The following is a 45,792-nucleotide window of genomic DNA, read 5'->3' on the forward strand; positions in this document are numbered from 1 at the left end:
GCGTCGCCGACCGCGAGCTGCATCAGCGTCGAGGTGGTGGGCGCGAGGCCGTTCGGGCAGGCCTCCTCCGCCCGCGGCAGGGCGAGCACGACGTCGGCCGCCTTGCCGAGCGCCGATTCGGCGTCCGAGGTAATGGCGACGAGGCCGACGGCAAAGCGGCGCGAGAAGGCCACGAGGTCGCGCAGCTCCACCGTCTCGCCGGACCAGGACAGCGCGAGGATGGCATCGTCGCCTGTCACCATGCCGAGGTCGCCATGGCTCGCCTCGCCGGGATGGACGAAGAAGGCCGGCGTGCCGGTCGACGCAAGCGTCGCGGCAATCTTCCGGCCGACATGGCCGGACTTGCCCATGCCGGTGACGATGACGCGGCCCTGCACCCGCTTCAGCAGCGCGACCGCCGCCGCAAAGGGTTCGCCGAGCCCGTTCGACAGGGCGGCGTTGAGCGCGGCGAGGCCGGCAGCCTCGACGGACAGGGTGCGGAGCGCCGAGTCGATGGCGGGAGAGGATGTGGAGCGGTCTGCCATGGTCACGTCGGATGGGCCGGCATCGGCCGGCCTTGGGTCGCGCTGGAAGCACGGTGGTGGCGGTGCTTAGCACGGTGAGACCGGAGAGGCGACCTCCGCAGGCGCAGGGCCCGTCAACGCCTCGTTAACCATGGTTCTTTACCTCTGGTTGATGAAATTGCGGGGGATACGCGCGTCTTGGGTCGAACCGCCCGTCTCATCTGGGGTGCCAGCCTGATGGCGCTCGTCCTTGGCTGGACGGGCGTGAGCGCGCATGCCCAGCGCCTGCGGACGACTCAGCCGCCCGGCGGCAGCGACACGGCAGGTGAGACGGGCTGGCAGGGACTCGCACCCGTGGAGCCTCCCGAAGCTGATGCGGGCGCGGTCCCGCGCACCGATGCCGAGGCCGCCGGCCTCAGGACCGACGCGCCGCCGCCCGCTCCCGGCGAGTCGCGCACCGTCGCAGCGCAACGGGAGCGCGCCCGTGGCGACGCCCGCCGCGCGCCCTGGGCGATCCGGCCGGCACGCCCCTCACCGCTCGCCGCCGAGGCAGGTGTCGCAGGCCCCGCGCCGGTGACCCGACCCGCGCCCCGTCCGACCTCGCGCCCCGCTCCCGTCGCCAATCCCCGCACCGGACGCCTGCCGCGCCGACCGCCGGAGCCTGCCGCCAATGCCCGCAACCTCGGCCTGAGGACCTTGCCGGCCCCGACCACCGGCGCCAGCGCCGCCAGCACGCTCAGCCCGTCGCGACAGGATTCGCTGGCCCTGTCCTCCGGCCGGCGCGGCGTCGCGCCGCCGTTGCAGCCGCGCCGCCCCGTCGACGTGCCAATCGTCTCCGACCGTGTGCAGCAGCCCTCCGGCCGCGTCCTGCCCAATGCCAACCCGCTCGGCCGCAACGTCGTCATCGACCCGCGCACCGGCGAGGTGATCTCCTTCGACCGGCGGTCGTCGGCCGAGGCCGACCCCTTCGCGCCCACCGGCATCCGCGTCGGCTCGTTCATCGTCACGCCGACAGCAGATGCCACGCTCGGCTATGATTCCAACCCGCGGCGCCTGACGGCTGGAAGCCCCGGCTCGCTGTTCACCCAGTCCTACGGCGAATTGCAGGCCCGCTCCGACTGGTCGCGGCATGAGGTGACGGCGCGGCTGCGCGGCACTTACTCCGCCTATTTCTCCGATCCCGGCGTCAACCGGCCGGAGGTCAATGCCGTCGTCACCGGCCGCCTGGACGTGACACGCGACACGCGGGTGGAGACGGAGGGCCGCTACACGCTCAACACCAATTCACCGGGCTCGTCGAACCTGCCCTCCTCGCCCACCGGCCTGCGCAACCTGCCGCTGATCCATCAGGTCGGCGGCAGTGCCGGCCTGGTGCAGGACATCGGCCGCGTGCAGGTGACGCTGCGCGGCACCTTCGACCGCTTCATCTACGATGACGCCATCACCAATGCCGGAACCGTGCTCACCCAGAGCGGGCGCGACTACAACGCCATCGGTGGCCGCCTGAGGACCTCCTACGAGCTGACGCCCGGCCTGCGCCCCTTCGTCGAGGCGGCGCTGGAGCAGCGGCGTTTCGACCAGCGCCTGTCGAGCGGCGGCACGCTGCAGGGGTCGTCCACCATGACCTTCCGCATCGGAACCACCTTCGAGCTGACGCGGCTGCTAACCGGCGAAATCTCGGCCGGCTATCTCCGGCGTGACAATCTCGACCCGACCTTCGGCGACGTCGCCGTACCGGTGCTCGATGCCTCGCTCGTCTGGGCGGCGACGGCGCTCACCACGGTGCGTTTCACAGCGCGGTCGACCATCGACGAGAGCTTCACGACGGGCGCCTCCGGCATCGAGAAGCGCGACGCGTCGGTGGAACTGGAACATGCCTTCCGCCGCTGGCTGGTGGGCACGGCACGCTTTGCCTATGGCCACGACACCTATCGCGGCACGAGCCGCGTCGACCAGCGCACCGTGGCCTCCCTCGGCCTCGTCTACCGGGCCTCGCGTGCCCTGCAGATCCGCGGCGAGATCCGCCGCGAGACCCTGCAGTCGAACACCGCCGATGCCAGCTATTCCGCCAACGTCTTCCTGCTCGGCCTGAGGCTCCAGCGCTAGAGCATCATCCCATCAAGTGGGCACCGGTTGATGGATGAGATGATGCGATAAAACAACGAGATAGAGCGGCCGATCTGATGCAGTCAGATCGGAAACCGCTCTAGAGCGCCGGGTCAGACCTTGAGACGGGCGATCTCGGCTTTGAGCGGGCCAGACAGGTCGTCGCGGCGCAGCGCATAGGCGAGATTAGCTGTGAGGAAGCCGAGCTTGGTGCCGGTGTCGTGAATCTCGCCATCGAAGGTGAAGCCAAAGAAGGGCTGGCGGTCCTTCAGCTTCAGCATGCCATCGGTCAGCTGGATCTCGCCGCCGGCGCCGCGCTCCTGCGTCTCGAGGATCTTGAAGATCTCGGGCTGGAGGATGTAGCGGCCGGAAATGGCGACATTGGAGGGCGCGGTGCCCTTCGGCGGCTTCTCCACCATGGCGGCGATCTCATAGGCGCCGGCAGCGGCCGCCTTGCCCTTGCCGATGATGCCGTACTGGTGGGTTTCGCTGTCCGGCACCTCGTAGCCGGCGACATAATTGCCGCCGGTGGCGTTGTAGGCCTCGATCATCGCGGCGATGCAGCCCTTCGAGCCAGACTTGGCGAGGTGGAGCATATCCGGCAGAAGCAGCGCGAAAGGCTCATCGCCGACGATGTCGCGGGCGCACCAGACGGCGTGGCCAAGGCCGAGCGGCTCCTGCTGGCGGGTGAAGGAGGTGGCGCCGGCAGCCGGCAGATCGCGCTTGAGCTCCTCGAGTTGCGCCGTCTTGTTGCGCCCGGCGAGCGTCGTATCGAGTTCGAAAGCCTTGTCGAAATGATCCTCGATCACCTGTTTGTTGCGACCGGTGACGAAAACGAAATGCTCGATGCCCGCCTCGCGCGCCTCATCGACGACATGCTGGATCACCGGCCGGTCCACGACCGTCAGCATCTCCTTCGGAATGGCCTTGGTGGCGGGCAGGAAACGCGTGCCGAGACCGGCGACCGGGAACACGGCCTTGCGGATGCGACGGTGCATGAAGTCAAACCTTGAGGAAGGATCAAGAAGGACGGGTAATCTAGTCCGACAAACCTGAACACCCGGTGAGCGGCGGCGTTCCCGTGGATGCCGCCTCCCGAAGTACGCTGCGTCAACGCTCGATCCGCGGCTCCGAGGCCTTCGGCGGCTCGGCCCGGAAGGCGTTGAACACCATGTCGGGCGCGGAGGTGTTGTGGCGCGAGGCCGAGAGCCGGCCCGCCCAGAGGTCGGTGGCATTCGCCCGGCGGAACCCCATGATCGGCTCCTCGCGCCAGCCCGGCGCATCTTTCTCACGCACTGCGATGCGGGCGACATCGGCGTTGAACTCGGTGATGTACATCGAGCGCAGCGCCGCGAAAGGCCCGCCACTGATCGGCCGGGCAAAGGTGACATCGAGGCCGAGCAGCTCCTGGTTCAGCGTCGAGAGCTGCACCGTCGCGACATTGCCGTCGGGATAGGTCAGCGTGAAGGTCTTGGTCGCGGGATCAAAGGTGACGTCGCGGATCTTCACGATGGGCCGGCCCTCCACCACGACCGGGCCGATGAGGAACGACGAGCCATAGGCCGTCCAGCGCAGGTTCGAGGGCGGCAGCGGCCTGGCGCGCCAATAGCCATCGGTCGGATAGAGGACGAGGACCTCCTCGGCACGGTCGCGGAACCGGTACCAGATCTGCAGCAGGTGGATGTCCTTCTCCACCCGGTCGCCGACCCTGACGGTCGTGTCGGCATTGCGCCAGAAGCGCTGCTCGCGATAGCCGATGACCTGCCACTCCACCGTCTCGTAGAGGGTGATGCGCTGCGGCATGGGCTGGGCCAGCGCCTCCTCCTTCATCGGGCAGGCGGTCCAGTCCGGCGCGAAGCGGTCGACGGCCAGCGAGCCGATATAGGCGGGATGGGCGGCCTCGATGCGGAAGGCGCGAACCGCGCCGCTGGCGAGGTTCAGCGTGACATTGTCCTTCTCGGCGCAGAGCACCGGCTCGGAGGCATTGGTGATCTCCACCGGCAGCCCGTCGAGGCTCGCCGCCCGGGCGGCGGTGGCGAGGAGAAGCGCGGCAGCGGCGAGGACGAGACGCATAGGATCAACCCTTGGCGAGAACCGCATAGACGTCGCCGGAATTGGCCTCGTGCGGCAAGTCGGCGATATGGGCGGCCATGGCGTCCCTGTCGACGGCAGAGCCGAAGGTCATCTGCTGGCTCTCGCCGAGCGCCACGTCGAAGCGATAGGGGCCAAGCGCCGCGAGGCGGTCGAGGCAGGCAAAGGCCACGTCGCGCTGGATCGTGGTGAACTCGAAGGACAGCGCCGGGATGGGCCGCGACAGCCCCGCCAGCACATCGGCCTCGAAGCCCTCGACATCGATCTTCACGAAGTCCGGCACGCCATGGTCGGCGATCAGCCCGTCGAGGGTGAGGCAGGGCACGGTGATCTCGCGGTCCCAGACCTGGCCCTCCCAGCCGCCGGCCCCCGCCGCCGAGGCGACGAAGGCTGCCGAAGCGGTGGTGACGGTGGGATTGGCGGTGTTGACCTTCAGCGTGATCTCGCCGGCCGTGGCGCCGCAGGCAGCCTGCCGGAGCGTGACCGCAGCATCGTCCGCGAAGAGCCGCGCGATGACGCCCGCAGGCCCCGGCTGGGGCTCCAGCGCCACCACCCGCGCGCCGAGGCGGCGGAAGCTTGCGACCCGGTCGCCGACATGGCTGCCGATGTCGAAGGCAAGGCCCCCCGGCCGGATGAACCGGCCGTAGAGCGCGTCCATGGCGGCCCGCTTTGCGGGGTCGCCGTGATAGGTGACGACGGAGCGGGCGACCGCCACCATCTCGGCAATGCGCTGGTCGAGGTCACTCATGCTGCGCGCGCCTTGGCGATTTCGTCAGGCGTTTCGAACTCCTCCGGAATGCCGCAGAAGCGCGTCGAGACGAAGAGCCGGCCGAGGGCCGGCGAGGCGGTGAGCACCGCGAAGGGCACGGCGATGAGGAAGCCGGCGGTGAGCGGCAGCGACCAGAGCGCAGCCGTGGGCGAAGCCATCCAGAGAAGACCGAAGATCACCCAGCCGAAGGCCATCTGCGGCCAGAACGCGTCCCAGGCCTCGCGCCAGGACAGCGCCATGGCGTCGCGCTGCTGGCCGCCCCAGGTCACCGACTTGCCGAAGGCGAGGCCGATCATGAACACCGTGATGCGGAACGAGGTGAGCGCGCCGAGCAGGAAGGAGAAGACCAGCTCGGTGGCGGCGGCGGCAATGAAACGGCCGCGCCCGCCATAGCGTTCCGTTCCGTCCTCGGTCATCAGGATATCGGCGAAGCCGGCGATCTTCGGCATCAGGTACATGGCGAAGAACAGCACATAGACGACAGCGGCGAAGGTCGTCGGGAAGGCGGCGCTGCTCGGCCCGTGCCAGGCGAGGAAGGGCGAGAGCGTGATCATCAGCGTCCAGGCCGGGACGCCAACGAACATCAGGATGGCCCAGACCAGCTGGAAGCGGCTGATGGGCTTCAGCCCCTTCTCGTCCAGAAGCTTCACATATTGCATGTTGCCCTGGCACCAGCGCACGTCGCGGCGCGAGAATTCGAGGATGGTCGGCGGGTTCTCCTCCCAGGAGCCCTCCTCGACGGGCAGCACGCGCACCTCATAGCCGGCGCGGCGCATGAAGGTCGCCTCGACCTGGTCATGCGAGAGGATGTGGCCGCCAAGCGGCGGCTCGCCCGACAGCATCGGCAGGTGGCACTGCTCCATGAACGGGCGGATGCGCACGAGGGCGTTGTGGCCCCAGAACGGCCCGCAATCGCCGACCCACCAGGCCTGGCCCATCGTGTAGGAGCGCATGCCCTGGCGCATGCCGAACTGGAAGATGCGGGCGAAGGCCGAGGACGAGGGCATGCCGACGACGAGGCTCTGCAGGATGCCGAGCCGCGGATAGGCCTGCATCATCCGGACATGCTTCACGATGGTGGCGCCCGACATGAGGCTGTCGGCATCGAGCGGCAGCATCAGCTCGTAGCGGGCACCCCAACGGTCGAGGAAGTCGCGGACATTGCCGGCCTTGAAGCCGGTATTGACGGTGCGGCGGCGATAGACCACCCGCCCCTCGCCAGCCTCCGCGGCGAAGGCGGCGGCGGCCACCGCCTCGCGCTCGCCGATATCGTCGCGGTTGGTGTCGGAGAGGATGAAATAGTCGAACTGCGAACCCTCGCCGGTGGCATCGATGCTCGCCTTGACGATCTTGAGCCGCGCGATGGCCCGCTCCGGGTCCTCGTTGCGCAGCGTCATGAATACGGCGGTGCGGATGCCGAGCGGCGTCGGCAGGTCGCCAGCCCCAGCGAAGGGGGCAACCTCCTCCATCGCATCCTTGTCGCCATGGAGAAGCCAAAGGCCGATCAGCGCGTTCCAGAAGCCGAGGACGGTCCAGGGGGTGGCGATGGCGAAGGCGAGCGCGAGGACGATGTCGACAATCGTCCAGCCGCCGGAGCCGAGGATCGACCAGGCCGCCGCGTTCAGGACGAACCACGTCGCGACGTTCAGACCGAGGACGATCAGCCGGCGGCGGCGCAATTCTGCCGTGGACTGGATACCCGCCGGCGTCGTAGAGCCCTCGGGCGGCCGGCTCTCACCGGTCGCGGCCGGAAACGGCGATAGATCGTTCATCGATGAGCCTCCGTCGCCCGGTCCGGGCGGCGATGCGGGAGAATGCGACATGGCGGCGACCGCCCGAGCCCTCTGGTACGCCTCGCGCCGCACCGTAGACCTGCGCGAGACAACGCTGGATGAACGCCGTCCGGCCGACGCCGAGATCCGCATGCTCTATAGCGGTGTCAGCCGCGGCACGGAAAGGCTCGTCTTCAACGGACTTGTTGCCGCACCCGAGCGCGAGCGGATGCGCTGCCCGCTGCAGGAGGGCGAGTTCCCGTTCCCCGTCAAATACGGCTACTGCGCCGTCGGCGTCGTCGAGGCCGGGCCGGAGGCCCTGGTCGGCCGCACCGTCTTCACCCTTGGCCCCCACCAGACGCGCTTCATCGCCCCGACCGACAAGGTCTCGGTCATCCCGGTGCCGGAGGGCGTGCCGGCCCGCCGCGCCATCCTCGCCGCCAACATGGAAACGGCGCTCAACGCCGTCTGGGATTCCGGCGCCGGCCCGGGCGACCGCATCGTCGTGGTCGGCGGCGGCGTCCTCGGCCTTCTCGTCACCGCCATCGTCTCGGAGATCCCCGGCACGGAGGTGACTCTGGTCGATCCCGAGCCGTCGCGGCGCGATTTCGCCAAGCTGTTCGGCGTGAAGTTCTCGAAGCCGCTGGACGGGCCCGCCGACTGCGACGTCGCCTTCCATGCCTCGGCGACCTCGGGCGGCCTTGCCTGCGCCCTCGCCTGCTGCGGCGACGAGGCGACCGTCGTCGAGCTCTCGTGGTTCGGCGACCAGGACCCGGCCGTGCCGCTCGGCGCCGGCTTTCACTCCAAGCGCCTGAAGCTCATCTCCTCGCAGGTCGGCATGGTCGCCACATCCAGGCGCGCCCGCTGGTCGTATGCGAGACGTCTCGCCAAGGCGCTCGAGCTCCTCGCCGACGACCGCCTTGACCAGCTCATCACCGCCGAGGTCGCCTTCGACGATCTCCCCGCCGCCCTGCCCCGTATCCTCGAGCCCGGCGCGCATGGTCTCATGACCGCCGTCACCTACTGATCCGAGAGGTCCCATGTATTCCGTCGAAGTCCGCGACCGCATCATGATCGCCCATTCCCTGCCCGATCCCTTCTTCGGGCCGGCCCAGGGCAAGCACGGCGCGAGCTTCGTCATCGACGTCGCCTTCTTCCGCGAGACGCTGACCGCCCAGAACGTCGTGGTGGATATCGGCGCGGCCCTCGACGTGCTCGGGAAGACGCTGAAGCGCCTCGCCTACCAGGACCTCGACACGCTGCCGGAATTCGCCGGCAAGCTCACCACCACCGAGTTCCTCTGCAAATATGTCTTCGACCGCATGGCAGACGCGGCCCGTTCCGGCGCGCTCGGCGCCGATGCCAATGGCCTCGCCAAGATCCGCGTGACGCTGCACGAGCATGATCTCGCCCGCGCCACCTACGAGGCGCCGCTGCCGGCGGCGGCCTGACCCAGCGGTCCGGGCGTCGATGATCACCGCGACCTTCGCCATTCCCGGTGACCTCGCCACCCCGACGGGGGGCTATCGCTATGACCGCGAGGTGCTGGCGCGCGCCAGCGCCCATGGCGTCGAGTTCGACCATCTCCCCCTGCCGGGCTCGTTCCCGTTTCCCCCGCAGGATGATCTGCTGCGCACGGCAGGGCTTCTGGTCTCGCAGCCCGCCGACCGTGTCGTCCTCGTTGATGGTCTCGCCTATGGAGCCCTGCCGGAGAGCATCTGCCTGTCGGTGAAGAGCCCCATCGTCGCGCTCGTCCATCATCCGCTGGCGCTGGAGAGCGGCCTTGCCGCCGACACGGCCGCGCGGCTGAAGGCGAGCGAGGCCGCCGCCCTCGTCCATGCCCGCCGCATCGTCGTGACGAGCCGGATCACCGGCCGCATCCTCACCGAGGATTATGCGGTCCCGGCGGACCGTATCACCGTCGCCGAGCCCGGTACCGCCCCGGCGCCGCGCGCGACCGGCTCCGGGCGGCCGGAGCCGACCATCCTCACCGTCGGCGCCATCTCCGCCCGCAAGGGCTATGACGTCCTGGTCGCGGCGCTGGCGCGGCTCCAGGGCGAGGCCTGGCGGCTCATCATCGCCGGGGCGACCGACCGCGCCCCGGAGGTCCATGCCGCGCTGCGCGAGGCGATCCGCCACCACGGCCTCGAGGCGCGCGTCACTCTCACCGGCGCCATCTCCGATGCGGAGATCGACGCCCTCTACGCACAGGCCGACCTCTTCGTCATGCCCTCGCGCTACGAGGGCTATGGCATGGTGCTGGCCGAGGCCATGGCCCGCGGCCTGCCCATCATCACCACCACCGGCGGTGCGGCGGCCGAGACCGTGCCGGACGGCGCGGCGGTGAAGGTGCCGCCTGACGATGCGCTGGCCCTGTCGGCCGCCCTGTCGCGCCTCATCCAGAGCCCGCGCATGCGCGCCGACCTCGCCGCCCGCTCCTTCGAGGCCGGCCGCACCCTGCCGGGCTGGGACGACACCGCCCGCATCGTCGCCACCGTCGTCGCGGAACTCGCGACGGGCACCCACTCCCATTCCCAGCACCCGGGGCCCCCGCGATGAGCTTCTCACCCGACTGGCTGGCCCTGCGCGAACCGGCCGACCATGCCGCCCGCTCCGCCCATCTCCTGTCGCGGCTCGCCACCCAGTTCGGTGACCGCGACCAGGTGAGCGTGGTCGATCTCGGCTGCGGCGCCGGCTCGAACCTGCGCGGCACCTGGCGCGCCCTGCCCGACCGGCAGTCCTGGCGCCTCGTCGACTACGATCCGGTGCTGCTCGCCGCCGCGCGCCAGCGCCTCGCCGCCTGGGCCGACCGCGCCGAGGAGGCGGGCACCGCCCTCGTCCTCACCAAGGGCGCGAAGATCCTCACCGTCTCCTTCCACCAGGCCGACCTCAACGGCGACCTCGACGCCGTCTTCCCCGCCGATACCGACCTCGTCACCGCCGCCGCCCTTTTCGACCTCGTCTCCGAGGCCTGGATCGCCCGCTTCGTCGCGGTTCTCGCGGCGCGGGCGCTGCCGCTCTACACGGTGCTGACCTATGACGGCACCGAGCGCTGGGACCCGACGCATCCCGCCGACACCGCGATGCTTGCCGCCTTCCATGCCCATCAGGGCACCGACAAGGGTTTCGGCCCGGCCGCCGGCCCGCGCGCCACCGCCGCCATGGCCGAGGCCTTCTCGGCCAAGGGCTATGCGGTGGAGCGGGCGCCGAGCCCCTGGCGGCTAGACGAAACCTTCAGCGACCTTGCGCGCGAGCTCGTCACCGGCTTTGCCGGCGCTGTCAGCGAGACCGGCCGCGTGCCGCAAGCCGACATCGCCGCCTGGCTCGCCGCGCGGCAGGCCGGCGTCACCTGCCATGTCGGCCACGAGGATCTTCTCGCCCTGCCGCGCTGAGCTCTGAACGGCGAAAAGCCCCGGTGCATGGCCGGGGCTTCCGCAGACATCGCGGGATTGGAGGTCGGGGCGCTGTCGGCGTTTCGCTGGCTGCGATCACTCGCAGACGCGGACCGTGCGGCGCTCCATGCCGTAGGGGGTGTCGACCCAGCGGCGGGTCAGGTAGCACTCGGAAGCGTAGGCCCGGGAGTTGGCTGCGGCGATGGCGCCGCCGACGATCACGCCCGTGGCGAGGGCGCCGACACCCCAGGCGAGGTGGCGGCGATGCCAGGGGCCGGCCTCGGCCTGGGATGAGATGCCGACCGACAGGGTGGCGACGGCGGCGGCGGCGAGAGCGAAGGTCTTGAAGCGGTTCATGGCGGTTCCCCTTTTGGATCTGAGGGGCTCAAGTGCCCCTGATATCCATGGGTCTCGTTGACCGCGAAAAAGGTTCGAGCCCGCTGCGATTTTTTTTCGCAGGCGGGCTCGCAATGTCTCACGGACTGGTGGAGGGGCCTTACTCGGCGGCCTCGCCGGCGCGGCGACCGGCCGCGTCCTCCACCGCCTGCTCCGCCGCATCCAGCGTCTTCAGCGCGTCAGGACGGGGCATGGAGATGATGTTGTAGCCGGAATCGACGTGGTGGACCTCGCCGGTGACGCCGCCCGACAGATCCGACAGCAGGTAGAGCGCCGAGCCGCCGATATCGTCGAGCGACACGGTCCGGCGCAGCGGCGCATGGCGCTTCTGGAAGTTGAACATCAGCCGCGCGTCGGAAATGCCGGCGCCGGCCAGCGTGCGCACCGGACCGGGCGACAGCGCGTTGACGCGGATGCCGAGCGGGCCGAAATCGGCGGCGAGGTAGCGCACCGAGGCCTCGAGCCCCGCCTTGGCGACGCCCATGACGTTGTAATTCGGCATGACGCGGGTCGAGCCGCCATAGGTCAGCGTCAGGAGTGTGCCGCCCGGCTGCATCAGCGGCACGGCCCGCTTGGCGACTTCCGTGAAGGAGAAGCAGGAAATGACCATGGTCCGCGAGAAGTTATCGCGGGTCGTGTCGGCATAGCGGCCCTTCAGCTCGCTCTTGTCGGAGAAGCCGATGGCATGGACGACGAAGTCGAGCCCGCCCCAGGTCTCGCCGATGCGGGCGAAGGTGGCATCCAACGTCGCCACGTCCTCGACGTCGCAGGGCAGGACCAGCGTCGAGCCGATGCTGTCGGCAAGCGGCTTCACGCGCTTGCCCAGCGCATCGCCCTGATAGGTGAAGGCGAGTTCGGCGCCGTGGGCGGCCAGCGTGCGGGCAATGCCCCAGGCGATGGAATGGTCGTTCGCCACTCCCATGATCAGGCCGCGACGGCCCTTCATCAATCCGCTCACGCGCGAGCTCCTGGATTCGGGGTCAGCCTCCGGGCCGCGACCGACGACCCTAAGGCGGGGATGCGCAAACCGGTCAGTCCACATGGGCGTTCACGAGTCAGGGGACGATCTATCCCCTGTGCCACGCCACTGCGACCGTCCGGTGACAGCTTGTATGACGGCGAGGCCGTCCTCAAGCGTCGACGTTCTTCAGCACGATCGTGGCGTTGGTGCCGCCGAAACCGAAGGAATTCGACACGACCACGCCGAGCTTGGCATTGTCGATTCGCTTGCGGACGATCGGCATGTCGGCGACCTCCGGATCGAGCTCCTCGATATGGGCGCTCTCGCAGATGAAGCCGTTGTTCATCATCAGCAGCGAATAGATCGCCTCCTGCACGCCCGTCGCGCCAAGCGAATGGCCGGTCAGCGACTTGGTGGCGGAGATTGGCGGGCTCTTGTCGGCGCCGCCGAAGACCTCGCGGATGGCCTCGATCTCCTTGATATCGCCCACCGGCGTCGAGGTGCCGTGCGGATTGATATAGTCGACCTTCGGACCCACGCCCTGCAGCGCCATGCGCATGCAGCGCACCGCGCCCTCGCCCGAGGGGGCGACCATGTCGTAACCGTCGGAGGTCGCGCCATAGCCGGCGATCTCGGCATAGATCTTCGCGCCGCGCGCCTTGGCGTGCTCATACTCCTCCAGCACCACCACGCCGGCGCCGCCGGCGATGACGAAGCCGTCGCGGTTGGCGTCATAGGCGCGCGAGGCGGTGGACGGCCGGTCATTGTACTTGGTGGACATGGCGCCCATGGCGTCGAAGAGAACCGAGAGGGTCCAGTCCAGCTCCTCGCAACCGCCGGCGAAGACGATGTCCTGCTTGCCCCACTGGATCATCTCGTAGGCGTTGCCGATGCAGTGATTCGACGTCGCGCAGGCCGAGGAGATCGAATAGTTGACGCCCTTGATCTTGAACCAGGTGGCGAGCGTCGCCGAAGCGGTGGACGACATCCCCTTCGGCACGGCGAAGGGGCCGACGCGCTTGGAATTGCCGCTCTCCTTGGCCTTTTCATAGGCATCGATCAGCGCGCGGGTGGACGGGCCACCCGAGCCCATGATGATGCCGGTGCGCTCGTTGGAGATCTCGCCGGCCTCCAGGCCCGCATCGAGGATCGCCTGATCCATCGCGACATGGTTCCAGGCAGTGCCGCCGCCGTGGAAACGCATGGCGCGGCGATCGAGCATGGTGGTCGGATCGAGGGTGGGCGCGCCGGAAATCTGCGATCGGAAGCCGTGCTCGATGAACGACGGATCAATCGCGATTCCGCTCTTGGCCTCCCGCAGCGAGGCGAGCACCTCGTTGGTGTTGTTGCCGATGGAGGAGACGATGCCCATTCCGGTGACGACGACGCGGCGCATGAGGGCCTCTTGATGTTGCGGGGCCTCAGGGGCCCACGGACCTAGGTGGGGACGTCAGGCGGCGGTGAAAAGGCCGACCCGCATGTCCTTGACCTCGTAGATGCGCTTTCCGTCCGCTTCCAGCCAGCCGTCGGCAATGCCGAGGACCAGCTTGGACTTGAAGATGCGCTTGAAATCGACGCCATAGACGACCTTCTTGGTCGTCGGCAGCACCTGCTCGGAAAATTTCACCTCGCCGACGCCCAGCGCCCGGCCGCGGCCCGGCAGGCCGAGCCAGCCGAGATGGAAGCCGGTGAGCTGCCAGAGGGCATCGAGGCCAAGGCAGCCCGGCATGACCGGGTCGCCCTGGAAATGGCAGGGGAAGAACCAGAGGTCGGGCTTGATGTCGAATTCGGCGACCACGTGGCCCTTGTTGTTGGCGCCGCCATCCTCGCCGATCGAGGTGATGCGGTCGAACATCAGCATGGGCGGAAGGGGGAGCTGCGCATTTCCGGGCCCGAAGAGCTCGCCACGCCCGCAGGCCAGAAGCTCTTCATAGGTGAAACTCGACTTGCGCTCGCTCATCGCTTGGACTGTCCGCATTCCTCTGGGGGCCGCGCATGGCGGCCGGGGTGGGGGTGCTGTCTAACACAGGGGTACGGGAGGGGCAAAAGGCCGTTGATGTGTATCCGTCACCGGGAGTTTCCGGCGGGAAACACCGCCCCATGGTTGCAGGCCGGTTCCGTACGGGTTGCGAACGCCTTGCAAAGTCGCCGCGGCGATCATAAAAGAGGACCATGACGATCCGCACGCTCATCGACGTGACCTATCAGGATGCGCCGCAAACCGAGGGCGCCAAGCTCTCGGCGCAGGAGCGCGTGACACTGCTGCAGAAGACCGGCTGCCCGATCCACGACGTGCGCACCATGCTGCGCGAGGTGGGCCTGCGCCCGACGCGCCAGCGCATGGCGCTCGGCTGGATCCTCTTCGCCAAGGGCGACCGGCACGTCACCGCCGAGATGCTCTACGACGAGGCCACCAAGGCCCGCGTGCCCGTGTCGCTCGCCACCGTCTACAACACGCTGCACCAGTTCACCGAGGCTGGCCTGCTGCGCGAGATCGCGGTTGACGGCTCGAAGGCCTATTTCGACACCAACCTGTCGGATCACCACCATTTCATCGTCGAGGGCGAGACCACCGTCTTCGACATTCCCGGCCCGCATATCGGCGTGGACAAGCTCCCCGCAGCGCCGGAGGGCTACGAAGTGGCCCGTGTCGACGTCGTCGTCCGCCTGCGCCGCAAGGAAGGCCAGGCCTGACGCTTCTCCCGATCTGAGGGAATCATCGAAGGGTCGTCGCTGAAGCGCCGGCCCTTTTTCATGTCTGCTCACTCCTCGGCGAGAAGCGCCGCCCCCGCCCCGAGCGGCACGATCATGGCGAGGAAGCCGACGGCCTTGGCGAGTGCCGCGGCGATGATCGGCGGACCCGCATCGATCGTGATGCTCAGCCGGGTCGCCAGGATGGCGAGGACCGTCGCAGCGAGGATGGCCGTGCAGATCACGGCGGTTGTCCGCTCGGACAGCGTGAACAGGCGGCGACCCGCATCCGCGAGGCCAACGACGGCACCGAACGTCGAACCCGCCAGGGCCGTTCCCCCCGCGAGCATCACCAGCAGCGCCGCCAGACCCGACAGCGTGGCGATGGCGCGCAGGGCCGCCTGCGGCCAGACCGCACCCTCCGCGGGCGGGGCCGCGGCGATGACGAGGTCGAGCACGCCGACCAGCGCGAGCGCGGCGATGGCGCCGACCAGCCCGATCGTGGCGCTCTCGACGCCGATGCGCCAGGCCCTGCGGAAGAGATGGCGGATCGGCGCGGGCTCCCGCCCGGCCCGCACGGCGAGCCGCAGGCTCGCGACATGGGCCGCGAGCAGCACGGCGATGAAGAGGCTGGCGAGGACCAGCGCCACCATCGGCAGCTTCCACGGCAGCGTCAGCCGAAGGCTCAGTGTCCCCTCGGTGATCACCCCGCAGGCGACCGCATAGGGCAGCACGTGCAGAACCGTGCGCCAGCCCGCCTCCCCCATCAGCGAGAGGAAGCGACGCGCGAAACCGGGCGTGGCGGAGGCTCCCGTCACGCGTCGGCAACCGGCCTTGCGAGGGACGGACGGCTCAGAGCAGCACCTCGATGAGGAAGGGCCCCTTGCGGCGGTTGGCGGCGGCGAAGGCGTCGGCGAAGGCCTCCGCCGTCTCGACCCGCGTGCCCTCGACGCCCATGCCGGCGGCGAGTTTCACCCAGTCGAGGTCGGGATCACCAAGCGAGAGCATGTCATGCGCCTTCCGGCCCGGGTTCTCCGCGCCGACATTGGCGAGCTCGCCCTTGAGGATCGCATAGGCGCGATTCGCCCAGATGCAGACGGTCACGTCGAGCTTCTCGCGCGCCATGGTCCACAGCGCCTGCAACGAATACATGCCAGAGCCATCGGCCTGTAGCGCCACCACCTTGCGGTCGGGGCAGGCGACAGCCGCGCCGACGGCGAGCGGCAGGCCCTCGCCGATGGCGCCGCCGGTCAGCGACAGCCAGTCATGCGGCGCAGCGCCATGGGTGTCCTTGAAGAAGTTGCGCCCCGTGGTGACCGATTCGTCGGTGACGATGGCGTTCTCCGGGAGGAGATGGCCGATGACGGCAGCCACCGAATCCTGCGTGAGTGCGCCCTTCGGCAGGTCAGGCCGCTTCGGCTGGTTGAGCACCGGCACGGCCTTGTCCGCGCCGAGGCGCTCGGCGAGGCGGGCGAGCGCGTCCTCGGCATCCTCGTGGAAGTGCGCCAGCGTCACGACCTCGGCCTCTGGCGGATAGAGGATGGAGGGCTTGCCGGGATAGGCGAAGAAGGCGACCGGCGCCTTGGCGCCGACGAGAATGAGATGCGTCACGCCCTTGGTGGCGGCGAGCGCCACGTCCACCGGATAGGGCACGCGCTCCAGCGCCATGCGGCCGACGCCGCGCTCGATGCGGCCGTTGGAGCCCTCGGCGCGGATCTGCGCGCCGGTCTTGGCGACGATCTTCGCGGCATGGAGCATCGGCGCCTCGCGCACGGCGCGGGTGCCCATGACGATGAGCGGCCGGCCGCCGGCCTCGATGGCGCGGGCGGCGGCTTCCACCGCATCCTCCGCGACCTTCGCGGGGACTGCCGGAGCGGCGATGGCGGCCGGACCGGTGCCATCGGTCCAGGCCGTGTCGGCGGGAAGGATCAGGGTTGCGATCTTGCCCGGCGGGTCCATCGCCACGCGGATCGCCTCGGCGCCATCGGCGGCGACCTCCTTGGCGGAGGTCGAGGTCTTCACCCAGTGGGACATGGTGCCGGCAATGCCCTCGATGTCCGAGGTGAGCGGCGCATCGAACTCCCGGTGATAGGTCGCGTGCTCGCCGACAATGTTCACGACGCCGGAGCGGGCACGCTTGAGGTTGTGGAGGTTCGCGAGCGCATTGCCGAGGCCGGGGCCAAGATGCAGCAGGGTCGAGGCCGGCTTGCCGGTCATGCGGTAATAGCCGTCTGCGGCGCCGGTGGTGACCGTCTCATGCAGGCACAGCACGCAGCGCATCCCGTCGACCCGGTCGAGGGCGGCGACGAAATGCATCTCCGACGTGCCGGGATTGGTGAAGGCCACCGTCACGTCGCCGGCAACGAGGGTCCGCACGAGGCTCTCGGCCCCGTTCATGGGCTTGGTCATGATGTCAGGTCACTTCATCGGGGAGAAGGCGGTGGGAACCAGGATGCGGTTTTCCATTGTCACCAGGAACGGCGTCGCCGCGTCGAGATAGGCGCCCCAGCCGGCTGCGGTGGCAAGCTTCGCACGGCGCTGCTCGCGGTCGGCCATGCTGTCGTAGCGCCACATGTGCACGACCTGGTTCAGCGTTCCGATATCGCTGACGAAGAAGCCGATGGGGTCGCCGAGGATCGGCCACTGGATCGGCTTGGCGAGGCGCTCATAGACCTCCAGGAAGGACTTCACCTTGCCGGGGTGGCACGTATAGGTGCGTTCATCGATGATCATGGCGTTCGTCCGGTTGGGGATGGAGATCAGGAGCCGCGCAGGCCGATGCGCTGTCCGCCGTCGACCGTCACGGTCGTGCCGGTCATGAAGGCGCCCGCATTCGACAGGAGCAGCAGCAAAGCACCGTCGAGGTCCTCCTCGCGGCCGAAGCGGCCGACGGGGATCTCCCGCGTCATCTCCGCGCCCTTGCCGCTGGTGAGGTAGTCGCGGTTGATGTCGGTTACGACATAGCCGGGGGCGATGGCATTCACCCGGATGTTCTTGAAGGACCACTCGATCGCCAGCGCCTGCGTCATCTGGATGACGGCGGCCTTGGAGACGGCATAGGAGGCGTTGCCCTTGCCGACGCCATAGCCAAGGATCGAGGCGATGTTGACGATGGAACCGGGCTTGCCGGCCTTCAGGAGACGCTGAGCCGCCTCGCGCGCCGTGTAGAAGACGCCGTCGAGGTTGGTCGCCATGGTCTTGCGCCAGTCCTCGTCGGAAATCTCGACGGCCCGTCCGGGCACGGCAATGCCGGCATTGGCGACGACCGCGTCCACCGTGCCGAAGGCATGTTCCGCCGCATCGAAGGCTTGTCTGATCGAGGCGCTGTCGGTGACGTCGCCGGAGACGGCGATGGCCCGGCCGCCAGCCTTGACGATAGCCTCCGCCACGGCCTCAACCTTCTCCGCCCGCCGCGCCACGGCGGCGACCGCCGCGCCCTGTTCGGCCAGCGCCATGCAGAACCTCGCGCCAAGACCGGTCCCTGCTCCGGTCACCAGCGCCACGCGGCCCGTCATGTCCAGGATGTTCTTCGGCGCCATCCGCGCTTCTCCTTCTGTGCCGCCGGCACACTGGCAAGGCGCTCCGGGCGCCGCAACCCAGCCGGGCGGAGGACAGCGATGCGCGACCTGCGTCCGCACGCTGCGGCGCGGCGGACCGTCACGGCCCCTTGACGGCGCGCGCCGGAAGGTCGCATGTCGCCGGGGCTGCCGGTGGCAGCGCGTACCAGGTATCCGAGGCCTCATGCGACTGCCGTCCTTCGCCCGCCGCGACGCCCTGAAGCTTATCGCCGCAGCCGGCCTGTCCTGGCCCGCCCTCGCCCAGGCGCAGCAGCCCGGCGCCCAGCCGCCCCCCGCCTCGCCGCAGCCGCAGTCCCGCTTCGTCTATGACGATGTCGTCCGCCGCGCGCGCGATCTGGCCGCCCTGCCCTACGAGGCGCTGCGCAACGACCTGCCGGCCACCCTTACGGGCATGAACTTCGACCAGTACCGCGACCTGCGCTTCCGGCCCGACCGCTCGCTGCTGCAGCAGGGTGGCGGCCCGTTCCGGATGCAGATGTTCCACCTCGGCTTCATCTACCGCACGCCGGTGGTGGTGAATATCATCCGCGACGGCATCGCGACGCCCATCCCCTATGCCGCCGCTCTCTTCGACTATGGCCGCAATCGCTTCGAGCGCCCGCTGCCCGTCGATCTCGGCTTTGCCGGCTTCCGCATCCACCATCCGCTGAACGACCCGCGGGTGCACGACGAGCTGATTTCCTTCCTCGGCGCGAGCTATTTCCGCTTCCTCGGGCGCGGTCAGAAATATGGCCTGTCGGCGCGCGGCATCGCCATCAACACCGCCGGCCCCGGCCAGGAGGAATTCCCTGTCTTCCGCGAATTCTGGGTCGAGACGCCCTCGGCCGAGGCGCAGTCCTGCCAGATCTACGCGCTGCTCGACGGCGAGAGCCTCACCGGCGCCTTCCGCTTCACGGTCTTCCCCGCGCAGGAGACGGTGCTCGACATCCACTGCACCCTCTTCCCGCGTCGCGCGATCCCGAAGCTCGGCGTGGCGCCTCTCACGTCGATGTTCTTCTACGCCGAGAATGATCGTCGCTTCTTCGACGACTACCGCCCCGAGCTGCATGATTCCGACGGCCTTCTGATCCATTCGGACACCGGCGAATGGCTGTGGCGCCCGCTGCGCAACCCGCGCCAGGTCGAGGTCTCGCAATTTGCCGACCGCCAGGTGCGCGGCTTCGGCCTGATGCAGCGCGACCGCATTTTCGAGCACTACCAGGACCTCGACCTCAACTACGAGCTGCGCCCGAGCTACTGGGTGGAGCCGCGCGAGGGTTTCACCGATGGCCGGGTGGAGCTGGTGGAGATCCCGACCACGGACGAGACCAACGACAACATCGTCGCCTATTGGGTCCCCAATCGCGCCGTCGACCAGGGCCAGACGCTCACCTTCGCCTATCGCGTCGTCTCGACCATGACGGAGAGCCGGCTGCATCCGGGCGGCTTCGCGCTGAACACGTTCCGCACCAAGCCGATCGCCCTCGGCTCCGGCGAGCAGGCGCCGGCCAATGCCACCCGCTTCATCGTCGATTTCGTCGGTGGCGATCTCGAATATCACCTGAACCATCCAGACTCGGTGCAGGTCGTGCCCTCTGCCACGAATGCCCGCATCACCCGGACGTTCCTGATCCCGAACCCGCAGAGCCGCGGCTTCCGCGCCGGCATCGACGTGGTGAGCGATGCCGGCCAGACCGCCGACCTGCGGGCCTTCCTGCGCACCGGCAACCGCGCCCTCACCGAGACCTGGACTTTCCCCTGGAAGGTGGAGTGAGGCGCGGACGCGGGGGAAACCGGCCCCTGACCAGCATGTCCCGGCGGGACGCCTGACGATTCAGGACGCGCCCGGTCGCTCCGGCGGCGCCACGAAGCGCTGGTAGATCTGCCCGCCGATGATCGCGACGAGGATCAGCACGATATAGCCGCGGACCATGGTGCTCTGCCAGGCGGCGAGTACGACGCGCTGGTCGGGGCTGGTCGGCATGCCAGCTGGCATCAACGCGGTTGCCTCGGCCACCATACGATGGAAACCAAAGGCCGCCAGGGCCGGCAAGGCGATGACGGCCGCCACGAGCCCGTGCCGGAAGCGGCGTGCCCAGGCCTGACGCCGCAGCGTGATCCACAGGCCGAGGCAGCCGTGCACCCAGCCGGGGGCGAGGAGCGCGAGCTGCCAGCCTTCGGCGCCTGCGGCGGCCAGATTGGCGACGGTGCGGCCATAGGATTGCGGGATGTCGAAGAGGACCTGCGTCATGCGCGTCGCCATGACATGGCCGATCAGCAGCAGGGGCAACGAAAGCCCGGAGGCGAGGCGCACCACCTCGATCAGCGGCAGGCGCCAGTGGCGGCGAAGCGCGAGCGTGCGCAGCGCCAGCATGAAGTGAACCGCCGCAGCGCCGTAAAGCACCACGGTCCCCGGCAGGCTGTGCCAGACCCTCACGGCGAGGCGTAGCCCCGCCTCGGCATGATCCAGCGAGATGATGCCGAGGCTGTGGTTGATGAGGTGGCTGAGGATATAGGCGAAGAGGACGAGGCCGGAGGCGAATCTCAGGCGCCTGATCGCCCCGTCGCTCACGCCGTCACGCCCTCGAAGCCCTTGCGGATCTTGTCGATCGGCAGGTCACGACCGATGAAGACGAGGCGGCTCTCCCGCTTCTCGTCCTCTTTCCAGGCACGCTGGTGGTCGCCGTCGAGGATCATGTGGACGCCCTGGAAGACGAAGCGCTCGGGATCGTCCTTGAAGGCGACGATGCCCTTGCAGCGCAGGATCTTCGGGCCCTCGACCTGGGTGAGGTCCTGGATCCAGGGGAAGAACTTGTCGGGGTCGAGCGGCGTGTCGGTCCGCAGCGACACCGACTGCATGTGCTCGTCGTGATAGTGCTTAAGGCCGCCATGGCTCGGATGATCGCAGTCCGGGCCGCAGGCATGGTCGTGATCATGGTGATGATGGTCGTGGTCATGCCCGTGGTGATGGTCATGACCGTGATCGTGATGATGGCCGTGATCGTGATGATGATCATGGCCGTGATCATGCCCGTGGTGGTGGCCGTCCCCGCGGTCGAGGAAGGCCGGCTCGATCTCGAGAATGCGCTCGAGGTCGAAGGCGCCGCGCGCCAGCACGGCGTCCAGCGGAACGGCACATTTCTGCGTCCGGTGCAGCACGGCATAGGGGTTGATGGCGCGGATGCGGGCCTCCACCTCTCGCAACTGCGCAGGGGTGACGAGGTCGGTCTTGTTCAGCAGGATCACGTCGGCGAAGGCGATCTGGTTCTTCGCCTCCGGCGCATCCTTGAGGCGGTCCAGCAGCCACTTGGAATCGGCCACCGTCACCACTGCGTCGAGGAACGACTTGGCGCCGACTTCCTCGTCGACGAAGAAGGTCTGCGCCACCGGCGCCGGGTCGGCAAGGCCGGTGGTTTCGACGATGATCGCGTCGAACTTGCCCTTGCGCCGCATCAACCCCTCGATGATGCGGATGAGATCGCCGCGCACGGTGCAGCAGATGCAGCCGTTGTTCATCTCGAAGACTTCCTCGTCGACGCCGACGACGAGGTCGTTGTCGATGCCGATCTCGCCGAACTCGTTGACGATGACGGCGAAGCGCTTGCCGTGGTTCTCGCTGAGGATGCGGTTGAGCAGCGTCGTCTTGCCGGCGCCGAGATAGCCGGTCAGCACGGTGACCGGGATTTTCTGCAGCTGGCTGGTCGTGGGCGAGGCGTCGGTCATGATCGTTCCATCGGCCGGAAGGGACTGGGCTTCATATAGGCGAGGTCGCGCCGCTCCGGAATGGGCTCTCAGCCCTGCACAAGGGCACCAGCGATCTGACCGGCATTGTGCCGCATCATCGCGGCATAGGTGGCGGCGGGGCCATCGGCCGGGGACAGGGCATCGGAATAGAGCTTGCCGCCGATCCGCGCCCCGGTTTCCGCCGCGATCCGCTGCATGGCGCGCGGGTCGGAGATGTTCTCCATGAACAGCGCGCGCACCTTGCGGTCCCGGATCTGGCGGATGACCGCGCCGATCTCGCGCGGCGAGGGCTCGGCCTCGGAGGAGACGCCGCGCAGGGCGAGGAAATCGAGGTCGTAGGCCCGGGCGAAATAGGCGAAGGCATCGTGGGTGGTCAGGATGCGGCGCTGGTCGCGCGGCACCGCGCCGATGCGCGCGCGGATCTCCTTGTCGAGCACATCAAGTTCTGCGGTGTAGGCCTGGGCGCGTGCGGCATAGGCATTGGCATTGGCGGCATCGGCGGCCGAGAGGCTATCGGCGATCGCCTTCACGTAGAGCTTCGCATTGGCGACGTCCTGCCAGGCGTGGGGGTCGTTCGCGCCATGCGAATGGCCATGGCTGTGACCGTGGCTGTGGCCACCTTCGGCCTTGAGCGGCGTGACGCCGGCACTCGCCGTGACCAGCGGTGCGCGGCTGCCGGAGGAGCGCACAAGGCGGGTCATCCAGCCCTCGAAGCCAAGTCCGTTGGCAAAAACAACCCGCGCCGCCGCAAGCGCCCGGGCATCGGCCGGCGTCGGCGAATAGGAATGGGCATCGCCATCGGGCCCGACGAGGCTGGTGACCGTTACGCGGTCACCACCGACCTGGCGGACGAGGTCGGCCAGGATCGAGAAAGTGGCAACCACCGGCAGGGGAGCGCCCTGCGCCAGGGTGCGGCCGGCGAGGAAAGGTGTGGCGAGAAGGGCCGAGACGGCGCTGCGACGCGTGATCATGCGGTGATATCCCCGATGAGGTCAGGCCGCGCGGTGCCGGGCCGGCCAGTAGGTGGGCACGAGGCCGCCCCGCGGGCCGAAGACCAGCGACACCAGGTAGATCACCCCCGCCATGAGGACGATCGACGGGCCCGACGGCAGGGACATGTTATAAGATAACGTTAGCCCTGCATAGCCCGAGAGGATGCCGAACCCGACCGCCATGGCGACGAGGCTGGTCACGTCGCGCGCCCAGAACCGAGCGGCGATGGCGGGCAGCATCATCAGCCCCACCGCCAGCAGCGTGCCGAGGGCATGGAAGCCGGCAACGAGGTTGAGCACGACCAGCGCGAGGAAGACGAGATGGGCCGGCGCGCCCGATCGCGACACGGATCGGAGGAAGCCCGGATCGACGCAGTCGAGCACGAGCGGCCGCCAGAGCAGGGCGAGGGCGAGCAGCGTCACCGTGGTGATCAGCGCGACGAGGATGAGCGTCGGGTCGTCCAGCGCCAGGACCGAGCCGAACAGCACCCGGAAGAGATCGACATTGGAGCCGCGCAGCGAGACGATGGTGACGCCGAGCGCCAGCGACATCAGGTAGAAGGCGGCGAGCGAGGCATCCTCCTTCAGCGCCGTGAAGCGGGCGACGAGGCCGGCGGTGAGCGCCACGGCGAAGCCGGCGGCAATGCCGCCGAGGGTCATTGGCACCAGGGCCAGGCCGAAGAGGAGATAGCCAGCCGCAGCACCCGGCAGGATGGCGTGGGCCATGGCGTCGCCCATCAGCGACATGCGCCGCAGCATCAGGAAGACACCGACCGGGGCTCCGCCGAGCGACAGCGCCACCGCGCCGACCAGCGCACGGCGCATGAACTCGAATTCGACGAAGGGGCCGATGAGGAGGTCGTACATGGGACCTGTCAGGCCGCTTCGGTGCAGATGTCGGCGTGGTCGTCGAAGGCTTCCGTCATCCGGCGGGCCGCCAGCATATTCTCGGGCGTCAGCACCTCGGTGGTGGCGCCCCAGGCGATGGCGCGCCGGGCGAGGAGAAGCGAGCGCGGGAAGGCCTGCCGCACCGTTTCCATGTCGTGGAGCACCGCGACAACGGTGCGCTTCTCGGCATTCCAGCGACGGACAAGGTCGAGCAGGTCGGCGCAGGTGCGCGCATCGATGGCAGTGAAGGGCTCGTCGAGAAGGATGACACGGGCATCCTGCACCAGCAGGCGGGCGAAGAGCATGCGCTGCATCTGCCCACCGGACAGCGTGCCAATGGTGCGCCGCTCGAAGCCGGTGAGGCCGACCGCGGCGAGGGCGTCGCCAACGGCCTCGCGGTCCTGACGCGACAGGCCGCCAAACAGCCCGGTGCGACGCCACAGGCCCATGGCGACCAGTTCAAACACGGTGATGGGGAAGCTGCGGTCGAGTTCCGCCGCCTGCGGCAGATAGGCGATGCCGTGGCGCCCCAGCCGCGGCAGTTCCACCGTGCCGCCAAGCGGCGGAATGGCGCCGGCGAGGCCTTTCAGCAAGGTCGACTTGCCGGCGCCGTTCGGTCCCACCACGGCGAGCATGTCACCCTGCTCGATCGTGCCGTCGAGATGGTGGACCGCCGGATGCCGGTCGTAGCCGAGGGTGAGGTTGCGGATCTGGATGGCGGACATCGGCGACCTCATGCCATGGCCCAGGCCACAAGCGCCCAGAGCCCGGCCGACAGCCCCACCGCGACGGCGAGGCGCGCACCGACGGAGAAGGTCAGGGCCGAGATCACCGGCCTTGCTTCGACGGCGGGCTGGACAATCCGCACGGGCGCAGCCGTCGCCCCATGGGCATGACCATGATGCGCGTGGTCGTGATGATGGCCATGATCGTGATGGTCATGATCGTGATGGCCATGATCATGCGCATGGCCGTGTCCTGGCGCGGGGGCCTTTGCCGCGTCCTGTTCCGGTGCCGTGGGAAGGTGAGATGCTGCGGCCAAGTCGGGCGGTCCCGCGTATCGTGAGTTCAACGTTATATAGTATCGGAAGCGGACGGTCCAACACGGGCCACGGCCAGCGCAGCAGCGCACCACCCGGGTCGGCGTCCTGCCATGCGACGTGGCCCCCGCCGTCGGCCTCGGCGCCAATGTCCTGGTCGGCGGATCGCGCGACACCGTCGCCCTTCAACCGCTCTCGGTTCAGGCGCAGACCGGCGCGAACCTCGCACTCGGCATCGGCAATCTGACACTGCAGCGCACCGCGCTCCGTCGCTGACGCGCGTCATCGCCCAACGACGAAAGAGCCGGCACCGCAGGGTGCCGGCTTCTATGTGTCCGGGAAAAGGAGCGATCGCTTACTGGCGATATTGCTGGATGCGCGTGGTGCGCAGGCCGGCAAGACCATGGCGGTCGATCGAGGCCTGCCAGTTGAGGAATTCCTCGACGGTCAGGGTGTAGCGCTTGCAGGCCTCTTCGAGGCTCAGCAGGCCACCACGGACGGCGGCCACCACCTCGGCCTTACGCCGGATGACCCAGCGGTGAGTATCGGGCGGGGGAAGATCGGCGATCGTCAGCGGACTGCCGTCCGGTCCGATCACATATTTCACCCGGGGGCGCATGGGCTCGGTCATACTCACTCTCACACAACGCACGCGACTGACCACGTCATGGGAAGAAACTACCGGCAGGACGTTAAATTTGGCCTAAATGCGAAAGTGGAATCCGAATCACCCATCGGCCGAACGGCAAGGGCCGCCCGTGAGCGGCCCCTGGGGTCGAGGTGAACGGCCATCGCCGCCTCTCGCCGTCGATCACATGGCGATGCCGAGGACGCGCGCGAGCGGGATATTGTTGGTCCCGACAGTGAGCCGCGGCGTGCCGGACGTCATGTCGACGGCGGTAACCTGGCCCTTGTGGGTGACCTGAACCTGCGTCGTCGCGGTGCCGGTGCCGCGATAGAGTTCCAGCGTATAGGGTTGGGTCCCCATGCTCTTGCCGTCGGAGCGCTTGCCGTCCCAGGAATATTCGCTCGACTGGTTGGCCGTCAGCGACACCTTCTTCTCCTGCACCACGACGCCGCTCGCATCGCGGATGCGCACCGTGTAGTCGCCGCTCTGCGTCGGCGTGAAGGTCCAGGACGCCCCCGACGATGTCGGCGATACCATGCTGGAATCGTAGGTGACGGTCTTGCCGAGATAGCCGAGCGAGGTCGTCGTCTGGTTGCCGGTCATGGCGGCGATCAGGTTGTCCAGCTTCGAGTTCGTCGCCAGCTGCTGCTCGACCTGGGAATACTGCACCAGCTGCTGGGTGAACTGGTTGGCGTCCATCGGCTGGGTCGGGTCCTGGTTCTTCAGCTGCGTGGTGAGCAGCTGCAGGAACGTGTCGAAATTGTTCGACAGCCGGGCCTGGGCGGTGGCGGTGCTGGTGGTGGCCGAAGACGAGCCGACCGAGGAGGTGGTGGTCATGGCGCGGCGTCCTTTCAGATCCGGATATCGACGCCGCCCCTGAGGGCGGCCGCGCGGGCATAGGTGGAGGCGCTGGCCTGCAGCGCGGCGATGGTCTCGGGATCCTCGATCATCACCTGCTGGCGGGTGGATCGGGGATCCTGCTGCTGGTCCCGGGCGCTCTGGCCGCCCTGGTCCTTCAAGGAGAATTCGAGGCTGCCCTCGCTGGTCTGCACGCCGGCCTGGGTGAGCACCCGTTCGAGATTGCGCTGGTCGCGCTGCAGCAGGTCGAGGGTCTCCTGCTTCTCGACCACGAGCTTCGACTTCACATGGCCGTCGCGATCGACAGTCAGCTGCACGTCGATGCGGCCGAGCTCGGCGGGGTCGAGGCGGATGTCGAAGCGGGTCGCCCCTTGCGAGGCGCGTGCCGCGATGGTGACGGCGAGGGCATGGACCGGCACCGGCGATCCGGCGCTGGCGGTCTGGGCGGCGACCTTCTGCGCCACCTCCATGCCGAAGGAGGACAGTGCCGCCGGTGCGGGTGTCGGCGTAGGCGGCGGGGGCGTTTCGGCCTTCGCCTGCGGCGTCGCATCGGCCTGAACCTGGGGCTCCTTGCGCTCGACCGTTGCCGCGCTGGCGGCGGTCTCGCCGCGAGGCGCGGCCGATGGCTCCGCCTTGGACGCCTTGTCGGCGGCTTCAGAGCGCGGCTTGCCCTCGGCGACAGGCTGGGCCTGTTCGGTCGTCCGCGGCTGCGCCGCATCGGCCGTCTTCGGGGCGGTCTCGGCGCTCTTCGACTGCGCCTCTGCGGTGGTCACCTCGCCAGGTGTCGTGGCCGCGACCGGGGCGGCGGCCTGCGCATCCGCGGTGCCGTCGGCAGCGGCCTGTGCGGCGGCGGTCTGGGCGGCGGCCGCATCGGCAATGGCGGGCTTTGCCGCGGCCTGGGCGGCGGGAGCGGCGGCCGTCGCGGCCGAGGCCTCAACGACAGCCTCGCCTTCCGGCTTGCCCGTCGCGGGCTGCTGGGCGGTCGGAGCCGGCGCGACGGCCGCCGCGACCGGCGCCGCGTCAGTCGGCTTCGCGTCAGCGGCGATAACCGGTTCGGTCTTGTCGGTGGTGGCTTCGTCAGCCGTTGCGGTCTTGGCCGGCGCCTCGGTGCCCTCGCTGCCGGTCTTCACGGCCTGGATGGCGTTGGTCGGCTCCTGCACCGGCTGGCCGGTGACGGTCTGGGGATTGCTCGCTTCGACCGCGGTGCCGGAATTGGCGGTCGGCCGCGTCTGCCGCGACCGCGTCACCCGGCTGTCGCGCTCCGGCTCGCCGAACTGGCGCTCCATCGCATCGAGCGCCTCGGCGAAGGCTGAACGGCCGTCGTCGCTCCGCGGCATGGCGGAGGAAGACCGGCTGCTGGCCGGGGCCGATGGGGACGAGGAAAGAGCTTGTGCCGACGACGCTGCCACGGACTGCCCCTGGAGACGCAAAATGACCTGCGACAGGTTCAGCAAGGCCCGGGCCAAGGCCGCTGCATCTAAAAGTCGTGATTTTTCAAAGCCCCGGATGAGGCGACACAGGAGATCGGGTGGAAAAGCCTGCCCTGCGCGGCAAGAATTGCCGGGCACCGCGCGACCGGATAGACCTGTCGCAACGACAAGCACATCAGGGCGGATCCATGCTCCTCGGCTGCATCGCGGACGACTTCACCGGCGCGAGCGACCTCGCCAACACCCTGGCGAAGGGCGGCATGGCCACGATGCAATTCGTCGGCGTGCCGGACGAGGCCGCCCCCGCGCGGTGCGAGGCCGGCGTCGTCGCCCTCAAGAGCCGCACCATCCCCGTCGCCGAGGCGGTGCGCCAGTCGCTCGAGGCTTGCGACTGGCTCCTCGCACAGGGCGCAACGCAGATCCTGTTCAAATATTGCTCGACCTTCGATTCCACGAAGGAGGGCAATATCGGCCCCGTGGCCGAGGCGCTGATCGAGCGGCTCGGCGCCGATGTCGCCGTCGTCTGCCCGGTCTTTCCGGCGACCGGCCGCACGCTGTTCAACGGCCATCTCTTCGTCAACGGCGTGCTGCTGAGCGAGAGCGGGATGCAGAACCATCCGCTCACCCCGATGACCGATCCGGATATTCGCCGCTGGCTGCGACACCAGACGAAGGGCGAGGTCGGGCTCGTGCCGTTCTCGACCGTTCGGCAGGGCGCGGAGGCGATCCGCGCGGCGCTGGGCGCCGAGGCCGCTTCCGGCCGCCGCCTCGCCGTTGTGGATGCCGTCGGCGACGACGATCTCGTCGCCATCGGTGCAGCCATCGACGGGGCGAAGCTCGTCACCGGCGGATCGGGGATCGCGCTCGGTCTGCCCGCCAATTTCCGCCGTCGCGGCCTGCTCTCGGCCACGGGGACGAGCTTCACGCCCGGCAACGGGCCCGCCGCCGTGCTCTCGGGCTCCTGCTCCAACCAGTCGCGCGCGCAGGTGAAGGCCTATACCGCGAAGCATCCCGGCCTCGCCGTCCTGCCTGATGACGTCATGAGCGGCGCCATGTCCGTCGACCAGGCCTTCGACCATGTCATGAGCCGCATCGGCCATGCCCCCATGGTCTATTCCTCCGCCGATCCGGCCGAGGTGAAGGCCGCGCAGGAGCGCCACGGCAAGGACAAGGTGGCCGAGGCCATCGAGGGCTTCTTCGGCGAGCTCGCCGTGCGCCTCGCCGATGCCGGCGTCGCCCGCCTCGTGGTCGGCGGCGGCGAGACCTCCGGCGCCGTCGTCACCGCGCTTGAGGTCGAGCGCTTCCACATCGGCCCGGAAATCGATCCGGGCGTGCCGGCGCTGGCCGCCGAAGGACCGCGCCCGATCCGCCTCGCGCTGAAGAGCGGCAATTTCGGCGCGATTGATTTCTACGACAAGGCGCTGGCCGCACTGGGTGAAGCGCAATGATCTTGGTGACGCATGAGCGATGAGGAAACGCGCGCCCGCGAGGGCCTCGTCCGCTGGGGCAAGTCCCTGTTCGACCGCGGCCTGACGCCGGGCTCCTCCGGTAATCTCAGCGTCCGCATCGCCGACGGCTATCTCTTCACCCCGACCAATTCCTGCCTCGGCTTCCTCGACGCCGCCCGGCTGTCGAAGCTCGACGCCGCGGGCCAGCACATCAGCGGCGATCCGCCGACCAAGGAACTGCCGCTGCACTTCGCCTTCTACGAGGCGCGCCCCTCGGCGCGCGCGGTGGTGCACCTCCATTCCACCCACGCCACCGCCCTCTCCTGCCTCGCTGACACCGACCCCAACGACGCCATCCCGCCGATCACGCCCTATGTGGTGATGCGCGTCGGCAAGGTCCCCGTCGTGCCCTATACCCGCCCGGGCTCGGCCGATGTCGCCCCGTTGATCCGCGCCAAGGCGCCGGATCATCCTGCGATCCTCCTCGGCAATCACGGCCCGGTCGTTGCCGGCGCATCGCTTGAGAGCGCCGTCTTCGCCATGGAAGAGCTGGAGGAGACGGCCCGCCTCGTCCTCCTCACCCGCGGCATGGCCGTGCGCCATCTCGCCAGCCAAGAGATCGCCGACCTCGAGGCGACGTTCAAACTCAGGGGATAGGACGCCCATGCCGCGCTTTTCCGCCAATCTCGGCTTCCTCTGGCAGGGCATGCCGCTCCTCGACCAGATCGAGGCCGCCGCCCGCGCCGGCTTCCGCGCCGTTGAAATGCACTGGCCCTACGACACCGATCCGAAAGCGGTGCGCGCCGCCTGCGATCGGCTGGGTCTCACCATGCTCGGCGTCAACACGGTGAAGGGCGACGTTGCCAAGGGCGAGAACGGCCTTGGCGCCCTGCCCGGCCGCGAGGCGGAGTTCCAGGCCGCCATCGACCAGGCCATCGCCTGGCAGGTCGCGGCGGGCGGCAAGGCGATCCATGCCATGGCCGGCATCGTCCGTCCGGCGGAGAAGCCCGCCGCCACCGCCGTGTGGGTCGAGAACCTCTCGATCGCCGCCGATAAGGCCGCAGCCCACGGCATCACCTTGCTTCTGGAGCCGCTGAGCCCGCGCGCCGCGCCCGGCTATTTCTATTCGACGCTCCGCGGCGCCGGCGAGATCATCGCCCGCGTGGCCAAGCCCAACGTCAAGATCATGTTCGACGTCTTCCATGTCGGCTGCGCCGAGGGCGACGTGCTGACCAACCTCAAGGCCTGGTGGCCCCATATCGGCCATGTCCAGATCGCCGCGGTGCCGAGCCGGGCCGAGCCTGACGAGGGCGAGATCGACTTCCGCACCATCTTCCACGCGCTCGACGCCCAGGGCTATGACGGCTGGGTCGGCGCCGAATATCGCCCGCGCGGCGACACCGATGCGGGCCTTGGCTGGACGAAGACGCTGGGCGTCACACTCGGCTGACCTGCCTATCTGGCGGGCGCGAACAGCGATTGTGCAGCGCAGCAATTTTACCTGTCGCCTCAAGCCGTTACGCAATAGCGTTGCGCCCGCCCTGCCGAGAACGAAATCGACAGAACGATTCCAGTATGACAGCGTTCTTGACCTAAGCGGCGATGAACAGCCGCGACGATTCCGGGCTCACCGAGCCCTGAAGGTCATGAGGAGACCGCGATGGCGAAGGCACCCCCTGCTTCGGCCGATCTCGCCAACAGCTTGCGCTTCGACGACGTCTCGCTCGACGACAAATATGACCTGACGAAAGAGCGCGTCTTCCTCACCGGCGTGCAGGCGCTGGTCCGCCTCACCCTGATGCAGAAGGAGCGCGACCGCCGCGCCGGGCTCAACACCGCCGGCTTCGTCTCCGGCTACCGCGGCTCGCCGCTCGGCGGGCTCGACCAGGCCTTCTTCAAGGCCCAGCGCAATCTCCTCGCCAGCGACGTCATCTTCACCCCCGGCCTCAACGAGGATCTCGCCGCCACCGCCGTCTGGGGCACCCAGCAGGCCGAGATGCGCGGCGAGGGCAAGTTCGACGGCGTCTTCGGTGTCTGGTACGGCAAGGGCCCGGGCGTCGACCGCTCCGGCGACGTGTTCCGCCACGCCAATCTCGCGGGAACCTCGCCGAATGGCGGCGTCCTCGCCCTCATGGGCGACGATCACACGGCGGAATCCTCCACCGTTGCGCACCAGTCGGAATTCCACTTCGTCGACGTGATGATGCCGATCCTGAACCCCGCCGGGGCGCAGGAGATCCTCGACTATGGCCTCTACGGCTGGGCCATGTCGCGCTATTCAGGCGTCTGGACGGCGCTGAAATGCATGAAGGACACGGTGGAATCGACCGGCGTGGTCGACGGTGCGGTCGACCGCGTGAAGATCGTGCTGCCCGGCGACGATGAGTTCGTCATGCCGCCCGGCGGCGTCTCCATCCGGCCGAACGACGACCGGCACGAGCAGGAAATGCGGCTGCACATGTACAAGCGCGCCGCAGCCCTCGCCTTCATCAAGGCGAACAAGCTCAACCGCATCATCACCTCAGGCGGCCGCCAGCCGAAGATCGGCATCATCACGACAGGCAAGAGCTATCTCGACGTCCGCCAGGCTCTCGACGAGCTCGGCATCGACGAGGTGAAGGCCAACGATCTCGGCCTGCGCCTGTTCAAGATCGCCTGCCCCTGGCCGCTCGACCCGGCGGAGCTGCGCGCCTTCGTCGCCGGCCTCGACCTCGTCATCGTCGTCGAGGAGAAGCGCGCGCTGCTCGAGGTCCAGGTGCGCGAGGAGCTCTACGGCCACTCGCACCAGCCCATCGTCATCGGCAAGAAGGACGAGACGGGCGAATGGCTCTTCCCCGTCCATGGCGCCCTCGACCCCAACGACGTCGCCATCTGCATCGGCGAGCGGATCCTCAAACATGTCGGCCACAACGACCAGGTCGCCGCCAATGTTGCCCGCCTCAAAGGCGCGCAGGATGTCCTGAAGACCACCCCGGTGATTGCCACCCGCATCCCCTATTTCTGCTCGGGCTGCCCGCACAACACCTCCACCGTCGTGCCTGAGGGCATGCGGGCCTATGCCGGCATCGGCTGCCACTACATGGCGCTGTGGATGGACCGGAACACCGAAGGCTTCACCCAGATGGGCGGCGAGGGCGCCAACTGGGTCGGCGAGGCGCCGTTCTCGAAGCGCGGCCATGTCTTCCAGAACATCGGCGACGGCACCTACAACCATTCGGGCTCGCTGGCGGTGCGCTTCGCCGTCGCCTCGAAGGTGAACATCACCTACAAGATCCTCTTCAACGACGCCGTGGCCATGACCGGCGGCCAGCGCCACGAGGGTGGCCTGACCATGCCGATGATCGCCGCGCAGATGCGCGCCGAGGGTGTCGCGCGCATCGCCGTCGTCACCGACGAACCGGACAAATATGCCGGCCACGGCATCGCCTTCCCGACCGGCACGACCATCGACCATCGCGATGATCTCGACAGCGTGCAGAAGGAACTGGCGGCTGTCGGCGGCGTCTCGGTGCTGATCTACGACCAGACCTGCGCCGCCGAGAAGCGCCGCCGCCGCAAGCGCGGCACGTTCCCGGACCCGGTGAAGCGCGTCATCATCAATGAGGCGGTCTGCGAGGGCTGCGGCGATTGCGGCGTCGCCTCCAACTGCGTCTCGGTCCAGCCGCTGGACACCGAGTTCGGCCGCAAGCGCACCATCGACCAGTCGTCCTGCAACAAGGACTTTTCCTGCGTGAAGGGCTTCTGCCCGAGCTTCGTCACGGTGCATGGCGCCGAGCCGAAGAAGGGCCAGGCCATGGCCGTCCAGGCCGACATCTCCGCCCTGCCCGATCCGGTCATCCCCACCATCGAGCACACCTACAACGTCCTCATCGAGGGCGTCGGCGGCACGGGCATCGTCACGGTCGGCGCCATCCTCGGCATGGCCTGCCACCTCGAGAAGAAGGGCGTCGGCCTCATCGACATGGCGGGCCTCGCCCAGAAGGGCGGCGAGGTCTTCTCGCACATGCGCATCGCCCGCCTGCCGGAGGACATCCACTCCATCCGCGTCCATGCCGGCTCGGCCGATCTCGTGCTCTCCGGTGACATCGTCGTCGCCGGCGGCAAGAAGTCCCTCGCCGCCATGAAGCCGACCACCAAGGTGGTGGTGAACACGGTCGAGACCCTGCCCGGCCAGTTCACCCGCGACGCCAATTTCTCGCTGCCCTCGGAACGCCTGAAGCGGGCGATCATCGGCCATGCCAGCCGCGAGACGACGCATCTCGTCGATGCCCAGCGCCTCGCCACGGCGCTGATGGGCAATTCCATTGCCACCAACCTCTTCCTCGTCGGCTACGCCTACCAGATCGGCGGCCTGCCGCTCACCGCCGCCGCCATCGAGCGGGCGATCGAGCTGAACGGCGAGGCGGTGAAGATGAACATCACCGCCTTCCGCTGGGGCCGCCTCTGCGCCCATGATCGCGCGGCGGTGGAGGCCCTCGTCGCGCCGGTGACGAAGCCGACCGGCATCGAGACCCTGTCGCAGAATCTGGACGAGGTCATCGCCCGCCGCATCGACCAGCTCACCCGCTACCAGAACGCGGCTTATGCGGCGCGCTATGCCGGCCTCGTCGAGACCGTGCGAAAGGCCGAGGCCGAGAAGGCCCCGGGCAAGCAGGGCCTCACCGAGGCGGTCGCCCGCTTCCTCTACAAACTCATGGCCTACAAGGACGAGTACGAGGTCGCCCGGCTCTATACCGACGGCAATTTCCTCAAGCAGGTCGCGAAAACCTTCGACGGCAAGGACCTGCGCTTCGAGTTCCACCTCGCCCCGCCGCTGCTCGCCCGCCCCGACGATGGCGGCCGTCCCCGCAAGATGAGCTTCGGGCCGTGGATGATGAAGGCGTTCCGCGTCCTCGCGGCGCTGAAGGGCCTGCGCGGCACCGCCTTCGACATCTTCGGCTATACCGAGGAGAGGAAGACCGAGCGGCAGCTCATCCGCGACTACGAGGCGCTGGTCGCCGAGATCTTGGCGAAGCTGACGCCCGACAACCACGCGCTCGCCGTGGGCCTCGCCGCGATGCCTGAGAAGATCCGCGGCTTCGGCCATGTGAAGGCGCGCCATCTCGATGTCGCCCGGAAGGAAGAGGCCGCGCTGCTCGCCGAATTCCGGTCGGGCGCGAAGCCAGAGGCGAAGCTCGCTGCGGAGTGAGGCGGCGTCCACGCTCTCCCCGCAGGGCCTGGCCCCATCCGCCGCCTATCCCGCACCCCTGTTTCATGGCAGAGACAAACTCCCCGCGTCTCGGACGGACCCTGCCATGACCTCGCCCTTCATCCCCTCGCCCGTCGCCAGCGGCTGGAAGACCATCACCCCCGCCGAGGCCGGCTTCAACCCTGAGAAGCTCGCTGCGGCGACCACCTTTGCCGAGGGTGCCGAGAGCCCCTGGCCGATGAGCCTCTACTATCCCGACGGGCGCTATGTCGGCATCGTCGAGTGGAACGAGACCGGCCCCTGGAGCGCCATCGTCGGCCCGGTGATCCCGCGCGGGAAACCCGCCGGTGTCATCATCAAGGGCGGCCGCATCGCCGCCAGCTGGGGCGATGTCGCCCGCGTCGACATGACCTTCTCCATCGCCAAGAGCTATCTCGCGGTGCTGGCGGGCCTTGCCGTCGATGACGGCCTGATCCGCCTCGACGACCCGGTGGCGAAAACCGTCGACGGCCCGCATTTCGCCTCTGCCCACAATGCGAAAATTACCTGGCGCCACCTGCTCACCCAGGCGAGCGAATGGGAGGGCGTGATCTTCGACAAGTCCGACCAGGTCGATCACAACCGCCAGATCGGCGCCGGCGCCGACAACAGCCGCAAGGGCGAGAAGCGCGATCTGCGCGAGCCGGGGACCTTCTACGAGTACAACGACGTCCGGGTGAACGTCCTCTCCTACGCGCTGCTGCGCCGCTTCGGGCGCGCCCTGCCCGAAGTGCTGAAGGAGCGGATCATGGATCCTATCGGCGCCTCCGACACCTGGCGCTGGCACGGCTACGAGAATTCCTGGGTGGATCTCGGCGGCGGTCGCAAGGCCCAGTCCGTGCCCGGCGGCGCCCATTGGGGCGGCGGCATCTTCATCTCCGCCCTCGACCATGCCCGCCTCGGCCTGCTGATCGGCCGGCAGGGCGCATGGGGCGGCCGCCAGCTCCTGTCGAAGGCCTATATCGCTGACATGCTGGCGCCCTCCGCCACCAATCCCGATTACGGCTTCCTCTGGTGGCTGAACCGCGGCAAGGCGCGCTATCCCAACGCCACCGAGCGCAGCGTCTTCGCGCTGGGCGCCGGCTCGAACATCATCTGGGTGGAGCCCGAGAACGACCTCGTCGTGGTCGGCCGCTGGGCGGACCAGACGAAGTTCAACGCCTTCTTTGGCCATGTGATGGGAGCGCTGGCCTAGAGGCGAACCCCTACCCCCTTGCCGCAGCTTGATCGGCGCGCCATTTCAGGCGACAAGACGCGACACATCACCGCGGACGGGAACTCTGATGGCCTCTGGCGGATCGTTGAACTGGACCAATGTCGCCAACGTGCTCGGCGCGACGATCATCGTCGGTTCCGAGGCTGTGGGTGCCGGCGGCGCAACCGGCTGGGCCATTGCCAGCCTGATGAAGCTCGGCGATCAGGCGGTCCTCGTCTCGACGGTGGTCGGGGTCGGCCTTGGCATTCTCGCGACCATCGCCTTCCTGCGCTCGGCCTATCGCGCCGAACCCTTCCGCTGAGGGCAGCGACAGCTCAGGCGTAATCCTTGCGCATGTACTGGACCTTGCGGTCCTCCAGGTCCTTGACGTCGGTGCGCAGGAAACCCCGCCGCCCATACCAGTCGATCCGCTGCGTCAGCTTGGCATTGGTGTAGAGCGTCACGAAAGCCGCGCCGAGATCGCGCAGCCGCCGCTCGGAGAAGCCGAGGATGGCATCGCCATAGCGCTTGCCATGATGGCGCGGATGCACGGCGAGCGAAACGATCACCGGTTCCTCCACCATCGCGATGACCGCGCAGGCGGCAAGGTCCCCGTCCTCCTCCGCCACCCAGATCTCCTGCGTCGCCATTGCGTCCGCATAGTCCACCATGCGCGGGAAGGAGACCGTGCCGGTCAGCGCCTCATTGGGCAGGTAGGCGGCCTCCTTCAGCGCGGCGATCGCCGGTACATCGCGCAAGGTGGCGCGGCGGAGCGTCAGGCCGCCCTCCTCAGCCGTCGTCGCGTTCATCACCGCGAGGCTCACCTTCTGCCGGCCGTCGGCGTCGAAATTCGCGGGCGAGAGCCAGCGCGTGAAGGCGAGGCGGCGCTGCGGCCATTCGCAGTCAAGCATCGAGTACCACGCCGTATCCCGGTTCGCGCCCTTGGCGATCATGTGCTGGCGGAACAGGCCCTCGAAGGTGAAGCCGAAGCGCAGAGCCGCCTTTTTCGACGGCTCGTTGAGGTCGTTGCACTTCCACTCATAGCGGCGATAGCCCAGCGTCTCGAAGACGTATCGCATCAGCAGGAACTGCGCCTCGGTCGCCGCCGGGGTGCGCTGCAGGGCGGGGGTGTAGAGGATCGAGCCGACCTCGATGACCCGGTGCGTCGTGTCGATGCGCATCAGCGACAGCCAGCCGATGGCACGGTCGGTCAGGTCGGTGATCGCCCAATAGACAGGATCGGTCGTGCCGGCCGCGATGCTGCGGACATGGGCGTCGAAATCGGCCTTCTGGGCATAGGGACCGGAGAAGAGATAGGCCCATTGCCAGGCCGCCTCCGGCCCATGCGACAGGGCGTAGAGGCCATCCGAGTCGCGGGCCGGGTCGAGCGGGCGCAGGCGGCAGTATCGCCCCTCGAGGACGACATGGGTCGGGCGGGGCGCCGGCGTCGTGTCGACGGCGAAGCCGAATGTGGGCGCGCTCAAGGGATGCTCCGGTCAGGACTGGGGATGATGGGTGCGGAAGAAGCCGTTGAGGGCGCCGAAGGGCTCGGCCGTCGCCAGCGCGTCGAAGCTCCCCTCGCTCGCGAGTTCGCGGGCAGCCTTCAGGAAGCCGCCCCAGGCGGCGCGCGCCAGCGCCGAGCCGACGGAGATGCGGCGCACGCCGAGCGCGGCGGCATCCGCCACGGTGAGGCCGATGGGCGCCGAGATCAGCACGTTGACCGGCTTCGGCGCCACCGCCGCCACCACCTCGCGGATCTGCTCCGGCGTCCTCAGGCCTGGTGCATAGAGCACGTCGGCGCCCGCCGCCGCATAGGCAACGAGGCGCTTCAACACGGTCGCCTGCGCATCGGGCAGGCCGAAGAGATGCGCCTCGCAGCGCGCCGTCAGCAGGACGTCGGTGCCCTTCAGCGCCTCGGCGGCGGCGCGGATGCGGTCCACCGCGAGGTCGAAGGGATAGATCACCTCCTCCGCCGTGTCGCCGTGGTCCTCGATGGAGAGGCCGGCGACCCCGGTGGCCGCGCAGAGCCGGCAGCTCTCGGCGACCCCTTCGGGATCGCGCGCATAGCCGGATTCGAAATCGGCATTCACCGGCAGGTCCGTCGCCCGCACGATCTCGGCGATATGGGCGAGCGCCATGTCGCGCGGCACCGCCCAGTCCGTGTCGGGGAGGCCGCGGGAAAACGAGAAGCCCGAGGACGTCGTGGCCAGTGCCTTGAAGCCGAGATGCTTCAGCATCATCGCCGTGCCGATGTCCCAGGGATTGGGAATGACGAAGCAACCGCTCTCGTGCAGGCGGCGGAAGACGGCGCGTTGCGGTAAGGCATCCATGGCTGGTCCCCCTAAGGCCCGGAATGCAAAAGTCGCGCGGCCGGGACCGCGCGACAATCGTGTTTTGGTGATGGTAGGGATCGCCGGAGGCGATGGGACCGTCAGTGATTGTCGCGGGGAATGCCGCGCTTCTGGGCGATCTTCTGGTATTTCACCGCCGGCTTCAGCACCATGCCGTCGGCGAGCTGGCTCACCATCGAGCGCTGGATCTCCTGCCAGGGCGTCTGACTCTTCGGCACCTTGAAGCCGCCATTCTTCTTCAGCTCGACCATGCGCGCGGCGAACTCCTCCTCGGAGATGAGGATGTTGGCCGAGCGCTTGTTCAGGTCGATGCGTACCCGGTCGCCGGTCTTCAGCACGGCCAGGCCGCCGTTGGCGCCCGCCTCCGGCGAGGCGTTGAGGATTGAGGGCGAGCCCGACGTGCCGGACTGGCGACCGTCGCCGATGCAGGGCAGGTCGCGGATGCCCTTCTTCAGCAGCGCCGCCGGCGGCTGCATGTTCACCACCTCCGCCGAGCCGGGATAGCCGAGCGGACCGACGCCGCGCACGAAGAGGATGCAGGTCTCGTCGATCTTCAGCGCGGGATCGTCGATGCGGTGGTGATAGTCCTCGGGCCCCTCGAAGACGATGGCGCGGCCCTCGAAGGCGTCAGGGTCCTTCGGGTTCGACAGGTAGCGCTTGCGGAAGTCGGCGGAGATGACGCTCGTCTTCATGATGGCGCTGTCGAAGAGGTTGCCCTTCAGCACGATGAAGCCGGCATCCTTCACCAGCGGCTTGGCATAGGAGCGGATGACGTCCGGATCGGTGATGACCGCATCCTTGACGTTCTCGCCCATGGTCTTGCCATTGGCGGTGATCGCATCGCCATGGATCTTGCCGGCCTTGAGCAGCTCGTTCATCACCGCCGGCAGGCCGCCGGCGCGGAAATATTCCTCGCCGAGATAGGCGCCGGCCGGCTGCATGTTGACCATGAGCGGCACCTCGTGGCCGACCGTCTCCCAATCCTGGATGTCGAGCTTCACGCCGATATGCTTGGCAATCGCGTTGATGTGGATCGGCGCATTGGTCGAGCCGCCAATGGCGGAATTTGCCACGATGCAGTTCTCGAAGGCCTTGCGGGTGAGAATGTCGGAGGGCTTCAGGTCTTCCCAGACCATGTCGACGATGCGCTTGCCGGTGGCGAAGGCGATCTGGCCGCGCTCGCGATAGGGCGCGGGGATGGCGGCGCAGGAGGGCAGCGACATGCCCAGCGCCTCGGCCAGCGCATTCATGGTCGAGGCCGTGCCCATCGTGTTGCAATGGCCGATGGACGGCGCCGACTTCGTCACCACATCGATGAACTCGTCATAGGTGATGGTGCCGTCGGCCTGGAGCTTGCGCGCCTCCCAGACGACAGTGCCGGAGCCGGCCCGCTTGCCGTTCCACCAGCCGTTCAGCATCGGCCCGCCGGAGAGCACGATGGCGGGGATGTTGACGGTGGCGGCGCCCATGACGAGGGCCGGCATGGTCTTGTCGCAGCCGGACATCAGCACCACGCCATCCATCGGATAGCCGTAGAGGATCTCGACCAGCGACAGGTACTGCAGGTTCCGGTCGAGCGCGGCGGTCGGACGCTTCAGCGTCTCCTGGATCTGGTGGACCGGGAATTCCAGCGGAATGCCGCCGGCATCGCGGATTCCGTCCTTGACGCGCTGGGCAAGCTCGATGTGATGGCGGTTGCAGGGCGAGATATCCGATCCCGTCTGGGCGATGCCGATGATCGGCCGGCCCGAGCGGAGTTCCTCGACGGTGAGGCCCCAGTTGACCGTGCGCTCCAGATAGATCGCGGTCATGCCCGGATTTTCCGGATTGTCGAACCACTGCCGCGAACGCAGGTTCTGGGGCTTCATCTTGCGGCGGGCCATGCCCTTCCTCCCATGTTGCGCTGCGAAGCGTTCAATCGATTGAACTGCTTGCCGCGTCGTCGTTTCCGCGATTTGAGCGCGCGTCTCCGCCGATTGCAACGGCAAAAGCGACGGAGGCGACATGCGGGGACGGAGGATATGTGATATGCTGCGGAAGCATATGCTTCCGGAGGATGTACCATGGCCATCACGGTTCGGAACAAGGCCTTGGAAGAGCGGATCAAACGGATCGGCCGCCGGCGAGGCTTGGGGCCGACAGCCGTCATCACTTGGGCCGTTGAAACCGCTGACAACATGCCGGCGGACACGCTGCCACCCGAAGAGGTTGATCGCCGGTTGAAGGCTCTCGATGAGATCACGCAGCGTATTCGCGCGACGATCACAGACGCCGACCGGACCGCGATGAAAGCCATCGAGGACGACATGTATGATGAGTTCGGCCTGCCAAAATGATCGTCTGCGACACGTCGGCTCTGATCGCGATCTTGAAGGTTGAGCCTGACTCTCTCGTGTTCCGGCGTGCGATCGCAGAGGCAAGGCCGATCGGCATCCCCGCGTCGGTCTATCTGGAAGCTGCTATGGTCGCCTATGGCCTCAAACTGGGACGCGGCGAGCTCGACGCCATCATCGCTGCATCGACCATGACCTTCATCCCCCTTGACGAGCCTATCGCCCGCATCGCCGGCGACGCCTTTGTCCGCTATGGCCGCGGAACCGGCCATCCGGCCGCGCTCAACTTCGGCGACTGCATCAGCTATGCGACCGCGATGCACCTCGATTGCCCTCTCCTGTTCAAGGGCGACGACTTCCGGCATACGGATGTGAAGGTCGCCCTCTAGCGCGGCCGTGACGCCATCCGGAAACGCTCCATGACCCTCAAGACCGTCGCCAATTTCGACCGTATCGGCGAGGAGAACGCCTTCGCCGTCCTCGCCCGCGCCACCGCGCTGATGCGCGCCGGCAAGGACGTCATCAATCTCGGCATCGGCCAGCCGGATTTCGCGACGCCGCAGAACATCACCGAGGCGGCGATCAAGGCGATCCGCGACGGCCATCACGGCTACACCCCGGCCAACGGCATCCTGCCCCTGCGCGAGGCGGTGGCCGCCGATCTCGACCGCCGCTTCAAGGTCTCGGTCTCGCCGGAAGAGGTGATGATCGTCCCCGGCGGCAAGGTCACCATGTTCATGGCGATCCTGATGTTCGGCGAGCCGGGCGCGGAGATCCTCTATCCGGACCCGGGCTTTCCCATCTACCGCTCGATGATCGAGTATACCGGCGCGACGCCGATCCCCGTGCCGATCCGCGAGGAGAACGGCTTCGCCTTCTCCGCCGACGAGCTCCTGTCGCTGATCACGCCGAACACCCGCCTCGTCATCGTCAATTCACCCGCCAATCCGACCGGCGGCGTCACGCCCAAGGCCGAGATCGACAAGCTGGTGAAGGGGATGGAGCGCTTCCCCGACGTCGCCATCATGTCCGACGAGATCTACGACCAGATGGTCTATGACGGCGAGGAGCATGTCTGCCTCCTCTCCTACCCCTCCATCCGCGACCGGACGATCCTGCTCAATGGCTGGTCGAAGACCTATGCCATGACCGGCTGGCGTCTTGGCTACTCGGTCTGGCCGGGCAAGCTCTACGAATATGCCCGCAAGCTCGCCGTGAACTCCTTCTCCTGCGTCAACGCCCCTTCGCAATTCGCCGCGCTGGAAGCCCTCACCGGCCCGCAGGACGCAGTGGGCAAAATGGTCGCCGAGTTCGACGCCCGCCGGAAGCTGGTGGTCGAGGGGCTGAACAAGCTGCCCGGCGTCTCCTGCATCGTGCCGAAGGGCGCCTTCTACGCCTTCCCCAACATCAAGGAGACCGGCTGGAAGGCGAAGCCGCTCGCCTCGGCTCTGCTGGAAGATGCCGGCGTCGCGACCATCGGCGGGCCGGACTTCGGCGTCCATGGCGAGGGCTACATTCGCCTGTCCTATGCCAATTCGGCGGAGAACATTCTGAAGGCGCTCGACCGGATGAAGGGTTTCCTCGAGCGGCGGAACAGCTGAGGCTGACCGCCCGCCCTACCCCCGCCCGGTCAGCAGCATCACGCCCCAGGCGGTGAGGATCGGCAACGGCAGCGAGGCGGCGACCCGCAGCCACACGACCCGCGTCGGCATCACCGGCAGCTCCCAGACGATGAGCCGCTGGAAGGCGAAGAGCGCCCAGGCCGTCACATAGGTCATGACCGCGAGATAGCCCGCGCCGCTCTTCAGCGCGGTCGCGCCGATGGCAAAGCCGATGACCGGCCCGCCGGGGGTGAGCGCCCCTGCGAGGGTGGCGAGCAGCAGGCCCGTCAGGCCGGAATCCGGCCCGAGCCAGGACCGCACCACGTCCTGCGGCAGCAGCGCCGCGAGGAAACCCGAGCCGATCACGCCGATGGCGAGGCGGGGGATGAGGTAGAGGAAATCGAGGACGCCGTGGCGCGCCGCCTCCGCCGCGACCTCCGGCCCCTTGCGCCAGGCGAACAGCGCCAGCACCGCCGCGATCACCCACAGCGACAGGGTCACGGCGAGGGTGGCGCTCATCGCGGCCCTCCCGGCACGATGCGGGCGAGCCAGTGCGCGCCGAGCCCGGCGAGGATCGGCAGCGGCAGCGAGACGATCATCCGCGTCGTGACGAAATCGACGCCGAGGAACGGCGCCTCCCAGATGATCGCGCGGTTGAGGCCGATCAGCGTCCAGCTGGTGACGAAGGCGACCGCCGGCCCGACGCCCGCGCCGATGGCCAGCAGCGCGCCGGCCAGCGGATAGATGGTGAAGGGTCCGCCCGGCATGATCGCCCCCACTGCCGTGGCGATGACGAGGCCGGTGAGCCCGGAACCGGCGCCGATCCAGCGCGAGACGAACTCGCGCGGCAGCACGGCCGCGACGAAGGCCCCGATGAGGCAGCCGGCCAGCACCTTCGGCAGGATGTCGAGGAAAAGCCAGGAATCCTCGGCGAGAATGTGGGTGAGGCCCGGGATGCCCTCCCGGCGGAAGACGATCACAGCGCCCGCGATGACCAGCGCAAGGACGAACAGCGTCGAGCCGTCGATGAGGCTGCGCGGCTTCTGGGGAGGCGGGTCTGAGGCTGACAAGCAGATGGCCGGGGCGATGCGAATGCCGAGGACGACAGCATCACCCTAGACGCGACGCCCCCGCGCCGGAACCGGCGCGAGGGCGGATCAGGCGTGCAGGAACGCGCCCGTCAGGCGCGCGCCGCCTTGGCCTCCGCCGCGGCCTGGTCGAGATGGGCGACGAGTGAGGGCTCAAGGCCGAGCGTCGCCGCGAAGTCGCGCAGGAACTGCGCCTCCGCCGCCGTGTCGACCTCCATGCCGAGATGGGCGGCGATATAGGCCTGCGCCTTCATCTCGTCGGTGGTGCAGGAGGCCGCGAGGATCTTCATGCTGACCGGTGCGGCGAGCGCCCCGTCGAGGAAGCTCTTCTCGGCCTGGCCAAGCCCCATCGTGTCGAGCTGGCCAACGATCATGGCGCGCTCCTCCGCCGACATCTCGCCGTCGGAATAGGCCGCCGCCACCATGGCGCGGAGCAGGATCTCCGCCGTGTCCTGGATGGTGCCGCCGGCCTCGGCATAGCCCTGCGGGGCCTGGCCCATGCCGAGCAGCGAGGTCACGTCGTTGATCGTGCCCTGCACCACCGGCTTGCCCTGCTGGAAATTGCGCAGCGCCACATAGGCGAGGCCGCCAATGGCCGCGAGGCCACCGACCTGCACCGCCGTGCCGGCGATCTTGCGCCCAGCACCGGTGCCGAGCAGCAGGCCGGCGAGCGTGCCGACTGCCGCACCGCCGCCGAAGCCACCGGCGTGCTTCTGCAGCACATCGGCAGCCTGGCCGAACATGCCGCCGGCACCGCCCTGGCCCTGGGCACCGCGCAGCGAGGTCATGAGCTGGTCGAGGAGATTGCCGCCCGCCGGAGCCCCGGCCGGAGCGGCGGGCACGGCGCCCGCGCCCTGAGGGGGAAAGCCGGCCTGGCCGGGAATGCCGCGGCCCTGGGCGCCGGTCTGGACCTGCTGGAGCACGTCGCCGATCTGGCCGAGGAGGCCGCCACCGGCACCGCCACGCTGGCCTTGCGCCATGCCGGCGATCTGTCCGAGGAGGCCACCGCCGCCGCCCTGCTGCGTGCCGCCCGAAAGGACGGAGGTGAGAATTTTCGCAATGTCGGTCACTGGTGCCTCCTGTGTGCCCCTCCCCGAGGTATGCACGCCAATTGCGACAACAAGTGCGACAGGTTCGCGCCCCGAAGGTGGGCTGCGCGCCTTCGATCAGGGCCTGAGCGCCCGCGCCTCCGCGGCGAGGCGGGTGATGCGGGCGAAGTCGCCGCTGGCAAGCGCATCGTCCGGCACCACCCAGGAGCCGCCGACCGCCCCGACATTGGCAAGCGCCAGATAGGAGGGCGCCTTGGCGGCGTCGATGCCGCCGGTGGGGCAGAAGATGAGGCCCGGCAGCGGGCCAGAGAGGCTCTTCAGGAAGGCAGCGCCGCCCGAGGGCTCGGCGGGGAAGAACTTCAGGGCGGTGAAGCCGCGGGCGGCGAGCGCCATCGCCTCCGTCACCGTGGCGCAGCCCGGCAACACCGGCACCGGGCAGGTGGCAAGGCCCACCGCGAGCTCGGCCGGCGTGCCCGGCGAGACGAGGAACCGCGCCCCGGCGGCGGTCGCGACCTGGATATCGTCGATGCGGGTGATGGTGCCGGCGCCGACCACTGCCTCCGGCACCTCGCGGGCGATCTCGCGAAGGGCGGAAAGCGCCTGCGGCGTGCGCAGCGTCACCTCGATGACCGGCAGGCCACCGGCGACCAGCGCCCGGGCCAGCGGCACCGCCACGCTGGCATCCTTGATGGTGAGGACCGGGATGACGGGGGCGGCGGCGAGCAGGGGGCGGGCGTCGGGGAGCATGGCGGTCTCACTGGTATGGAAGATACCTAGCACCGCATGGAGGGGGTCGGAAAGACGGGCTGACCAAGAAGCGGCACCGGGCTTGCGAACCAGCCCGGGATGCTCAGTTGCGGTTGGCCAAGCCGTTCGCCTGGCGCTGGGTCCGGATCGTCTCCCGCTGGGCAAGGATCTGCGCGCGGAATTGCTCCATGCCGGTGCGCACCGTGCGGCTCGCCTGCGGGAATTCGGTCGGCGAGGTGAAGCGATCCGGGTTCGCCTGATCATAGGCCATGACGGCCCTCAGCGTGCGGTCGAGGGCCGGGATGTCGCCAAAAGCATATTCGTTGACCGGCCGTCCGACGACCTCGGACAGCGAGGCGAAGAGGGCTGGATCGCGGTCGCGCGGCAGGTCGGGGCGCGCGGCGAGATGGGTCCGGTAGCGCAGCTGGCTGAGGTAGCATAATGCACCTCGCAAACCCGTATGAATGCTGATTTCTTGCGGATGCCAGATGGTAGGATACCATCCAAAATACCATCACGCCCGGTTGCTACCCCCTCTCTGGCCCTCCCCCTCGGCCACGCCATGTTAGGCCCCGCCGCTGTCTCCATCCGTACTCTTACGGAAGAGCGGATCAGGATAGGCGGCGGCCATCAGCTTGACGGGTCTAAATGCCGTTGCGTAAGGCCCCGGCTTGGGAGGATGCACCGTGAAGCACTACGTCGCGACCGGCCTGATTGCGCTTTGCCTGGGCGGGACGGCGCGCGCCGACAACGCCGAACGGCTATTGGTCAATGGAGCGCTCGCCATGGCAGGCCATGAATTAGCCCCTTAAGTGCCCGGACAGGGTCTCCCACTTTGCTAAGAGGTAGGAGTAATGTCGGTATTATGACTGGTCACAATGCGAAGAGTGAGGTCCTGACGGGCCGAGAAGTTCGCCGGCGTCGTACGCCCGCGG

The 45,792-nt window shown here is 68.4% G+C and carries 46 protein-coding genes and 1 pseudogene (1 of these 47 running past the window's edge); 17 read left to right on the forward strand and 30 right to left on the reverse strand.

What is annotated here, in order from left to right; genetic code table 11:
* Positions 1–524, reverse strand: partial view of a KpsF/GutQ family sugar-phosphate isomerase gene (locus O9344_RS15235; RefSeq protein ID WP_298479108.1) — the 5' portion only. Its footprint begins 460 nt before the window's first position; only the first 524 of its 984 coding nucleotides appear in the window; its start codon is at positions 522–524; its stop codon lies off the left edge, out of view.
* A gap of 177 nt (positions 525–701) precedes the next feature.
* On the opposite strand from O9344_RS15235, the gene O9344_RS15240 reads away from it, so the two are divergent.
* Positions 702–2,609, forward strand: coding sequence for an outer membrane beta-barrel protein (locus O9344_RS15240; RefSeq protein WP_298479110.1), 1,908 nt, complete (start codon positions 702–704; stop codon positions 2,607–2,609).
* Positions 2,610–2,722: 113 nt separating this feature from the next.
* Here the strand turns inward: O9344_RS15240 and O9344_RS15245 are convergent, their stop codons facing one another.
* From O9344_RS15245 to mdoH, 4 genes are all read right to left on the reverse strand, one after another.
* Positions 2,723–3,607: a UTP--glucose-1-phosphate uridylyltransferase gene (locus tag O9344_RS15245; protein WP_298479111.1), complete on the reverse strand. Its 885-nt coding sequence runs from the start codon at positions 3,605–3,607 to the stop codon at positions 2,723–2,725.
* A gap of 112 nt (positions 3,608–3,719) precedes the next feature.
* Positions 3,720–4,682 carry a hypothetical protein gene (locus tag O9344_RS15250; protein WP_298479112.1) on the reverse strand — a complete coding sequence of 321 codons (963 nt, stop codon included), beginning with the start codon at positions 4,680–4,682 and terminating at the stop codon, positions 3,720–3,722.
* A gap of 4 nt (positions 4,683–4,686) precedes the next feature.
* Entirely contained in the window at positions 4,687–5,448 is a 762-nt protein-coding gene (locus tag O9344_RS15255; protein WP_298479113.1) for an FkbM family methyltransferase, read from the reverse strand.
* Positions 5,445–7,241, reverse strand: coding sequence for a glucans biosynthesis glucosyltransferase MdoH (gene mdoH, locus O9344_RS15260; RefSeq protein WP_298479115.1), 1,797 nt, complete (start codon positions 7,239–7,241; stop codon positions 5,445–5,447). The genes O9344_RS15255 and mdoH overlap by 4 nt, the downstream gene beginning before the upstream one ends.
* A 49-nt stretch (positions 7,242–7,290) precedes the next feature.
* Between mdoH and O9344_RS15265 the strand changes: the two genes are divergently transcribed.
* Genes O9344_RS15265 through O9344_RS15280 form a run of 4 tightly spaced genes read left to right on the forward strand, consistent with a single transcriptional unit; the run spans position 7,291 to position 10,633 of the window.
* Positions 7,291–8,268, forward strand: a complete 978-nt coding sequence (locus O9344_RS15265; protein ID WP_298479117.1) for a zinc-binding alcohol dehydrogenase — start codon at positions 7,291–7,293, stop codon at positions 8,266–8,268.
* A gap of 13 nt (positions 8,269–8,281) precedes the next feature.
* Positions 8,282–8,692 (forward strand): 6-carboxytetrahydropterin synthase, encoded by a 411-nt coding sequence (locus O9344_RS15270; protein WP_298479119.1) that lies wholly within the window; start codon positions 8,282–8,284, stop codon positions 8,690–8,692.
* A 19-nt stretch (positions 8,693–8,711) separates the two neighbouring features.
* Positions 8,712–9,800, forward strand: coding sequence for a glycosyltransferase family 4 protein (locus O9344_RS15275; protein WP_298479121.1), 1,089 nt, complete (start codon positions 8,712–8,714; stop codon positions 9,798–9,800).
* Entirely contained in the window at positions 9,797–10,633 is an 837-nt protein-coding gene (locus tag O9344_RS15280; RefSeq protein WP_298479122.1) for an SAM-dependent methyltransferase, read from the forward strand. Before O9344_RS15275 ends, O9344_RS15280 begins: the two co-directional genes overlap by 4 nt.
* Before the next feature lie 96 nt (positions 10,634–10,729).
* On the opposite strand, the gene O9344_RS15285 is transcribed toward O9344_RS15280, so the two are convergent.
* The 4 genes from O9344_RS15285 to fabA form a co-directional block, all read right to left on the reverse strand.
* On the reverse strand, positions 10,730–10,990 hold the full coding sequence (locus O9344_RS15285) for a hypothetical protein (protein ID WP_298479124.1): 261 nt from the start codon (positions 10,988–10,990) through the stop codon (positions 10,730–10,732).
* Between the two features lie 139 nt (positions 10,991–11,129).
* Positions 11,130–11,987, reverse strand: a complete 858-nt coding sequence (fabI, locus tag O9344_RS15290) for an enoyl-ACP reductase FabI (RefSeq protein ID WP_298479126.1) — start codon at positions 11,985–11,987, stop codon at positions 11,130–11,132.
* A gap of 172 nt (positions 11,988–12,159) precedes the next feature.
* Positions 12,160–13,386, reverse strand: a complete 1,227-nt coding sequence (gene fabB, locus O9344_RS15295) for a beta-ketoacyl-ACP synthase I (protein WP_298479128.1) — start codon at positions 13,384–13,386, stop codon at positions 12,160–12,162.
* Between the two features lie 54 nt (positions 13,387–13,440).
* The gene (fabA, locus tag O9344_RS15300; protein WP_298479130.1) at positions 13,441–13,950 is read right to left on the reverse strand and encodes a 3-hydroxyacyl-[acyl-carrier-protein] dehydratase FabA; all 510 of its coding nucleotides are present in this window, start codon (positions 13,948–13,950) and stop codon (positions 13,441–13,443) included.
* Between the two features lie 212 nt (positions 13,951–14,162).
* On the opposite strand from fabA, the gene irrA reads away from it, so the two are divergent.
* Entirely contained in the window at positions 14,163–14,684 is a 522-nt protein-coding gene (gene irrA, locus O9344_RS15305; protein ID WP_298479132.1) for an iron response transcriptional regulator IrrA, read from the forward strand.
* Positions 14,685–14,752: 68 nt separating this feature from the next.
* Here the strand turns inward: irrA and O9344_RS15310 are convergent, their stop codons facing one another.
* The 4 genes from O9344_RS15310 to O9344_RS15325 are packed head-to-tail and all read right to left on the reverse strand — an operon-like array spanning position 14,753 to position 18,220.
* Positions 14,753–15,499: a hypothetical protein gene (locus O9344_RS15310; protein WP_298479134.1), complete on the reverse strand. Its 747-nt coding sequence runs from the start codon at positions 15,497–15,499 to the stop codon at positions 14,753–14,755.
* Positions 15,500–15,533: 34 nt separating this feature from the next.
* Complete coding sequence (locus tag O9344_RS15315) at positions 15,534–17,090, reverse strand: acetolactate synthase large subunit (protein ID WP_298479136.1); 1,557 nt, start codon at positions 17,088–17,090, stop codon at positions 15,534–15,536.
* A 9-nt stretch (positions 17,091–17,099) separates the two neighbouring features.
* The gene (locus O9344_RS15320) at positions 17,100–17,414 is read right to left on the reverse strand and encodes an NIPSNAP family protein (protein WP_298479138.1); all 315 of its coding nucleotides are present in this window, start codon (positions 17,412–17,414) and stop codon (positions 17,100–17,102) included.
* Positions 17,415–17,440: 26 nt separating this feature from the next.
* A complete protein-coding gene (locus O9344_RS15325; protein WP_298479140.1) occupies positions 17,441–18,220 on the reverse strand; it encodes an SDR family NAD(P)-dependent oxidoreductase in 780 nt (259 codons plus the stop codon).
* Positions 18,221–18,422: 202 nt separating this feature from the next.
* Between O9344_RS15325 and O9344_RS15330 the strand changes: the two genes are divergently transcribed.
* Positions 18,423–20,012 (forward strand): glucan biosynthesis protein G, encoded by a 1,590-nt coding sequence (locus tag O9344_RS15330; RefSeq protein ID WP_298479141.1) that lies wholly within the window; start codon positions 18,423–18,425, stop codon positions 20,010–20,012.
* 60 nt (positions 20,013–20,072) lie between these two features.
* Here O9344_RS15330 and O9344_RS15335 read toward each other — a convergent pair whose 3' ends face one another.
* From O9344_RS15335 to O9344_RS15360, 6 genes are all read right to left on the reverse strand, one after another.
* On the reverse strand, positions 20,073–20,810 hold the full coding sequence (locus O9344_RS15335) for a hypothetical protein (RefSeq protein ID WP_298479142.1): 738 nt from the start codon (positions 20,808–20,810) through the stop codon (positions 20,073–20,075).
* Positions 20,807–21,961: a GTP-binding protein gene (locus O9344_RS15340; RefSeq protein ID WP_298479143.1), complete on the reverse strand. Its 1,155-nt coding sequence runs from the start codon at positions 21,959–21,961 to the stop codon at positions 20,807–20,809. Before O9344_RS15340 ends, O9344_RS15335 begins: the two co-directional genes overlap by 4 nt.
* 68 nt (positions 21,962–22,029) lie before the next feature.
* The gene (locus tag O9344_RS15345; protein WP_298479144.1) at positions 22,030–22,953 is read right to left on the reverse strand and encodes a zinc ABC transporter substrate-binding protein; all 924 of its coding nucleotides are present in this window, start codon (positions 22,951–22,953) and stop codon (positions 22,030–22,032) included.
* Between the two features lie 21 nt (positions 22,954–22,974).
* Positions 22,975–23,841 carry a metal ABC transporter permease gene (locus O9344_RS15350; protein WP_298479145.1) on the reverse strand — a complete coding sequence of 289 codons (867 nt, stop codon included), beginning with the start codon at positions 23,839–23,841 and terminating at the stop codon, positions 22,975–22,977.
* Positions 23,842–23,849: 8 nt separating this feature from the next.
* Positions 23,850–24,587: a zinc ABC transporter ATP-binding protein AztA gene (aztA, locus tag O9344_RS15355; protein ID WP_298479146.1), complete on the reverse strand. Its 738-nt coding sequence runs from the start codon at positions 24,585–24,587 to the stop codon at positions 23,850–23,852.
* A 103-nt stretch (positions 24,588–24,690) separates the two neighbouring features.
* Positions 24,691–24,831, reverse strand: a complete 141-nt coding sequence (locus O9344_RS15360) for a hypothetical protein (protein WP_298479147.1) — start codon at positions 24,829–24,831, stop codon at positions 24,691–24,693.
* Positions 24,832–25,034: 203 nt separating this feature from the next.
* On the opposite strand from O9344_RS15360, the pseudogene O9344_RS15365 reads away from it, so the two are divergent.
* Positions 25,035–25,178: pseudogene (locus O9344_RS15365) on the forward strand (DUF992 domain-containing protein); the annotation flags it as partial.
* 79 nt (positions 25,179–25,257) lie between these two features.
* On the opposite strand, the gene O9344_RS15370 reads toward O9344_RS15365, so the two are convergent.
* From O9344_RS15370 to O9344_RS15380, 3 genes are all read right to left on the reverse strand, one after another.
* Positions 25,258–25,533 carry a DUF1153 domain-containing protein gene (locus O9344_RS15370; RefSeq protein ID WP_106749419.1) on the reverse strand — a complete coding sequence of 92 codons (276 nt, stop codon included), beginning with the start codon at positions 25,531–25,533 and terminating at the stop codon, positions 25,258–25,260.
* 180 nt (positions 25,534–25,713) lie between these two features.
* Complete coding sequence (locus O9344_RS15375) at positions 25,714–26,367, reverse strand: flagellar hook capping FlgD N-terminal domain-containing protein (RefSeq protein ID WP_298479148.1); 654 nt, start codon at positions 26,365–26,367, stop codon at positions 25,714–25,716.
* Positions 26,368–26,381: 14 nt separating this feature from the next.
* Positions 26,382–27,725, reverse strand: a complete 1,344-nt coding sequence (locus O9344_RS15380; protein WP_298479149.1) for a flagellar hook-length control protein FliK — start codon at positions 27,723–27,725, stop codon at positions 26,382–26,384.
* 281 nt (positions 27,726–28,006) lie between these two features.
* Between O9344_RS15380 and otnK the strand changes: the two genes are divergently transcribed.
* The 6 genes from otnK to O9344_RS15410 all read left to right on the forward strand — a co-directional run bounded on the left by otnK (position 28,007) and on the right by O9344_RS15410 (position 36,010).
* Positions 28,007–29,266, forward strand: a complete 1,260-nt coding sequence (gene otnK / locus O9344_RS15385; RefSeq protein ID WP_298479150.1) for a 3-oxo-tetronate kinase — start codon at positions 28,007–28,009, stop codon at positions 29,264–29,266.
* A gap of 12 nt (positions 29,267–29,278) precedes the next feature.
* Positions 29,279–29,923: an aldolase gene (locus O9344_RS15390; RefSeq protein ID WP_298479151.1), complete on the forward strand. Its 645-nt coding sequence runs from the start codon at positions 29,279–29,281 to the stop codon at positions 29,921–29,923.
* A 7-nt stretch (positions 29,924–29,930) separates the two neighbouring features.
* Entirely contained in the window at positions 29,931–30,716 is a 786-nt protein-coding gene (locus O9344_RS15395; RefSeq protein WP_298479152.1) for a TIM barrel protein, read from the forward strand.
* A gap of 210 nt (positions 30,717–30,926) precedes the next feature.
* On the forward strand, positions 30,927–34,454 hold the full coding sequence (locus tag O9344_RS15400; RefSeq protein WP_298479153.1) for an indolepyruvate ferredoxin oxidoreductase family protein: 3,528 nt from the start codon (positions 30,927–30,929) through the stop codon (positions 34,452–34,454).
* Positions 34,455–34,560: 106 nt separating this feature from the next.
* Entirely contained in the window at positions 34,561–35,688 is a 1,128-nt protein-coding gene (locus tag O9344_RS15405) for a serine hydrolase (RefSeq protein ID WP_298479154.1), read from the forward strand.
* An 88-nt stretch (positions 35,689–35,776) separates the two neighbouring features.
* Positions 35,777–36,010, forward strand: a complete 234-nt coding sequence (locus O9344_RS15410; protein WP_298479155.1) for a hypothetical protein — start codon at positions 35,777–35,779, stop codon at positions 36,008–36,010.
* Positions 36,011–36,023: 13 nt separating this feature from the next.
* Here O9344_RS15410 and O9344_RS15415 read toward each other — a convergent pair whose 3' ends face one another.
* From O9344_RS15415 to O9344_RS15425, 3 genes are all read right to left on the reverse strand, one after another.
* Positions 36,024–37,172, reverse strand: a complete 1,149-nt coding sequence (locus tag O9344_RS15415) for a GNAT family N-acetyltransferase (protein ID WP_298479156.1) — start codon at positions 37,170–37,172, stop codon at positions 36,024–36,026.
* Positions 37,173–37,184: 12 nt separating this feature from the next.
* Positions 37,185–38,018 (reverse strand): isocitrate lyase/phosphoenolpyruvate mutase family protein, encoded by an 834-nt coding sequence (locus tag O9344_RS15420; RefSeq protein WP_298479157.1) that lies wholly within the window; start codon positions 38,016–38,018, stop codon positions 37,185–37,187.
* Positions 38,019–38,119: 101 nt separating this feature from the next.
* Positions 38,120–39,922, reverse strand: coding sequence for an IlvD/Edd family dehydratase (locus O9344_RS15425; RefSeq protein ID WP_298479158.1), 1,803 nt, complete (start codon positions 39,920–39,922; stop codon positions 38,120–38,122).
* Between the two features lie 180 nt (positions 39,923–40,102).
* Between O9344_RS15425 and O9344_RS15430 the strand changes: the two genes are divergently transcribed.
* The 3 genes from O9344_RS15430 to O9344_RS15440 are packed head-to-tail and all read left to right on the forward strand — an operon-like array spanning position 40,103 to position 41,973.
* Positions 40,103–40,375, forward strand: a complete 273-nt coding sequence (locus O9344_RS15430; protein WP_298479159.1) for a type II toxin-antitoxin system VapB family antitoxin — start codon at positions 40,103–40,105, stop codon at positions 40,373–40,375.
* The gene (locus tag O9344_RS15435; RefSeq protein WP_298479160.1) at positions 40,372–40,761 is read left to right on the forward strand and encodes a type II toxin-antitoxin system VapC family toxin; all 390 of its coding nucleotides are present in this window, start codon (positions 40,372–40,374) and stop codon (positions 40,759–40,761) included. The genes O9344_RS15430 and O9344_RS15435 overlap by 4 nt, the downstream gene beginning before the upstream one ends.
* Before the next feature lie 30 nt (positions 40,762–40,791).
* Positions 40,792–41,973 (forward strand): pyridoxal phosphate-dependent aminotransferase, encoded by a 1,182-nt coding sequence (locus O9344_RS15440; RefSeq protein WP_298479161.1) that lies wholly within the window; start codon positions 40,792–40,794, stop codon positions 41,971–41,973.
* Between the two features lie 15 nt (positions 41,974–41,988).
* Here O9344_RS15440 and O9344_RS15445 read toward each other — a convergent pair whose 3' ends face one another.
* From O9344_RS15445 to O9344_RS15465, 5 genes are all read right to left on the reverse strand, one after another.
* A complete protein-coding gene (locus O9344_RS15445) occupies positions 41,989–42,492 on the reverse strand; it encodes a hypothetical protein (RefSeq protein WP_298479162.1) in 504 nt (167 codons plus the stop codon).
* Positions 42,489–43,043: a permease gene (locus O9344_RS15450; RefSeq protein ID WP_298479163.1), complete on the reverse strand. Its 555-nt coding sequence runs from the start codon at positions 43,041–43,043 to the stop codon at positions 42,489–42,491. The genes O9344_RS15445 and O9344_RS15450 overlap by 4 nt, the downstream gene beginning before the upstream one ends.
* A 110-nt stretch (positions 43,044–43,153) precedes the next feature.
* Entirely contained in the window at positions 43,154–44,131 is a 978-nt protein-coding gene (locus O9344_RS15455; protein WP_298479165.1) for a tellurite resistance TerB family protein, read from the reverse strand.
* Between the two features lie 96 nt (positions 44,132–44,227).
* On the reverse strand, positions 44,228–44,857 hold the full coding sequence (gene eda / locus O9344_RS15460; RefSeq protein ID WP_298479167.1) for a bifunctional 4-hydroxy-2-oxoglutarate aldolase/2-dehydro-3-deoxy-phosphogluconate aldolase: 630 nt from the start codon (positions 44,855–44,857) through the stop codon (positions 44,228–44,230).
* A gap of 103 nt (positions 44,858–44,960) precedes the next feature.
* Positions 44,961–45,311, reverse strand: a complete 351-nt coding sequence (locus tag O9344_RS15465) for a hypothetical protein (protein ID WP_298479168.1) — start codon at positions 45,309–45,311, stop codon at positions 44,961–44,963.
* Between the last annotated feature and the right edge of the window lie 481 nt (positions 45,312–45,792).

Origin of the sequence: Phreatobacter sp., assembly GCF_027532945.1 — a bacterium.
GTDB lineage: Bacteria > Pseudomonadota > Alphaproteobacteria > Rhizobiales > Phreatobacteraceae > Phreatobacter.

Excerpts from the sequence above, each read along its gene's own strand:
- O9344_RS15245 (WP_298479111.1), bottom strand. The coding sequence starts at position 3,607 with ATGCACCGTCGCATCCGCAAGGCCGTGTTCCCGGTCGCCGGTCTCGGC.
- O9344_RS15250 (WP_298479112.1), bottom strand. The coding sequence starts at position 4,682 with ATGCGTCTCGTCCTCGCCGCTGCCGCGCTTCTCCTCGCCACCGCCGCC.
- O9344_RS15255 (WP_298479113.1), bottom strand. The coding sequence starts at position 5,448 with ATGAGTGACCTCGACCAGCGCATTGCCGAGATGGTGGCGGTCGCCCGC.
- mdoH (WP_298479115.1), bottom strand. The coding sequence starts at position 7,241 with ATGAACGATCTATCGCCGTTTCCGGCCGCGACCGGTGAGAGCCGGCCG.
- O9344_RS15265 (WP_298479117.1), top strand. The coding sequence starts at position 7,291 with ATGGCGGCGACCGCCCGAGCCCTCTGGTACGCCTCGCGCCGCACCGTA.
- O9344_RS15270 (WP_298479119.1), top strand. The coding sequence starts at position 8,282 with ATGTATTCCGTCGAAGTCCGCGACCGCATCATGATCGCCCATTCCCTG.
- O9344_RS15275 (WP_298479121.1), top strand. The coding sequence starts at position 8,712 with ATGATCACCGCGACCTTCGCCATTCCCGGTGACCTCGCCACCCCGACG.
- O9344_RS15280 (WP_298479122.1), top strand. The coding sequence starts at position 9,797 with ATGAGCTTCTCACCCGACTGGCTGGCCCTGCGCGAACCGGCCGACCAT.
- O9344_RS15285 (WP_298479124.1), bottom strand. The coding sequence starts at position 10,990 with ATGAACCGCTTCAAGACCTTCGCTCTCGCCGCCGCCGCCGTCGCCACC.
- fabB (WP_298479128.1), bottom strand. The coding sequence starts at position 13,386 with ATGCGCCGCGTCGTCGTCACCGGAATGGGCATCGTCTCCTCCATCGGC.
- fabA (WP_298479130.1), bottom strand. The coding sequence starts at position 13,950 with ATGAGCGAGCGCAAGTCGAGTTTCACCTATGAAGAGCTTCTGGCCTGC.
- irrA (WP_298479132.1), top strand. The coding sequence starts at position 14,163 with ATGACGATCCGCACGCTCATCGACGTGACCTATCAGGATGCGCCGCAA.
- O9344_RS15315 (WP_298479136.1), bottom strand. The coding sequence starts at position 17,090 with ATGACCAAGCCCATGAACGGGGCCGAGAGCCTCGTGCGGACCCTCGTT.
- O9344_RS15320 (WP_298479138.1), bottom strand. The coding sequence starts at position 17,414 with ATGATCATCGATGAACGCACCTATACGTGCCACCCCGGCAAGGTGAAG.
- O9344_RS15325 (WP_298479140.1), bottom strand. The coding sequence starts at position 18,220 with ATGGCGCCGAAGAACATCCTGGACATGACGGGCCGCGTGGCGCTGGTG.
- O9344_RS15330 (WP_298479141.1), top strand. The coding sequence starts at position 18,423 with ATGCGACTGCCGTCCTTCGCCCGCCGCGACGCCCTGAAGCTTATCGCC.
- O9344_RS15340 (WP_298479143.1), bottom strand. The coding sequence starts at position 21,961 with ATGACCGACGCCTCGCCCACGACCAGCCAGCTGCAGAAAATCCCGGTC.
- O9344_RS15345 (WP_298479144.1), bottom strand. The coding sequence starts at position 22,953 with ATGATCACGCGTCGCAGCGCCGTCTCGGCCCTTCTCGCCACACCTTTC.
- O9344_RS15350 (WP_298479145.1), bottom strand. The coding sequence starts at position 23,841 with ATGTACGACCTCCTCATCGGCCCCTTCGTCGAATTCGAGTTCATGCGC.
- aztA (WP_298479146.1), bottom strand. The coding sequence starts at position 24,587 with ATGTCCGCCATCCAGATCCGCAACCTCACCCTCGGCTACGACCGGCAT.
- O9344_RS15360 (WP_298479147.1), bottom strand. The coding sequence starts at position 24,831 with ATGCGCATGATCATGGCCATCACGATCATGACCATCACGATCATGGCC.
- O9344_RS15370 (WP_106749419.1), bottom strand. The coding sequence starts at position 25,533 with ATGACCGAGCCCATGCGCCCCCGGGTGAAATATGTGATCGGACCGGAC.
- O9344_RS15375 (WP_298479148.1), bottom strand. The coding sequence starts at position 26,367 with ATGACCACCACCTCCTCGGTCGGCTCGTCTTCGGCCACCACCAGCACC.
- O9344_RS15380 (WP_298479149.1), bottom strand. The coding sequence starts at position 27,725 with ATGCCGCGGAGCGACGACGGCCGTTCAGCCTTCGCCGAGGCGCTCGAT.
- otnK (WP_298479150.1), top strand. The coding sequence starts at position 28,007 with ATGCTCCTCGGCTGCATCGCGGACGACTTCACCGGCGCGAGCGACCTC.
- O9344_RS15390 (WP_298479151.1), top strand. The coding sequence starts at position 29,279 with ATGAGCGATGAGGAAACGCGCGCCCGCGAGGGCCTCGTCCGCTGGGGC.
- O9344_RS15395 (WP_298479152.1), top strand. The coding sequence starts at position 29,931 with ATGCCGCGCTTTTCCGCCAATCTCGGCTTCCTCTGGCAGGGCATGCCG.
- O9344_RS15400 (WP_298479153.1), top strand. The coding sequence starts at position 30,927 with ATGGCGAAGGCACCCCCTGCTTCGGCCGATCTCGCCAACAGCTTGCGC.
- O9344_RS15405 (WP_298479154.1), top strand. The coding sequence starts at position 34,561 with ATGACCTCGCCCTTCATCCCCTCGCCCGTCGCCAGCGGCTGGAAGACC.
- O9344_RS15410 (WP_298479155.1), top strand. The coding sequence starts at position 35,777 with ATGGCCTCTGGCGGATCGTTGAACTGGACCAATGTCGCCAACGTGCTC.
- O9344_RS15420 (WP_298479157.1), bottom strand. The coding sequence starts at position 38,018 with ATGGATGCCTTACCGCAACGCGCCGTCTTCCGCCGCCTGCACGAGAGC.
- O9344_RS15425 (WP_298479158.1), bottom strand. The coding sequence starts at position 39,922 with ATGGCCCGCCGCAAGATGAAGCCCCAGAACCTGCGTTCGCGGCAGTGG.
- O9344_RS15430 (WP_298479159.1), top strand. The coding sequence starts at position 40,103 with ATGGCCATCACGGTTCGGAACAAGGCCTTGGAAGAGCGGATCAAACGG.
- O9344_RS15435 (WP_298479160.1), top strand. The coding sequence starts at position 40,372 with ATGATCGTCTGCGACACGTCGGCTCTGATCGCGATCTTGAAGGTTGAG.
- O9344_RS15440 (WP_298479161.1), top strand. The coding sequence starts at position 40,792 with ATGACCCTCAAGACCGTCGCCAATTTCGACCGTATCGGCGAGGAGAAC.
- O9344_RS15445 (WP_298479162.1), bottom strand. The coding sequence starts at position 42,492 with ATGAGCGCCACCCTCGCCGTGACCCTGTCGCTGTGGGTGATCGCGGCG.
- eda (WP_298479167.1), bottom strand. The coding sequence starts at position 44,857 with ATGCTCCCCGACGCCCGCCCCCTGCTCGCCGCCGCCCCCGTCATCCCG.